This is a genomic window from Belnapia mucosa, assembly GCF_016775475.1.
In the GTDB taxonomy this organism is placed as follows: domain Bacteria; phylum Pseudomonadota; class Alphaproteobacteria; order Acetobacterales; family Acetobacteraceae; genus Belnapia; species Belnapia mucosa.
The window spans coordinates 1-53,520 of the sequence record NZ_JAEUXJ010000007.1 but is presented as its reverse complement, the minus strand read 5'-3'; the positions used below and the strand labels follow the sequence as shown (position 1 = coordinate 53,520).

The following is a 53,520-nucleotide window of genomic DNA, read 5'->3' as shown; positions in this document are numbered from 1 at the left end:
GGATCCTCCGCCGCCGCATCCCGCAGCAGCGCGTCGGTGCCATCCGTGCTGCCATCGACCACGACCCAGACCGGGGTCCAGGCGGCGCGCGCCGCCCGCACCGTCTCCAGCACCTGCCGGCCGGTATTGTAGCTCGGGATCAGGACGAGATGGGTCGGCGCCGCCATCAGGCGGGGCGGTCCTTCGGCAGCTCCTCGCGGAAATAGGCCTCCAGCCCGGTGACGAAGGCCTGCGGGTCCTCGCCCACCTCGAAGCGGCGGCCGAGCCGGATGCGATAGGTCAGCGGCAGCTGCGGTCGGCGGAACAGCGGCCAGCCCTTGCGCAGATAGGGGCTGTCCGCCTCGATCAGCAGGGTCTGCACCGGCGCGCCAGCGGCCCGCGCCATGACCGCGAAGCTGCGATGGAAGGCGTCGATCGGCGGCGCCGCGGTGCGCGAGCCCTCCGGGAAGATCAGCAGCTGCGCGCCGTCGCGGATTGCCCCGGCGGCACGACGGATCATCGGCAGCGGGGCATCGTTGCGGATATAGGCCGCGAGGCGGACGCTGCCGCCATAGAACAGGTTGTCCCAGAGCGCCGCCTTGGTGATGCAGACGACCCGCGGCAGGCGGGAGGTGACGAGGACCGCATCCAGCATGGTCGGATGGTTCGGCGCGATCACGATCGACCTCTCGTGCCACAGCCGGTCGAGCTCGGAGAAATCCACCCGCAGCACGCCGGTCAGGCGCATCACGCCGATGAACCAGCGGAAGCCGGCCATGATCATGAACTGGCCCAGCGCCTCGCCCGACCGCTTCGGCAGAAGCCGGTACAGGAGGGAGGCGGGAAGGCTCCAGAATAGACAACTGAGGCCAAAGAGCGTCAGGCAGAAGTAGAACGCAACGGGGTAATACAACGCCGCCAGCCAATCCAGGGGCGCGATACCCTCCGCGTCTTGCCGCAGGCTGGTCGGCCGCATCTTCCCATGTCTCCCCGTTCCGCTAGGCTAGTCCGCGACGATGCTTGAAGTCCAGGAGCCGGCCGGGGCGTGATGGTGAAACAGGGGTATGGGACTGCGATCCGGCCAGCGGCCGAACCTAGCATGGCGGGAGGCGGCGATCCGGCACCGCATCCAACCTTAACGGGATATTATCAGACCCCGCAGGAGCGGGATGGCTTCGTCCAGTCGCTCTTCGACGGCGCGGCCGGATCCTATGACCGGATCAACACCGCCTTCTCCTTCGGCTCCGGCGCCTGGTACCGGCGGCAGGCGCTGCGCCGGGCCGGGCTGCGGCCGGGGCAGCGCCTGCTGGATGTCGCGGTCGGCACCGGCCTCGTCGCCCGGGAGGCAGTGCGGATTCTCGGCCGGCGGGAGGCGGTGACCGGCCTCGACCTCAGCGAGGGCATGCTGGCCGAGGCGCGGCGGCGACTCGGCATCCCGCTGATCCGCGGCCGGGCCGAGGCGCTGCCGGTGGCCGATGCCAGCTTCGACATGCTCAGCATGGGCTATGCCCTGCGCCATGTGCCGGACCTGCTGCTGGCTTTCCAGGAATACCGCCGGGTGCTGCGCCCGGGCGGCGGGCTGCTGCTGCTGGAAATCGCCCGGCCGGAGGGGCGCCTCGCCCATGCCGCGGCGCGGCTCTATCTCGGCCGGCTGGTGCCGGGGCTGAGCCGGCTGCTCGGCGGCGAGCGGGCGGAGCGGATGATGCACTATTACTGGGACACGATCGAAGCCTGCGTCCCGCCGGCGGCGATCACCGGTGCCCTGGCCGCGGCGGGGTTCGAGGCGGTGGGCTGCGAGGTCCAGCTCGGCCTGTTCCGCGCCTATAGCGCGCGGCGCCCCAAATGAGGGCAGCCTTGGTCGAGGAGGTGGCCGGCCGCTATGCCGGCGCCTCGCGCTTCGCCCGCGGCTATGTCGGCGGCAAGCTGCGCGGCGACCCGGCCACCGCGGCGGTGCTCGCCCTGGCGGAGGCGCGGCCTTTCGGCCATGTCGCCGATATCGGCTGCGGCCGCGGCCAGCTCGGCCTCGCTCTGCTCGCGGCGGGGCTGGCGACGCGGCTCACCGGGCTCGACCGCGATGCCGCCAAGCTGGCCGAGGCGCGCGCCGCCGCCGTCGGCCTGCCGGCGGAATTCTGGGCGGCCGACCTCGCCGCGGCGGAGGTGCCGGATTGCGACACCGCCCTCGTCATCGATGTGCTCTACCAGCTCCCGCCCCCGGCCCAGGCGCGGCTGCTGGCGGAGCTCGCCGCCCGGGCCCGGCAGCGGGTCGTGATCCGCGCCTTCGACCCCGACCAGGGCTGGCGTAGCGCCATCGGCCTGGCGATGGAGCGGGCCGGCCGGGCGGTGCGGCGCGACCGCAACGCCATCGCGCCGCTACCCCTGGCCCGGCTGGCGGCACCCTTCGAGGCGGCGGGCTTCACGATCTCCATCGCCCCCTGCTGGGGCGGGCTGCCGCTGCCCAACATGCTGCTGGTGGCGGAACGGATATGAAGCGGCTCCTTCTCCTCCCCCTCATGCTCCCGGCTGCGGCGGCGGCGCAGCCGGGGACGCAGCAGCGGCCCTTGCTGGAAATGGGCGTCTTCGGCGGCGCGGCGCTGCTGCCGGATTATCCGGCGGCGGGGCAGTCGCATGTGCGGGGCCTCGTCCTGCCCTGGGTGATCTATCGCGGGGAGCTGCTGCGGAGCGACGATCGCGGCGTGCGCGGCCGGGTCTATCGCAACCGCGACCTGGAGCTGACGCTGAATTTCAACGGCGCGCTCGGCATCCATTCCCGCGACAACCGGGCGCGGGAGGGCATGCCCAATCTCGATTATTTGGGTGAGATCGGCCCCTCGCTCCGCTGGGTCGCCTGGCAGGACCCCGCCCGCCGGTCGCGCGTCACGCTGGAGGCGCCGCTGCGCGGGGTCTTCTCGACCGATTTCTCCTCGGTCCGGTTCCGCGGCTTCGTCGTCGCGCCGGAGGTCGCCTATGAGCGGGGCGACCTGCTGCGGCCCGGCGCACGGGCGCGGATCGGCATCGGCCCGGTCTTCGCCAGCGGCCGGCTGATGGACTACTTCTACCGCGTCGAGGGCCAGTATGCCCGCCCCGGCCGCCCCGCCTATGACGCGAGCGGTGGCTATCTCGGCTTGCGGATGCAGTTCTCCTACCGGGTTCCGGTGACCGAGCGGCTCTCGCTCACGGCCGGCGGCAGGCTCGAGAATTTCTCCGGCGCGACGAATGCCGGCAGCCCGCTCTTCAAGTCGGAGTTCAATGCCAGCCTGGTCGGCGGCGTCTCCTTCGCGCTCTATCGTTCGGCGGCGATGACGGCCTCCACCGCCGAAGCCTTCGATTGATGCAGACTGTGTCGCCGGCTTCCTTGCCACGGAAGCCAAGCCTCTGATATCGAGGCATGAAGGGTAACCAACCCTTGCAGCGCCAGCCTTGCAATGAACGTGCCCGAGGACAACACGGCCCAATGTCTGCCGGCCCCATGACGCCCACCACCGAACTGCCGGCCACGCGCTTGCTCCCCGAGGAGCTGGAGGTGGCGCGGCTGATCGTCTCCGCCCTCTCGCTCGAGGTCGCGCCGGAGGAGATCGAGCCCGAGGCGCCGCTGTTCAACGAAGGTCTGGGCCTCGATTCCATCGACGCGCTGGAAATGGCGTTGGCCATCTCCAAGGCGTACAACGTGAAGCTGCGTTCGGACGACGAACGCAATCACCGCATCTTCGCCTCGCTCCGCAGCCTCACCGCGCATATCGAAAAGAACCGGGCGCGGTGAGCCGATGCCGAGCGGACGCCGCCTGGCCGCCGGGCTGCTGATCCTTGCCGCCGCCAGCTTCGCCGCCAGCGCCCTGTTCGGCCCGGCCCTGCTGGGCGTGGTCGGCAATGGCGCCGCGGCGCTGCGCTTCGGCCTGACCCTGCTGCCGGGGCGGGAGCCGCTGATCTCCCGCTACAGCCGCTTCGACGGCGCGGGCGTGCCGGTGCCGCGCTACACCCGCCACCTGACCGAGGCCTGGGCGCTGCTGCTGGGCAGCTTCGCCCTGGCCCATGCCGGCCTTGCGCTCACCGGCCATGGCACCCTGGTGCTGGCGCTGGCCGAGCCGCCCGTCTGCTTCGCCTTCTTCCTCGGCGAGCATGCACTGCGCAACCGCCGCTTCCCGGAACATGGCCCGGCGACGCCGCTGCGGACGCTGCGCGCGATCTGCCTGGCGCATGGCGTGAGGCGGCATGCCGCCTGAACCCGGCCTGCCGCTCATCGGCCGTGCCGCGGAGGAGGTGATCTGCCATCGCGCCGGCGGCCTCGTCACGGTCGGGCGCCTGCTGGCCGAGGCCACCACCCTCGCCGCGCAACTGCCGGCGGCGGGCCATGCGGTCAATCTCTGCACCGACCGCTACCGCATGCTGCTCGGCTTCGTTGCGGCGCTGCTGCGCGGTCATCCGACGCTGCTGAATGCCGATGCCTCGGCGCACCGCTTGCAGGCTTTGGCCGGGCAGTATCCGGGGACCTATCTGCTGGCCGATGCGCCGGTGGCGACAAGCCTGCCTGTCATCCGGGTGGGCGAGGTCGAGGCGGCCGCGGGCCATATCGCGCCGCCCCTCCTGCCCGCCGACCGCATCGCCGCCATCGCCTTCACCTCCGGCTCCACCGGCCAGCCGACCGCGCATCGGAAGCCCTGGGGCGCGCTCGTCGCCGCGGCGCGGGCGGCGGCGGAGCGCTTCACGCTGCGCCATGGCGACGGCCCGCCCTCCAGCATTCTCGCCACCGTCCCGCCGCAGCACATGTATGGCTTCGAGACGACGATCATGCTGCCGCTCCAGGCCGACGTCGCCTGCCATGCCGGGGAAAGCTTCTTCCCGTCCGATGTGCTGGACGCACTGGCCGCCCTGCCGCCGCGCCGCTGGCTGGTGACGACGCCGCTGCATCTCCGCGCCCTGCTGGCGGAGGGGCGGCGGCCTGTGCCGCTGGCCGGCGTCATCTCCGCCACCGCACCGCTGGCGCCCAACCTGGCCGAGGCGGTGGAGCGGGACTGGGCGGTGCCGATGCTGGAGATCTACGGCGCCAGCGAGGCCGGCTCCATGGCCAGCCGCCGCTCCGCGCGGGAGGCGGACTGGCTGCCCTATCCCGGCATCCGCATGGGGGTGGAGGAGGTCGAGGTCCCCGGCCTCGGCGCTGTGCCCCTTGCAGACGCGATCGAACCGACCGCGGGCGAGCGCTTCCGCCTGCTCGGCCGGCGGGCCGATCTGGTGAAGCTCGGCGGCCGCCGCGCCTCGCTGGCCGAGCTCAACCGGTTGCTGGCCGAGGTGGAGGGGGTCGCGGACGGCGTCTTCCTCGCGCCCGAGGATATCGAAAGCAACCCGGCGGCGCGACTCAGCGCCTATGTCGTCGCGCCGGGGCGGAGCGCGGAGGATATCCTGGCGGCGCTGCGGCTGCGGCTGGAGCCGGTCTTCCTGCCTCGCCCGCTGGTGCTGGTGGAGGCGCTGCCGCGCGACCGGCTGGGCAAGCTCACCCGCGCCGCGCTGCGGGCCATGGCAACGCCTTGAGCACCACCACCACCCGGTTCCTGGTGCCGCCCGAGCACCCGGCCCTGCCGGGGCATTTCCCCGGCCGGCCGATCCTGCCCGGCGTGGTGCTGCTGGATGCGGTATTGCAGGCGGCGGGGCTCGGCCAGGCGCATCTGCTGCGGGCCAAATTCACCGCCCCCGTCCTGCCCGGCGATGCGGTGGAGATCGCGCTCTCGCCGCGCGCGGGCGGCCGGATCGGCTTCACCTGCACCTGCCGCGACGTCACCGTCCTGTCGGGGGAGCTGGCATGCAGCCCAGCGCCCTAGAATGGATGCATGCGCCGGAGCGGGGCAGCGTGCTGCTCGCCCGCTTCATGGTCTGGCTGGTCCATAATGTCGGCTGGTGGCCGGGGCACCTGCTGCTGTTTCCCATCGCCGGCTATTTCCTGGCCTTCTCGCCCCGGCAGCGGCGGGTGGCGCGGGCCTATCTCGGCCGGGCGCTGGGGCGGCGGGCGGGGCTGCGGGACCTGTTCCGGCTCTATTTCGCCTTCGCCTCCACCATCCTCGACCGCGCCTTCCTCATGGCCGGCCGCACCGGCCAGTACCGGATCGAGGTGCAGGGGCTCGACGCGCTCAAGGCCCGCATCGCCGAGGGTCGCGGCTGCCTCCTCCTCGGCGCCCATTTCGGCAGCTTCGAGGCGCTGCGCGCGGTCGCCGATGCCGGCAGCCCGGTCGAGGTCGCGGTCATGATGCATGAAGCCAATGCCGCCCGGCTGAAGGCGGTCTTCGGCCTGATGGGCGCCAGCCGCCGCCAGCCGCAGGTCATCCCGCTCGGCACCACGGAATCCATGCTGCAGGCGCGGGAGGTGCTGGAGCGCGGCGGGCTGGTCGGGCTGCTCGCCGACCGCGCCCCGCGCGGGGAGCGGATGCTGCCCCTGCCCTTCCTCGGGGCGGAGGCGCCGCTGCCGACCGGGCCGCATCTGCTGGCGCTCGTGCTCGGCGCGCCGGTGATGCTGGCCTTCGGCATCTGGCGCGGGCCGCGGCATTACGAGGTCCGGTTCGAGCCCTTCGCCGACCCACCGCCGCCTGGTCGCGCCGGGCGCGAGGCGGCGGTGGCGGACCGGGTCCGCCGCTATGCCGCGCGGCTGGAGGCACTCTGCCGCCGTCATCCCTACAACTGGTTCAATTTCTACGATTTCTGGGCGGAGCGTGGGCGATGAGGCACTGGCTCCTCCTGCTGCTCCTCCTCGCCGCCCCGGCCCGGGCGCAGGAGGATGCGGCGCTGGCCCGGCTGATGGCCGGCTTTGCCGCCCAGCCCCGCTCCACCGCTGCCTTCACCGAGGAGAAGGCGATCCCCGAGCTCGACCTGCCCCTGCCGAGCGAGGGCACCCTGTCCTGGCAGGCGCCCGACCGGCTGGAGAAGCACACCACCTCCCCCATCGACGAGGTGCTGCGGGTCGCCGGCGGCCGCCTCCTTTACGAAAGGCCGGATCGCGGCCTCCGCCGCGAATTCGCCCTCGAGGAACAGCCGGAGATGCAGGCCCTGGTCGAGGCGGTGCGCGGCACGCTGGCCGGCGACCTCGCCGCGCTGCGCCGGCACTACTCCATCGCCTTCACCCCCGAGGCGCCGGAGCATGGCTGGCGCATGCTGCTCACCCCGCTCTCGCTGCGGGTGCGGAGCGCGGTGCAGCGCATTGTCGTCAGCGGCCGCGGGCCGCAGGTCCGGCTGATCGAGACCGAGGGCGGCGGCGGGGTCTCGCGCATGCAGATCCATCCCCGCTCGTGAGGCGTCTGATCGGGGCGCTGCTGCTGCTGGCGGCGCTGGGCGGGACGCTTGGCCTCTCCATCGGCATCCGCACCGACCTCGCGGAATTCCTGCCCGCCGGTCGCACTCCGGCGGGCGCCTTCCTGCTGCGGGAGCTGCGGAGCGGCGCCGCCACGACCCTGCTGCTGGCCGGGATCGAGGGCGCGCCGGAAGCCGAGCTGGCGCGAATTGCGCGCGAGACGGCGGCGGGGCTGCGCGCCTCCGGCCGCTTCGCCTTCGTCGGCGACGGCACCACCACCCTGGGCGAGGCGGAACAGGCGCTGCTGCTGCGCTACCGCTACCTGCTCTCGCCCGAAACCCGGCCCGAGGCCTTCACCGCCGCCGCGCTGCGGCCGCGGCTGGAGGCGCTGCTGGACGGGCTGCGCAGCGCCGCCTCGCCGCTGCTCGCCCGCTTCGGCTTCGCCGACCCGACCGGCGCCTTCCTCGGCCTCGCACGCGCCTGGCTGGGCGAGAGCCGGGTCGAGACCCGCGACGGCGCTTGGTTCGCCGCCGGCGCCACCCCGCCCCGCGCCCTGCTGCTGGCCCGCATCGCCGGCGCCGGGCTCGGGGCCGAGGCGCAGGGGGAGGCGATCGCCGCCTTCCGCGCCGCCTTCGCCGCCGCCCGGCCCGGTCCGGCGCGGCTGCTGCTGAGCGGCCCCGGCGTCTTCGCCACCGAGGCGGCGGCAGCGATCCGCGCCGATGTGGAGCTCATCACCCTGGCTTCGGCCGGGCTGCTCGCTGGCTTCCTGTTCTGGCGCTACCGCTCGCCGCTGCTGCTCGGGCTGGTGGCGGTGCCACTGGCGGCCGGGACCATTGCCGGCTTCGCGGCGGTGGCGCTGGCCTATGGCGGTGCGGTGCATGGAATCGCGCTCGGCTTCGGGATGACCATGCTGGGCGTCACGGTGGACTACCCGATCCTGCTGGTGACGCTGCGCCGGCCGGAGGAGAGCCTGGCCGGGGCCGCGGCGCGCATCTGGCCGACCCTGCGCCTCGCCGCTGCTGCCGCCGCGACCGGGCTGGCGGCGATGCTCGGCTCCGGCTTCCCCGGCCTCGTCCAGCTCGGCCTCTTCGCCGGCACCGGGCTGCTGGTGGCAGCGGCGACCACGCGCTGGGTGCTGCCCTGGCTGGTGCCTGGTGCCCGCATCGCCGCCCGGCCCCTGCCGCGCCCCTTGCGCTCCCTGCTGGAGGCGTTGCGCGGGCGGCGGGCAGTGGCGCCGGCCCTGGTGGGGCTGGCGGCACTCGGCCTCCTCGCCCTGGGCGGCCCGGCCTGGCAGCGCGACCTCGCCGCGCTCAGCCCGGTGCCGCGGGCGGCCCAGGCGCTGGATGCGGAGTTGCGGGCCTCGCTCGGCGCGCCGGATGTGCGGCTGATCCTGGCCCTCGGTCCGGGCACCGAGGAGGCGGTGCTGGCCGCCTCCGAACGGCTCGGCGCGGCGGTGGCGCCGCTGCTGGGCGGTGCCGTCCAGGGAATCGACCTGCCCAGCCGCTACCTGCCGAGCATCGCCACCCAGCAGGCCCGCCGATCCGCCCTGCCGGATGCGGCAGCCTTGCAGGCCGAACTCGCCACGGCCAGCGCCGGCCTGCCCTTCCGCGCCGGCGCCTTCGCCCCCTTCCTCGCCGGGGTGGAGGAGAGTCGCGGCCTACCGCCGCTGACCGCCGCCCGGCTGGCGGAGGAGGCGCCGACCATCGCCGCCCGCCTCTCCCCCCTGCTCTCCCGCCGCGGCGAGGCGGTGGAGGGGATCGCCCTCGCCCAGGGCGTCACCGATCCGGCGGCGCTGCGGGCGGCGGTCGCGCGGCTGGCCGATCCGGCCATCCTGCTGGTCGATGTGAAGGCGGAGACCGAGGGGCTGCTCGCCGCCTATGGCCGCGCCACCTTGCTCTGGGCCCTGGCTGGCGGGGCGCTGGTGCTGGCGCTGCTGGGCTTCGGCCTCGGCCGGCCGGGGCTGCGGGCCGCACTGCCGATCGGCGGCGCGCTGGTCGTGACGCTGGCGGTGCTGACGTTGCTGGGGGAGGCGCTGAGCCTCTTTCACCTTGCCTCACTTCTGTTGCTTGCCGGGCTGGCGATTGACTATTCTCTTTTTCTCGCCACCCCAGGGGATGACGATTCGCTGGAAGCCGTCCTGAACTGTGCCGTCGCCACCCTGCTGACCTTCGGACTTCTCGCCTTCTGCGGAACGCCGGTGCTGCATGGGATCGGCCTGACGGTGTCGGTCGGTGTCGCCAGCGCCTTCCTGCTCGCCTGCGCCCTGTCACCCCGGATCGCCCGTGCCTGATCGCTCGCTTTGGCCACTCAGCCTGTCCGCCTGCACCACCGTCACCGCCCTCGGCGCCGGCATCGCCCCGCTGCGCGCTGCGCTGCATGCCCGCCAGGGCGGGCTGCGGCCGAGCGACTTCCCCGGCGGGCCCGAGGATATCTGGGTCGGCCGCGTCCCGGGGCTGGAGGCGGTGGAGCTGCCGCCCGAGCTCGCTGGCTTTGCCTGCCGCAACAACCGCCTGGCCGAGCTCGCGCTGCGCAGCGACGGCTTCGCCGAGGCCGTGGCCGCGGCGCGGGAGAGGCACGGCGCGGCGCGCATCGCCGTCGTCCTCGGCACCAGCACCGCCGGGATCGAGGAGACCGAGCAGGCCTATCGCGGCCGCAGCGCGGATGGCGCCCTGCCGGCGAGCTTCGACTATGCCCGGACGCATGACCTGCAAAGCCTGCCGCTGTTCGTCCGCGCCCGACTCGGGCTGCGCGGCCCGGCCTTCGCCGTCTCCACCGCCTGCACCTCCGGCGCCCGCGCCATGCTGGATGGCGCCGCGCTGATCGCGGCCGGGCTGGCCGATGCGGTGGTGGCGGGCGGGGTGGACAGCCTCTGCCGGCTCACGCTGCACGGCTTCGGCTCGCTCGAATTATTGAGCCGCAACCGGCCGACCCGGCCCTGTGCCGCCGACCGCGACGGCATCTCGATCGGCGAGGCGGCGGGCCTGGTGCTGCTGCAAAGGCCGAAGGATGCGCCCGCCGGCGCGCCGCTGCTGCTCGGCGGCGGGGCGAGCAGCGACGGCCACCACATGTCCTCCCCGCATCCCGAGGGGTTGGGCGCCGTCACCGCCATGCGGGCGGCGCTGGAGGCGGCGGGGCTGGGGCCGGAGGCGGTGGATTACGTCAACCTGCACGGCACCGGCACCCGGGCGAACGACGCCATGGAAGACCGCGCCGTGCACCACCTGTTCGGCGACCGCACCCCCTGCAGCTCGACCAAGGGCTGGACCGGCCATGCGCTCGGCGCCTCCGGCGCGGTGGAGGCGGTGATCGCCGCGCTCTGCATCGAGGATGGGCTGGTGCCCGGCTGCCTCGGCGTCGAGGCGCTGGATCCGGAATTCCGCAGCGCCGTCGCCACCGCGAATGCGGCACGGCCGGTGCGCCGCGTCGCCAGCAATTCCTTTGGCTTCGGCGGCAGCAATTGCTGTCTCGTGATCGGCCAGGCGGCGTGACCTGTTGGATCGGCGGCGTCGCCGTCCAGGGGTCCGGCCTGCCGGGTTGGGCGGCGAGCCAGCCGGTGCTGGCCGGCGCCGCGCCCTGGACCCCGACCGAGGTGGTGCCGCCGCCCCCCGCCCTGCTGCCGCCGACCGAGCGCCGCCGGACCAGCCCCGCTGTTCGCATGGCGCTCGCCGCCGCCGCCGAGGCGACGGCCGGGATCGCGGACCGCGCCGCGCTGGAGACGGTCTTCGCCAGCGGCAATGGCGACGGCGCCGTGGTCGGCGGCATCCTGGAGGCGCTGCATGACCCTTCCGGCATCGCCATCTCGCCGACCCAGTTCCACAACTCGGTCCACAATGCCGCGGCCGGCTACTGGCATATCGCGGTCGGCTCCATCGCGCCCTCGGTCAGCCTCGGCGGACATGACGGCAGCTTCGCCGCGGGGCTGCTGGCGGCGGTGACGGCGGTCGCGGCGCGCGGCCGGCCGGTGCTGCTCTGCGCCTATGACCTGCCGCTGCCGGCGCCGCTGGCCGCGGTGCGGCCGACCGGCGCGCCCTTCGCCACCGCCCTGGTGCTGCGGTCGGCGCCGGAGGCGGGGGTGCTCGCCGCACTCGACCTGCGCTACCGGGCCGAGCCCGCGCCCACGGCACCGCCCGGCGATGCGCTGGATGCGCTGGCGATCGAGAATCCGGCCGCCCGCGCCCTGCCCCTGCTGCGGGCGCTGGCCGCACGCCAGCTCGCCCGGCTGCACCTGCCGCTGACGCCCGATTCCCATCTCCTCGTGAAGGTGGCGCCGTGCTGACGCGCGAGGCGATCGCGGCGCTGGTGCCGCATCAGGGCGCGATGTGCCTGCTGGAACGGGCGCTCGCCTGGGATGCCGAGCGCATCCTATGCGAGGCGGAGAGCCATGCCGCGCCGGACAACCCGCTGCGGCGGGACGGAATGCTGCCCGCGGTCTGCGGCCTGGAATTTGCCCTGCAGGCCATGGCGCTGCATGGCGCGCTCTCGGCCGGCAGCGCGCCGCAGCGGCCGGGCTTCGTCAGCAGCCTGCGCGATGTGCGGATGGCGGCCTCGCGGCTCGACACCATCGCCGGCCCGCTGCGGATCGAGGCGGTGGCGCTGGTCGCTGAATCCAATGGCTTCATCTACCGCTTCGATGTCGCGGGCGAGGGCCGCAGCCTGCTCGCCGGCCAGGCCGCGGTGATCCTGCCATGACGACACCCCGCCGCGCCCTCGTCACCGGCGGGTCGAGCCCGCTCGGCGCCGCCATCTCCCACCATCTGGCGGCCGAGGGGCATGAGGTGCTGGTGCATGCCCATGCCGGGCTGGCGCGTGCCGAGGCGCTGGCCGCCGAGCTGCGCGCCGCCGGCCATCGCGCCACCGCCTTCGCCGCCGACCTGACCGACATGCCGGCGACGGCATCGGCGCTGGAGGCACTGCTGGAGGGCGGGCCGGTGCAGATCCTGGTCCACAATGCCGGCACGCATGACGACGCGCCGCTGGCCGGCATGACCGAGGCGCAGTGGCGCAGCGTGGTCGATGTCTCGCTGAACGGTTTCTATGCCGCGCTGCGGCCGCTGATCCTGCCGATGATCGGCACGCGCTGGGGGCGGATCGTCGCCATCTCCTCGATCTCCGGCCTGATCGGCAATCGCGGCCAGGCGAATTACGCCGCCGCCAAGGCCGGGCTGATCGGGGCGGTGAAGACCATCGCGCTGGAATATGCCTCGCGCGGCGTCACCGCCAATGCGGTGGCGCCCGGCATCATCGAAAGCCCGGCAGTGGCGGCGGCGATGCCGCGGGAGCGCATCACCCAGATCGTGCCCGCGAAGCGCGCCGGCCGGCCGGAGGAGGTCGCCGCGCTGGTCGGCTTCCTCGCCTCCGAGGCGGCCGGCTATGTCACCGGCCAGGCGATCGCCATCTCGGGCGGGTTGGGCTAGGACCGCGGCGCGTCGGCGCCCGACTGCACCAGGATCGCGTTCTGCAGGTTGCGGACCCAGCTGTTGTAATTCCGGTGGATGGTGCCGCCCCCGTAGTCGAGGTTGCTGCTCGTCACGTAGCGGATCGTGAAGCGCCGCGTGTCATAGGGAATGTCCACGACCGCTTGGTGGCTGCGCAGGTTCAGCGTGCCGCGCATCAGCCCCGGCCCCTGGTCCTGCATGATCCAGCCGAGCCCGGCGCCGGCCCGCCGGATCTCCGCCCCGCGCTGGGCGAGCGAGGCCTGGCCGGCGAAGGTGCCGCCCCCTTCTACGATCGGGACGGCGCGCTGGCAGCCCATGAGGGCAAGGGCCATGACGGGGGCAATGACGAGGCTGCGGCGAAGGACCATGTTGGGTTTCTCCCTGGCAGATGGCCGGAACGCTAACCCAAGGCCGGGAGCCTTGCCACCATGCGGGCGGCGACATATCCGTGCTTCATCCACCCCCGCGGAGACCCGCCCGATGTCCGCCCCGCGCCGCCTCGCCGCGATCCTGCTCGGCCTGCTCGCGCTGGCCGCCTGCCAGAGCCGCCAGCCCGCGACCCGCGCCGGGGAGGCGCTGGACCGCGCCGGGAGCCAGACCGGCCAGGCGCTCGGCCGCGCCGCGAATTCCACCGGCAATGCGCTGGAACGGGCGGGCGGCTGGATGCAGCGGCGCACCCAGTAAGGCGGCACGGCATGCGGGCCCGCTGGCTGGCCATCCTGGCGCTTCTGCTGCTGGCCGCCTGCACCCCTGTCGTCATGCCGGCCGGCGCGCCGCAGGGGCCGCCCGCCATCGCACGCGATGCCGTGCTGACACCCGATGGGGCGCGGCTGCCCTTCCATGCCTGGCTGCCGGAGGGTCCGCCGCGCGCCATCCTGCTCGGCCTGCACGGCTTCGGCGACTACTCCTTCAACGCCTTCGACCTTCCGGCGCCGCTGCTGACGGCGCAAGGCATCGCCGTCTACGCCTATGATCAGCGGGGCTTCGGCGCGGCGCCGCATCGCGGCTACTGGCCCGGCAGCGCGACGCTGGCCGAGGATGTCTCGACCGTCGCGCGGCTGCTGGCGGTGCGGCATCCGGGCGTGCCCATCACTCTGCTGGGCGAGAGCATGGGCGCCGCCGTCGCGCTCGTCGCCGCCACCTCCGAGGATCCGCCGCCAGTCGCCGGGCTGATCCTGATGGCGCCCGGCATCCGCGGCCGCGCCGCCATGGGCGCCTTCGCGCGACGGACGCTGGAGATCGCGGCCCATGCCATTCCGGCGGTCGGCTTCAGCGGCTCCGCCCCCGGCTTCTCCCCGACCGACAATGAGGAGGCGATGCGCCGCTGGGGGCGCGACCCGCTGACCACCAAGACCTTCCGCGTCGACCTTGTTTATGGATTGGTCGAGCTGATGGACCGCGCGCTGGCGGCGGCGCCACGCCTCGGTCTGCGGACGCTCATCCTCTATGGCGGCGAGGACCGGATCGTGCCGGAAGCGCCGGTGCGGCAGGTGATGCGGGCGCTGGACCGGGGGGCGCCGGTCACCCTCGCCTATTACCCCAAGGGCCACCACCTGCTCCTGCGCGACAATGACCGGGCGGTGGTCTCGGAGGACATCGCCGCCTGGCTGGCCGTGCCGGGCGCGCCGCTGCCCTCCGGCGCCGAGGCCGCCGCGGCGCGCTGGCTGGCGGAGGCGAAGTAGCGAGCTACTCGGCCGCCGCCGCCTGCATCGGCGGCCGGTCCTCATGCATCCGCGGGCCGAGCCCGACGCGGTGCAGCGCCGAGAAGACATGGTAGATGGTCTTGAAGCAGAGCACCGGCAGCGCCGCCCGCCAGGAGCCGCGGAGATTGCCCGCCAGCATGTTGATGATGCCGTCGCGCATCCAGAAGGTGTTCTTCGGCGCCATGAAGAGCGAGCGCAGCACCGGGTCGTTGATCCGGTAGATCAGCCAGGAAATCCGGTCCATGGCCTGCGCCAGCTCGCGGTTGGTGCGCTCTGCCAGGCGCTGGCCGCGCACCGGGTCGTCCAGCCAGGCATGCGCCGCCTCGGCCCCGAGCTCGCCCGCCGTCATCGCCATCAGCACGCCGGTCGAGAACATCGGGTCGACGAAGCCATAGGCATCGCCGATCATCAGGTAGCCCTGGCCGTTCCCCTGCCGCGCCCGGTAGCTGTAATTGCCGGTGGCATAGACATCCGAGCAGATCTCCGCCCCGCGCATCCGCGCCGCGACGGTGGGGCTGGAGGCGATGCGGTCCAGGAACAGCTCCTGCGCGCTGCCCTTGCGCCCCTTCCAGGCCGACTGGTTGCCGACGAAGCCGACGCTCATGACATCGCCCGGCAGCGGGATCAGCCAGAACCAGCCATCCTCGGCGAGGTGGATGCTGATATAGCCGGCCAGCTCGCCCTCCCGCCGCTCGACATTGCGGAAATGCGCGTAGCTGGCGGCGGTATTGTTGTACTTGTTCGAATCCTTCACCCGCAGCCGCCCGGCGAGGAAGGTGTCGCGGCCGGAGGCATCGAGCACGTAGCGCGGGCGGTAGGTGAGCGTGGCGCCTTCCGCATCCGTCGCGGCGACGACGGCGCGTTCCCCGGGCGGGCCGAACTGGATGTCGGTGACGCGCACCCGCTCCCGCGTCTCGGCGCCGAGCCGCGCGGCGTTGCGGAACAGCAGGGTGTCGAAATCCTGGCGCTTCACCTGCCAGGCATGGGTGCGGTTGCGGTCCAGCGCCTGGGCGAAGGGGAAGGCGCAGCTCCGCCCCGTCCGGTCGGAGACGAATTCCGCGCCCGGCTTGTGCACGCCGATCCCGCGCACCTCGTCCAGGATGCCGAGGCGCTCGAAAATATCGAGGTTGCGCGGCAGCAGGCTCTCGCCGATGTGAAAGCGCGGATGGCTCTCCTTCTCGAGCAGCGTGACACGCCGCCCGGACCGGGCGAGCAGGGCCGCGGCGGTCGAGCCGGCCGGCCCGCCGCCGATGACGAGGACATCGGGGGAAAGGCTGCTGTCTTGCATGGCGCGCACTCTTCCGAATCCCCGCCGCGAGCGTCAAGCGTCCCGATTGCGCCGCCCCACGCCCCCCGGCATCATCCGGATGACGGAGGCGTGGACGCATGGCCGAAGGGATGGATTTCGCCGGGCTCGTGGATCTCGGTGCCGGCACGGTGGAGCGCGCGGCCTTCACCGACCCCGCCATCTTCGCCGCCGAGCAGGAGCGCATCTTCGCCCGCGCCTGGCTCTTCCTCGGCCATGAGAGCCAGATCCCGGAGCCGGAGGATTTCTTCACCTCCCGCATGGGGACCGAGAGCGTGATCGTCGCCCGCGACCGCGACGGGCAGGTGCATGCGCTGCTGAATTCCTGCACCCATCGCGGCATGAAGGTCTGCCGGCACGACTACGGCAAGGCCAAGGTCTTCACCTGCCCCTATCATGGCTGGTCCTTCAGCAATGACGGCAGGCTGGCCGGCGTGCCGGGCGCGCTGGTCGGCGTGCCGCATTTCGACAAGGCCTACCGGGCTGAGCTGCGGCGGGAAGACTGGGGGCTGAGCCGGGCGCCGCGCCTCGCCCTCTACAAGGGCACGATCTGGGCGAGCTGGGACCAGCGGGCGCCCGACTTCCTCGACTATCTCGGCGATATGCACCGCTACCTGGACTATGCGCTGGATGCGCGGGACGGCTCGCCGGGTGGGTCCCGCACCGTCGCCGGCGTGCAGAAGTGGCGGGTGAACTGCAACTGGAAATTCGCGCCCGAGAACTTCATCGGCGACATGTACCACGACATCAGCCACCGCTCGGTGGACATGGTCGGCATCGGCCCGGCCGGCGGGCGGGGGCGCCGCGCCGCCTTCAGGCCGCGGCTCGCCATCGGCTTCCCCGGCCGCGGCCATGGCCTGCTCGGCGAGCTGCCGACGACCGAGACGGAGCCCTATAACGACGCCTGGGCGCTCTATCCCGAGGTGAACGACTGGCACCGCGCGGCGCATGAGGCGCGGATGGCGCGCCTCGCCGGCCAGCCGCGCGTCGCCATGTCGGTTGGCACCATCTTCCCGAATATGAGCTTCCACGGCCGGCAGCCGCGCACCATCGCGGTCGCGCATCCCGTCTCCCCCACCGTCACCGAGATCTGGCGCTGGTGCCTCGAGGATGCGGCGGCGCCAGAGGCGGTGAACGAGGCGGCGCGGTCCTACTTCCTCCGCTACTCCGGCCCCGGCGGCATGACCGAGAGCGACGACATGGAGAATTGGTCCTACGCCACCACCGCCAGCCAGGGCCCCATCGCGCGGCGCCGCCCCTACAACTACCAGATGGGCATGGGCCATGCCCGCCCCGCGCCCGGCCTGCGCGAGGCCGTCGAATGCGGCGAGCTGACCGAGGAGAATGCCCGCATCTTCCATGGCCGCTGGGCCGATTTCATGCGCGGCACCCCCTGGCCGATGCAGGTGCCGCATGCCGCCGAATAATGCGCTGGACCGCTTGCTGCTGCGCGCCGAGATCGAGGACTGGCTGCTGGCCGAGGCCGACCTGCTGGATGCCCGCCGCTTCCGCGACTGGCTCGCCCTGCTGCACCCGGATGTGCGCGTCGCGATGCCGATCGCCCGCAACCTCAGCCCTGGCCTGCTGGAGCGGGAGGAGCGTACCCAGGCCGGGCGCGACCTGATGTGGGTCGACGAGGGGTACGCCACGCTGGAACAGCGCGTGCGCCAGCTCGAGACCGGTGTCCATTGGGCGGAGGAGCCTGCTTCCCGCATCACCCGCATCGTCGCAGGCATCCGGCTGCTGGAGGTCGAGGGCGACCGCGTGCTGGCCGGCTGCCGCTTCGTCCTGCATCGCAACCGGCTGGAGGACGAGACGGATGTGCTGATCGGCCGCCGCCGCGACACGCTGCTGCGGGAGGGCGAGGTCTGGCGCCTGCTGCGGCGGGAGGTGCTGCTGGACCAGTCCGTGCTGCAGGCCAAGAACCTGACGATGTTCCTGTGAGGATGCCGATGCGCCGCCGCGCCCTGCTCGCCCTCCCGCTCGCCGCGCCGGCGCTGGCCATCGCCGAGGAGGCCTGGCCGCCGCGGCAGGTCCGCATCCTCGTGCCCTTCCCCGCCGGCCGCGTCACCGACCTGATCGCCCGCATCCTGGCCGAGGGACTGCGCGACGGGCTGGGCGCGACCGGGGTGGTGGAGAACCGCCCGGGCGCCAATGCCGTGCTGGGGCTGGAGGCGCTGAAGCGCGCCGCGCCCGATGGCGCGACGCTACTGGTCGGCGGCCTCGGCAGCCATGGCCTGCCGCCGGCGGTGATGGCGAATTGGCCCTTCGACCCGGCGGCGGATTTCACCCCCATCGGGCTCGTCGCCGAATTCGTCAATGTCATGGTGGTGCCGAACGAGTTACCGGTGCGCGACGTCGCGGGCTTCATCACCCTCGCCAAGGCGCGGCCGGGGGCGCTGAATTACGGCTTCACCAGCGTCGGCGCCTCCAACCAGCTCACGGCGGAGCTGTTCCAGCAGCGCACGGGCACCCGCATCACCGGAATCCCGCTCGGCGCCACTGGCAATTCGCTGGTGCTGCTGCAGCGCGGCGACATCCAGGTGGCCTTCGAGAACCTGCCGACCGTCGCCGGCGCGGTGCGCGCCGGCAGCGTGCGGGCCCTGGCGGTGACCAGCCCCTACCGCACTGCGCAGCTGCCCGACCTGCCGACGCTGGACGAGGCCGGGGTCGCGGATTTCGCCGTCACCTCCTGGATCGGCATCTATGCCCCACCCGGCCTGCCGGCGCCGCTGCGGGCGCGGATCGAGGCTGCGGTGCAGGGCATCATGGGTGCGCCCGGTGCGCGGCAGCGGCTGGTGGCAGCGGGGTTCGAGCCGGCCTGGCGCGACGGCGCCGCGCTCGGCGCCTTCCAGGCCGGGGAGATCGCCCGCTGGCGCGGCGTGGTCCGCACCGCCGGGCTGCAATTGGACGGCTAGCTAGGCGACAGGCTCGCCCAGCGCCGCAGCCAGGCGGCCGGCGAGGCCAAGCCACATCGTCTCCTCCGCCGCGGCGGGCGGCGATTCCCGCACCGCCTTCGCCACCGCCTCCGGCAACAGGCGCAGGATGGTGGTGAGCATCCGGCGGTCGCGCTCGGCCGGCAGGCGGTGCAGGAAGTCGCCGGCGATATCGCCCTCCCGCACCAGCAGATAGGGACCCCAGCTATCCGATTCCGCGCCGGGCCAGGTCGAGAACATCGCCGGCCAGCTCGGTTGCAGGCGGAATTCCAGCATCGGTCCCTCGCCGCGCAGCGCCAGCTTGAAGCGCAGCCGGGGCCAGGACAGCTCCGCCTCCCGCACCTCCTCAAGCCAGATATCGAGGTGCCGGTAGCCGGCATCCGGGGTGATGAAATACTCCTGCAGCCGCACCGTCAGCGCGGAGGGACCAGCCGGCGGTGGTGGCGGCGGCGGCGGTGGTGCGGCGCGTGGAACCGGCGGGGCCAGGGCCAGCGGCACCGGCTCGGCCGGTGGCGGGGCGGGCAGCGGGTTGCGCGCGGGCGGGCGCGGCGGCAGCGCCGCCTGGCGGAAGCCGACCAGGTCCGACCACTCCACCCGCAGCGGCGCGGCCGGCGCCGTGCCCCGGTGGTGCAGCACCAGCGCCACCGTCACGCTGCGTGGCCCGTCCAGTGGCAGGGCCATCGGCAGCAGCAGGGGCCCGCCATCGGCCGGGGCGCGGCGCCAGCCGCTCCAGCGCGCCTCGGTCGCTTCCAGGGTCAGGTCGGCCTCGGTCGCCACCGGCAATCCGTCCGGTTGCAGCCAGAGCGCGGCCTCCAGCATCTCCGGCTCGCCCCGGCCCAGCCGCAGCTCGGCCTGCAACAGGTCGAGCCCGTTCACCGGCACGCCCGGCAGCATGATGGCGAGGCGCCGGCCGGCGCCGAAGCTCGCCAGCAGGCGCGGCGCCTCATGCCCCAGCGCGACCCATTCCACCTGCCCGGCCGGGAAGCGGGCGCCGTCCCAGATTGCGGCCGGCAGCCGCGCCGGCACGCCGGGCGGGGCGAGGTCGAGGCCGGCGGCCTCGGCATTCCAATGCTGGGGCAGGACGAAGCGGCGGCCGAAGGGCGCGGTCCAGAGCCGGACCGCCAGCGCCCGGTCCCCTGCCGGCTCGCCCGGCACCACCGCCGCGCGCTCCGGCGCCACCAGCCGCTCCTCCAGCGAAAGGGCGAGGGCATCGCCCCATTCCAGCTCGGCGGTGATGTCGAGGCAGGCGGTCTCCCGCACCGGCCCGATCGGCCCCGGCAGGTCGAGCACCAGCCAGCCCGGCGCCAGCGCCTCGCCGGGGACCAGCCAGGCGCCATGGACCTGCCCGCTCTCCGCGCCATAGAGGCGAAGGCGCAGCAGCCCGGCCGGCGCCACCTGCGCCTCGTGCAGATGCACGGCGAGGCTGCACAGCCCTTCCAGCGGCAGGCCGAGCCCCTGCCCGGCCGAGAGCCGGCCCTCCAGCGCATGCACCGCATGGCCGGCGGGCGAGGGGGCGAGGGAGAGGACCTGGCTGGGCGGCACCGGCGACGCGATGCGGCCGGCCTGCTGGGTCAGCGACACCATGGCCTGCCGGTTCGCCTCGGCATCCTGCCGGGCGGCAACCAGGGCGCGGTGGAGCTGCGCCGCGACCACCGCCTGCCGGCCGAGCGCCGCCAGGGCGAGCCGCGCCAGGCCGGGCAGCGCCGCCTCGGCCCGCCGCACCGTGAGCACCGGCGGCGGCTCCGGCCCGGTGGCGGACCACCAGGCGAGCAGCGGCTTGGCCGCGGCGGCATCCGGGGCGATGACGGCCAGCACATCGGCCGGCGGCAGCGGCAGGGCGAGACTCGCTGCATCGGCCGGACGCCCCGGCCGATGCAGCCGGAGCGCATCGCCCGCTGCCGTCACCAGCCAGGGTGTCGCGCCCGGCAGCGCCAGCGCGGCGGGATCGAGGCCGCCGAGGACCAGCAGGCTCGGCCCGCCGGCCTGCAATTCGGCCAGCTCGGCCGGGTTGATCAGCACGGTCGTCATGCCGGTACGTCCGTGGCATGGGTCATGGTACGGCGCTCCGGCAGGGGGCGGGCCGGGATCTCGGGCGGAACCAGCGTATCGAGATGCGCCAGGAAGTCCTGCATGGTCTGCGCCCAGCCGGCGCGGGCGACCCGCGCCGCGGCGGCGGCACCCATGGCCTGCAAGCCAGCGCGGTCTGCGGCCAGCCGGGCGAGCGCGGCGACGAAGCCGGCGATGATTGCCTCCTCGGGCTGATGATGCGGGACGAGGATGCCGTCCTCGCCATCGCGGATCACCTCGGCGACGGCGCCGACATCGGTGGCGATGACGGCGCAGCCCATGCGCTGCGCTTCCAGCACCACCAGCGGCACGCCCTCGAAGCGGGAGGGGACGACCAGCACATCGGCCCAGGCATAGAGCTCGTCCAGCTCCTCCGGCCGGAAGACCGGGGGTTCCACCGGCACGCCGAGCTCGGGGGCCGGCCCCTCTTCCAGCACGGCGCGGCCGACGATCCGCCAGCGCAGGCCGGCATCGCCGCGGCTGATCATCTCCGCCAGCCGGTCGAGCCCCTTCTGCCAGTCGAGCCGGCCGAGGAAGAGCACCTGGAGCGGCCGGTGGCGGTGCCGCTGCCGCGCCGCCAGCGCCGCGGCGACGCGCGCGGGCCGCGTCGGATAGCCGGGGGCGTTCCGCACCAGATGCAGCTTGCGCGGCGGGATGCCGGCGCCGACGCACCAATCGCGGAGCTGCTCCGAGATCACCATGATGCCGTCATAGGCATGTTCGTAGGCGGCCTGGACATGCGGCGTGCCGCGCGGCTCGCCATGCGGCCCGTGCTCGATCAGGTGCAGCCCGCCGAAGGTCCTGACGCCGAGCCGGCGCAGCGGCGCCATCAGCGCCTGGCCGGCGAGCGAATGGACATTCACCACCACATCCAGCCCGGCCAGCACGCCGAGCACATCCCGCGCCGCCGCCGAGCCGCCGAAATGCGAGACGCCGGCGCCGAAATACCCGCCCTCCCAGGCCACGGCATTCTCGCCGAGCCCGTCGATCAGCAGGACGGAATCGAAGCTGCGGGTGAAATCCGCGCCCCGCTGGATGCGCCCCGTGCCGAGCACGATGAGATGCGTGCGCCAGCCGCGGCTGCGCAGCAGCGCCGCCTGGTTGAGCACGACCTTTTCCAGCCCGGCGAAGGAGAACAGCGGCAGTAGGAAGCCGATCTCCCGCCGCCCCGGCTGCGGCAGCCGCGGCAGGATCGGGCCGAGCCCGGCCAGCGCCTGCGCCTCCGCCGCCATACGGCCGCGCGGCGTGCGGTATTCCTGCTTCCAGCCAGCCGGCAGCGCGCTGCGCTGGCGGCGCAGCCGGGCCAGGGCCGCGACCTCCAGCAGCAGGAGGCGGAGCGCGATCGGGCTGCTGACCGGCGCCTCCATCGGCAGATGCAGCCGGAGCAGGGCGGTGATCGGCTGCGGCTGCGGGTCCTGCAGGCTTTCGATCCAGCGTGGCGAGGGATCGCCGGCCGCTTCCCAGAGCACCTGGCTGCGCGCCAGCAGCAGCGGCGCGCCGGCGACATGCCCATCCGCCCGGCCGGGCCGTTCCAGCGCCAGCACCGGCTCCTGCGTCGGGACGATCTCCAGCGCCACCACCTGCGCCTCGCGCAGCAGCCGCTCGGCCCACCAGAAGACCATGTGCAGCACGCCGGCCTTGGCCAGCAGATCGAGCGTCGCGGCCTCGGTGAAGCAGAGCATCTCCGGATGCTGCGCGGCGGCGGGCCGTTCCATGGCGGCCAGCAGCCTTTCGCGTGCCGCGGCGGGCGTCAGGCTGTGGCCGGGCGTGCCGGGATCCACCACCAGCCGCACCGCGCCCTCATCCGGCGTGTGCAGGGCGAAGCGCGGCGCTTCCTCGGCCTCCAGCGCCAGCAGCCGGCGCGGCGTCAGCAGTGCCGCATGCTTGCGCTGCAATTGGCCCAGCAGCAGCGGCCGCAGCCGCTCGGAGGCAGCGAGCATGCTTTCCGGCCGGCGCCGGTAGAGGAAGCCGGCCGCCGGCAGGTGCTGGCCGCGCCAGCCGCGCCCGGCGGCGGAGAGCCAGAAATCCCAGTCCTCGAAGCCGTCGCGCATCGACTCGTCGAAGCGCAGCCCGGCCTCGGCCATCTCGCGCCGGATGACGCTGCCGGCATCGCAGTAATTGCAGGTCAGCATCTGCAGGACCGAGAAGTCGCCGCCGGTGGTCCAATGGGCGTGGCCGCCGAATTCGTCGATATCCGGATAGACCCAGCCGATGCCGGGCGGCGCCGCATCCAGCGCGGCCAGCGCACGGGCCAGGACATGCGGATGCAGCCGGTTGTCGGCATCGAGGAAATGCAGCGCGCGGCAGGCGGGGAAGGCGCTGAGGGCGAAGTCGATCCCGGTATTGCGCGCCGCGGAAAGCCCGCCATTGCGCCGCCGCAGCAGGAAAACCCGGCCCGGATAGGCGGCGGCAAAGTCGAGCGCCGTGCGCGCCGTCTCCGGCTCCGGGCAGCCGTCATCCACGACGATGGCGGCGGCGAGCACGGGACCCTGCTGCTCCAGCACCGACAGGATGGCTTCCGGCAGAAGACCGGGCTGGCGATAGGCGGGGATGATGACGGCCACGCCGATCTCGTCGGCGCTGCGGGCCTCGAGCGGCAGGTCGCCGGCGTCGCGCGGAGGAGTCCTCAACTGCATGACGGCTGCTCCCCGACCGGGCAATGTCAGGCGGCCTCGGCCGCCTTGCCAATGACATGGCAGGCTCGAAGTATTGCGAAGTATTTACTCAGGGACGATTCCAGACTGTAATCGACGGCGCAGGCATAAGCCGCAGTCACCCGGCCGTGTTTCAGCTGAGGTGTTCTTAACATCGCGACCGTGTGACCTGTCAAGCTGACGATGGTCGGAATCTCGGCCAGCGCAGCGACCTTGGCGGCCCGGTCGCCAAGGCATTCCAGCGCCGCCGCCGTCGCCACGACGGGGCAATGGCGCGCCGCGGCTTCCAGGAAGACCAGCGGCCAGCCCTCGAGCCGCGAGGGAATGACCAACGCATCCGCCGCCAACATCCAATCCCCCACATCGGCCACCTGCCCCGGCAGCCGCAGCGGGCCACCCGGCCGGGCGGCGGGATGCGCGGCCAGGCGCGGCGCCAGCGGCCCGGCGCCGAGCGCGACCAGGGTGCCGCCAAGCTCCTCCGCCAGCCGCTCCGCCAGCGCCGGCAGCAGCTCCGCCCCCTTCGTCTCCTCCAGCCGGCCGGCGAAGAGGATGAGCGGCGCATCCCCCGGCAGGTGCAGCGCGGCCCGCCGGTCCCGCCGCAACGCCCTCCGGCGGGCAGGATCCTCCGGCGGCACGGTGACGCCGTTCGGCACCACCTGCACCCTGTCCGGCGGCAGGCCGAGGGTCGCGGCAAGCCGCCCCGCCACCGGCCCGGAGACCGCGACCCAGGCGGTCGGGCCGCGGCGGATCGGGCCGGCCAGCGCCTCCGGCACCGGTTCCGGCTCGGTCGGGGCGAGATGGGCGACGGCAAGGCTCGGGATGCCCGCCTCGGTGAGGGCTTGGTGCAGGCCGAGCCCATGGGTGGGCCAGGGCAGCGGCAGCAACGCCGCATCGGGCTGCAGCCGGGCGAGCAACGGCACCGCCGCGGCAGCCTGCCGGGCGAGGTTGCCGGCCAGCCCCTCCGCCTCCCGCCAGCCGATCGCGGCGGAATGCGGGGCGGTGCCGAACAGCCCGCCCAGCGCCCCAGCCAGCGCCGGCTCCGCGGCCAGCTCGATCTCGACCCCCGCCGCAGCGAGCGCATGGGCCAGCATCGCCGTCTGCCGCTCCGCGCCGCCGATATCCGTCGAGGGCAGCAGGACCAGCAACCGGCGCAGGCGGCGGACCTTCCCCCTCATCCCGGCTGCAGCACCAGCAGCCGCGCGGCGCCATGGGCGCGTTCGGCGAGCAGGGTGAAGCCGGGCGGCGGCTCGGCGGCGGCGGCGGGGTATTCGGCGCAGACCAGTGCCCCTGGCGCGATCCAGCCGGCGGCGCCGAGCGCGGCCAGTGCGGAGGTCATCAGCCCCTCGGCATAGGGCGGGTCGAGGAAGACCAGGCCGCAGGGGGCGGCGGCGCGGGGCGGCCGGGTCGCATCGGCGGCCAGCACGGTGCAGCGCGCCTCCTCGCGGCAGGCGGCGATATTGGCCCGCAGCGCGGCCAGCGCGGCGCGGTCGGTCTCGAGGAAGCTGGCCCGGTCGGCGCCACGCGACAGCGCCTCCAGCCCCAGGGCGCCGGTGCCGGCGAAGGCATCGAGGACGGTCGCGCCCTCCACCCGCTCCCGCCCGCCCCAGGGTGCGTGCCAGAGCATGTCGAACAGCGCCTGGCGGACGCGGTCGGCGGTCGGGCGCGTCGCGGCGCCGGCGGGCGCGGCGAGGCGGCGCCCGCGATGCCGGCCGGCGATAATTCTCACCCCGGCGCAGCCTTCGGCGCGGCACGACGGCGCGGCGCCTCCTCCACCCCCAGGCCGAGCTGTTCGCGCATGACCTTGGGGTTGACCTCCTCCACCGCGCCCATGGGCAGGGCGCCGAGCTGGAAGGGGCCGTAGGAGACGCGGATCAGCCGGTTCACCGTGAGGCCGAGATATTCCATCACCCGCCGGATCTCGCGGTTGCGGCCCTCCTGCAAGGCGACGGTCAGCCAGGCATTGGCACCCTTGCGGCTGTCGAGCCCGGCCTCGATCGGGGCGTAGCGCACGCCATCGACGATGATGCCGCGCCCCAGCGCGGCCAGCATGCCCTCATCCACCATGCCGTTCACCCGCACCCGGTAGCGCCGGATCCAGCCATTCGAGGGCAGTTCCAGCCGCCGGGCCAGCGCCCCGTCATTGGTCAGCAGCAGCAGCCCCTCGGAGGTGAGGTCGAGGCGGCCGACCGAGATCAGCCGCGGCAGGCCGGGCGGCAGGGCGTCGAAGACGGTCTTGCGGCCCTTCTCGTCGCGATGCGTCGTCACCAGCCCGTCCGGCTTGTGGTAGCGGAACAGCCGGGTGCGCTGGGCATTGGCGACGGGGCGGTTGTCCACCATCACCGCCTGGCCGGGCTGGATGAAGGTCGCCGGCTTGCCGATGACCTTCCCGTCCACCTTGACCCGTCCCTCGGCGATCATCCGCTCCGCATCGCGGCGGCTGGCGACGCCGGCGCGGGCCAGCCATTTGGCGATGCGCTCGCCGCGTTCGCCGCCCTCGTCCTCAGCCTCGGCCTCGCTCACTTGCGGCAGGCCTCGATGAAGGCGGCGAAGATCAGCGGATCGGCCGGATCGACGACGTATTCCGGGTGCCACTGCACGCCGAGCGCGAAGCGATGGCCGGGATGCTCCAGCCCCTCCACCACGCCATCGGGCGCCGTGGCATTGACGCGGGCGCCGGGGCCGGGCGTGGCGACGGCCTGGTGATGCGCGCTGTTCACCGCCATGCGCGGCTTGCCGATGATGCGGGAGAGCAGCGTGCCCTCCTCGATGGCGACCTCATGCCCCGGCTCGTTCCGCGGGTTCGGCTGCTCATGCTCGATCTCGGTCGCGATGCTGTCCGGGATGTGCTGGATCAGCGTGCCGCCGAGCGCGACCGCCAGCAGCTGCTCCCCGCCGCAGATGCCGAGGACGGGCATGTCCCGCTTCAGGGCGCCGCGCGTCACCGCCAGCTCGAAATCGGTGCGGCCCGCCTTCAGCGTGACGGTCGGATGGGTGTCGCCGCCGCCATAGAGCGAAGGGTCCACATCGAAGGCGCCGCCGGTGATGAGCAGCCCGTCGATCTGGTCGAGATAGGCCTCGGCCAGTTCCGGATGGTGCGGCAGGGCCAGCGGCAGGGCGCCGGCCTCGGCCAGGGCCGAGAAGTAGTTCTTCCGCAGCGCATACCAGGGCAGCTTGGAGTAGCCGCCGGGCTCCTCCGCATCCAGGGTGACGCCGATGATGGGACGGGTGCGCATGGCGCGTTGCTAGAACTTATCGGCGGGGCGGGGCAAGCTCGGCCCATGCCCCTGCCCATCGAAATCGCGCTGGAGGAAGCCCGCGCCGCCGCCGCGCGGGGCGAGGTGCCGGTCGGCGCCGTGGTGACGGATGCCGCGGGCCGCGTGCTGGCCCGGGCCGGGAACGAGGTCGAGGCACGCCACGACCCTTCGGCCCATGCCGAGGTGCTGGCGCTGCGCGCGGCGGCCGCCGTGCGGGGCGACAAATTCCTGACTGATTGCACCCTGACGGTGACGCTGGAGCCCTGCCCGATGTGCGCCCAGGCCATCGGCTTCTTCCGCATCCGCCGCCTGGCCTTCGGCGCCTATGACCCGAAGGGCGGCGGGGTGGAGCACGGCGCCCGCATCTATGCCGCCACCTCCTGCCATCATGCGCCGGAGGTGATCGGCGGCCTGCGCGAGGCGGAATGCGGTGCCGTGCTGCGCGCGTTCTTCGCCGCGCGGCGGTGAGGCGGGCTTACGCCTTGGCCGCGGGTTGCGAGGGTTCCGGCTTCGGTTGCGCCTCGGCCTCGGCTATCTCGGCCTGCGGGGCCTCGCCCGTCGCGGCCGTGGAGACCGCCGCGGCGCTGGCAAGGCCGGCCGAGAGGAGGATGCGCCGCAGGAAGTCGCCCCAAGGGTCCGTGCGCCGTTCCATGCGCCTCATTCCCCTGCCGGCCCGGTGCAGCGCGCAGCCTGTCTGCGTGGCATCTCTGGTCTCCTGCATCCGGGGGGATGATGCCTGTTGGTTGTGGCACGATAGCGGCAAAGTAGAAACCAAATGTATCCTGAAGCTTGACCAAGCCGCTTAAGGCCGTCACGAAGCGGTGATGTTACGTTACCGGATATTTCTCTGCCGTTAGCAGAGGGAGGAAAGGACTGTCATGATTCGTCGCCGCGCGCTGCTTGCCGCGCCGCTGCTGCTGCCCGGCACCCTCCGCGCGCAGGAAGCCCGCACGCAGGAAGCCCCCTGGCCGTCCCGGCCCGTGCGCATCCTCCTCGCCTATCCGCCGGGCGGCAGCACGGATGTGCTCGCCCGGGCGCTGGCCGAGGCGCTGGCCGCCGCCATTCCCGGCAGCAGCTTCGTCGTCGAGAACCGGCCGGGCGGCGCCGCGGTGGTCGGCACCCAGGCGGCGGCCGTCGCCGCGCCGGATGGCTATACGCTCAGCCTCGGCAACAACCAGACCCATGCGGCCAATGCGGCGATGGTCCGCGACCTGCCCTATCGCCCGGTCGAGGATTTCGCGCCGATCGGCCGGCTGGCCGAGGTGCATCATGCGCTGGTGGTGCCGGCGACCTCGCCCGCGCGGACACTGGCGGAGCTGGCGGCGCGCGGGAAGGCCGGGCGCCTCACCTACGCCTCCTCCGGCGTCGGCTCGGCGAGCCATGTGATCGCCGAGAGCTTCGTCCGGCGCGAGGGGCTGGAGGCGACGCATGTGCCCTATCGCGGCGGCGCCCAGGCGACGACGGATACCGTGGCCGGCGTGGTGGATTTCTTCGTCTCCACCTGGCCGCAGGTGATGACCCTGGTGAAGGAAGGGCGGCTGCGCGCCTTGGGCATCGGCGCGCCGGCCCGGCTGCCGGACTTCCCCGATGTGCCGGGCTTCGCCGAGGCGGGCGCGCCCTATATGGCGGTCGATGCCTGGTTCGGTCTCTGGGCCCCGGCGCGGACGCCGGCGCCGATCATCGCCCGGCTCTCGGACGCCTTGCCGAAGATCCTCGCCGAGCCGTCCATGGCGGCGCGGCTGGCCACCCTCGGCTTCACCCCGGCGCCGCTGCCGGCCGCGGAATTCGCCCGCTTCCAGCGCGCCGAGCTGGAGCGCTGGGAGGCGCTGGTGGCGCTGACCGGCATCCGCCTCGAATAGCTCAGGCGTCTGGTGCGTAGCCCAGCGCCTGGTTGAGCCGCGAGCGCGCCCGCCCGGCCTGCACCGCGGCGCGGGCCTCGGCCCCCGCCGCTTCGAGCTGAAGCTGGCGCACCCGGTAGAGGTCGAAGATGCCCGTCTCGCCGGCGCGGAAGGCGCGGCGGGCGACGTCCAGCTGCTGGTTCGCCACCGAGAGGCGCTGCCGCGCCAGCCGCACCGCCTCCTCGGCCGCGCGCAGCGCCTGCTCGGCCGCCTGGATGCCAGCCCCGACCAGCCGGCGCTGCTGGGCCAGCAGGGCCGAGGCGCGGGTGATATCGGCCTCGGCCGCGGCGCGACGGGGGGCGTTGCGGGCCTCGGTGGCCAGAGGCACCCGCAGGCGGAGGCCGACCGAGACGCCCTGTTCGGTGACATTGCCGCTCTGGCTCTGGCCGAACAGGCCGAGCTCCGGATTGTCCCGCTGCGTCGCCGCCACCAGTCGGGCCTCCGCCTCGGCCCGGGCGAGGCTCGCCTCCGCCGCGGCCAGCAGCGGGTGGCGGAGGTTGCGGGGCGCCGGCGGCTCGGGCGGCAGGTCGGGCTCGGCGCCGCCGGTCAGCGTGGCGTAGGTGGCGCGGGCGGCGACCAGCGCGGCCTCAGCATCCGCCAGCGCCAGCTCCGCCGCCAGGGTCTCGTTCTGCGCCAGCAGCCCGTCGGAGGGCGGGATGTCGCCGAGCTGGGCGCGGCGCGCCACGTCGCGGGCGATGTCGCGCGCGGTGGCCAGCCGGTCGCGCGCCAGACGCTGCTCGCGGGCGGCGAGCGCGGCGTTCCACCAGTATTCGCGCAGCAGGGCAGCGATCTCCAGCCGGCGCTGGAGGATCTGGCCCTCCACCTCGGCGACGCCGGCGGTGACGGTATTGCCGAGCGCGCTGCGCTGGCCGGGCAGCCAGATCGGCGCGCCCACTTCCATGTCGAGCTGGAGCGCCTCGCGCGGGCCGCGGAGATCGGTGCGCCAGGCGCCGCTGACCACCGGCGAGCCGGCGATGGGCGAGCGCACCGTGGCACGGCGCGCGGCGACTGCGCCGCGCTGGGCGGCCAGCCCGCGGCTGGCGGCATCGAGCGCCACCGCCTGGTCGAGATGGCGGCCGAGGGGGGATTCCGCCTGGGCCAGGGCCGCCCCCGGCAGCAGGAGGAGGATGAGAAGCAGGATCGCAGGCATCGGCATCGTCACTCCGCCGGCGCCGGCCGGGCTTCGGCGGGTTGCGCCGCCTCCGCCGCCCGGTCCTTCGGCAGGGCGAAGCGGGCATAGAGGATCGGCAACAGCACCAGGGTCAGCACCGTCGCCGTGACCAGCCCGCCGATCACCACGATGGCCAGCGGCCGCTGGATCTCGGCACCGGGGCCGGTGGCGAAGAGGAAGGGCACCAGGCCGAAGGCGGCGATGGTCGCGGTCAGCGTCACCGGCGTCATCCGCCGCTTCGCTCCCTCGCGCACGGCATCGGCCAGCGTCAGCCCCTCCTCCGCGATCAGGCGGTTGATGTAGGAGACCAGCACCACGCCGTTCAGCACGGCGATGCCGACCAGGGCGATGAAGCCGACCGAGGCCGGCACCGAGAGGAATTCGCCCGAGCCCCAGAGCGCGACCACGCCGCCGATCGCGGCGAAGGGCACGTTGCAGAAGACCAGCACCGCCTGCCGGACCGAGCCGAAGGTGAAGTAGAGCAGCAGGAAGATCATGCCGAGCGCGATCGGCACGACCACGGCCAGCCGGGCCGAGGCGCGCTGCTGGTTCTCGAACTGCCCGCCCCATTCGAGGCGGTAGCCGGGCGGCAGCTGCACACGCTGGGCGACGGCCGCCTGCGCCTCGGCGACGAAGCCGACCAGGTCCCGCCCGCGGACATTCGCCAGCACGGTCGCATAGCGCTGGGTGCCCTCGCGGATGACCTGGATCGGCCCCTCCTCCTCGGCGATGCGGGCCACCTGGGACAGCGCCACGGTGCGTCCGCCGGGCAGGGCGAGCACCAGCCGTTGCAGGTCGGTCGCCGAGCGGCGGAGGCTGCCCTCGCCGCGCAGCATCAGCGGAATGCGGCGTTCCTGTTCCAGCACCAGCCCCATGTTGCGGCCATCGACCCAGACGCGCAGCGCCTGCTGCACGTCGCGCACATTGAGGCCGAGCCGACCGGCGGCGAAGCGGTCGATCTCGACCCGGAGATACTTCATCCCCTCGTTCTTGAGGGCGAAGACATCGGAGGAGCCCTGGATGCCCTGCACGGCTTCTTCCACCTGGCGGGCGATCCGGTTCAGCTCCCCGATCGAATAGCCGAAGACCTTCACCACCACATCGCCGCGGGCGCCGATGATCATCTCCTGCACCCGCATGTCGATCGGCTGGTTCACCGCATAGGAGATGCCGGGGAAGGCATCGAGGACCTTGCGCACCTCGTCGATGACGAAGTCGCGGTTCTTCTTGTCGCGCCACTCCTCGCGCGGGGCGATGGTGAGGAAGAGGTCGCTGTCGTTCAGCCCGACCGGGTCGATGCCGAGCTCGTCGGCGCCGGCACGGGCCATGATGCCGCGCACCTCCGGCACGCGCTGCATGATCTCCCGCTGCAGCAGCAGGTCGGTTTCGGCCGCCTCCTCGACATTGATGGTCGGGTGCTTGCGGAGCGTGAGGACGGGCGTCCCCTCATCCATCACCGGCATGAAGGTGGAGCCGATGCGGCCGAAGAGCAGCACGGCGATGACGAGGCCGGCGAGGGCGGTGCCGCCAACCTTGAAGGGGTTCTTCATCGCCCAGGCGAGGAAGGGGTCGTAGACCGCGTGCAGGCGGCGGACCAGCCAGGGCTCCTTCGCATGGCCGCCGGCCTGCAGCACCGTCGCCGCCATGACCGGCACGACGGTGAGGGAGATCAGCAGCGCGGCGCAGAGGGCGAAGATGATGGTCAGCGCCACCGGGCCGAAGAGCCGCCCCTCCAGACCCTGGAGGGAGAGCAGGGGGATGAAGACGGTGACGATGATGACGACGCCGGAGACCAGCGGCACCGCGACCTCGCGCACCGCCTCGAGCGTCGCTTGCGCCCGCGCCTTGAAGTTCGGCTTGCCCTCCATGTGCGCCAGGCGATGCGCGGCATTCTCCACCACCACCACGGCGCAATCAACCAGCAGGCCGATGGCGATGGCAAGCCCGCCGAGCGACATGATGTTGGCCGACAACCCATAGAGCGACATCACGCCGAAGGTCGCCAGCACCGCCAGCGGCAGGGAGAGCGAGACAACCAGCGCAGCGCGAAGATTGCCGAGGAAGAGGATCAGCAGCACGACCACCAGGGCGATCGCCTCCAGCAGCACCTTCTGCACCGTCCAGACCGCCTTCTCGATCAGGTCGTTCCGGTCATAAAAGATGCCGATCTTCACGCCCTCGGGCAGGGTCTTCTGGATCTCCCCGAGCTTCGCGGTGACGCCGTTCACCACCGTCCGCGCATTGGCGCCGCGCAGGCCGAGCACGATGCCCCAGACCGCCTCGCCCTCGCCATTGCGGGTGACGACACCGTTGCGGGCGAGCGCGCCGAAGCGGACATCGGCGATATCGGCGACCCGGACCACGCCGGTCGGGTGGGAGACGACGACGATGGAGCGGATATCCTCCAGCGTGCGGATGCGGCCCTCGGCGCGGACCAGCAGCGCCTCCTCGCCGTCCTGCACGCGGCCGGCGCCGTCGTTGCGGTTGTTCTGGCCGAGCACTTCGGCCAGCATCGCGCTGGTGATCCCCCGCGCGGCCATCGCCGCCGGGTCGGGCGCCACCTCATAGGTGCGGACATGGCCGCCGAGGGTGTTGACGTCGGCGACCCCCGGCAGGCCGCGAAGCTGCGGCCGGATCACCCAGTCCAGCAGCGTCCGCCGCTGCATGGGCGAGAGCGTGCCGCCCTCCAGCGTGAACATCAGCATCTCGCCGAGCGGCGTCACGACTGGGGCAAGGCCGCCGGAGACGCCATCCGGGAAATCGCTCTCGAGGTCGTCGAGCCGCTGGTCCACCTGGGTGCGGGCCCAGTAGATATCCGTCCCCGGCGCGAATTCGAAGGTCATCAGCGCCGTCGCGTAACGGGTGATGGAACGGATGTTGACGAGGTTGGGGATGCCCTTCATCGCCAGCTCGATCGGGTTGGTGACCTGCGCCTCCAGCTCCTCCGGCGGCAGGCCGGGCGCCTGCATGGCGACCAGCACCTGGGTCGGCGAGACATCGGGGAAGGCATCGATCGGCAGCTTGCGATAGGCATCGACGCCCCAGGCGATCAGCCCGAGGGTCGCGAGCAGGATGATCAGGCGCTGGCGAAGCGCCAGCGCCACGAGACGCATCAGCATGACTCGGTCAGCCCCCGTAGACTTCGGTGAGTTCGGCCAGCAGCGAGAGGATGCCGCGCGTCGCCACATGGTCGTCCGGCGCCAGCTTGGCGCGGAGGGAGACGGTGCTGGCGGTCTCTGCCACCACCACCACCGGCCGGGCGCGGAAGCCCCCCTGGGTGCGGACGAAGACCCAGGACTGGCCGGCATGCCGCACCACGGCGCCGGAGGGCAGGCGCCATTGCGGCGTGCCGTTGGGGCGCAACGCGACGCTGGCCGAGACCACCTGGCCGGGCCGCAGCGCCTCGGCGCCGTCCGAGACCTCGACCACGGCGGCGAGTGACTGGGTCGTAGCATCGACGCTGCGGCCGAGGCGGATCACCTCGCCCTGGGCCGGCGTCCCGGGCACGCTGACCCGCGTGCCTGGCACGATGGCATTGGCCTGAGCGAGCGGCATCTGGAGGGTGATCCAGAGCGGATCGAGCCGGGCGATGCTGAACAGCGGCGCGGCCGGGGCGATGCGCTCGCCGGCCGAGGCGCGCACCTCCAGCACCACGCCCTCGGCTGGGGCGATGACGGTCAGCGCCGGGACCATGCGGCGCTGCTCGCGCAGCGCCCGGATATCGGCCTCGGCCATGCCGAGCAGGGCGAGCATCTGCTCGCGCTCCTGCAAGGAGGTGCGGGCATAGTCGTGGTCGGCGCGGGTGGTCAGCAGGCGGCGCTCGGCGATGATGCGCTCGCGGTGCATCTGCTCGTCGCGCCGCAGCTTCTCGGCCGCGAGTTGCTCGGCCGAGAGGGCCTGGAGATAGAGGCGCTGCGCCTCCAGCAGGTCCGGGCTGCGCAGCCGGGCGATGGGCTGGCCGGCCGTGACCGGCTCGTTCGGCGCCACCAGCACCTCCTCCACCAACCCGGCGGCGGGGGCGGCGACGATGCGAAGCTGCGCCGGCGGCACGCCGACCGTGCCCGGCAGCACCGTCTGGGTGGTGCCGGCCTCGGCTTCGACGCGGGTGACCTCGATGCCGGCGGCGCGGTATTGCCGCTCGTCGAGGCGGATCGTCACCTCGTTCGGTGTCGGCTCCGCCGCCACGGCCGAGGTTGCCAAGCCAAGCAGGAGGGCACAGGCCAATAGCCTTGCCCCCGCATCGCGTCCCACAGTGCGGTCTCCATCAGGTTCCGACCGCAAGATGGACGATTTGTAAGGTGTTTCAACCCAGGCGGCTTTGCCCTAAGGGTCACGGGTCCGCGAAGGAGCCCTCATGATAGTCCTCGTCACCGGCGCCACCGCCGGCTTCGGCCTCGCCATCGCCCGCCGTTTTGCCGCCGATGGCGCCCGCATCATCGCCGCCGGGCGGCGGCAGGACCGGCTCGATGCGCTGGCGGCGGAACTGCCGGGCCAGGTGCACTCGCTGCGGCTCGACGTCGCCGACCGCGCTGCGGTGGAGGCGGCCATTGCCGGCCTGCCGGCGGATTGGGCCGCGATCGACCTGCTGGTGAACAATGCCGGCCTCGCCCGCGGCCTCGACCCGGCGCAGAGCGCGAAGCTAGATGACTGGGACGCGATGGTCGATACCAATGTGCGCGGGCTGATGTATGTCACCCATGCGGTGCTGCCGGGCATGGTGGCGCGCAACCGCGGGCATATCCTCAATATCGGCTCGACCGCCGGGGAATGGCCCTATCCGGGCGGCAATGTCTATGGCGCGAGCAAGGCCTTCGTCCGGCAGTTCAGCTTCAACCTGCGCGCCGACCTGCATGGGACGCGGGTGCGGGTGACGGATATCGAACCCGGCCTGGTCGGCGGCACCGAATTCTCCGCCGTGCGCTTCGGCGGCGATGCGGCCAAGGCCGCCGCCCCCTATCAGGGGACCGACCCGCTGGCGCCCGAGGACATCGCCGATGCGGTGCATTGGGTAGCGACGCGGCCGGAGCGGGTGAATGTCAACCTGCTCCAGGTCATGCCGGTGGCGCAGAGCTTCGGGCCGCTCCGCGTCCATAAGGAATGATACCCACGGCTGGCATGAGCGGCTTCGGCCATTTCGTCCCGCCCTTCCCGGACCGCCCGACCCGCCGCCTGCCGCTGCCCGAGCTGCTGCGCCGGGCGCGGCGGAATTTCCTGGAGGTCTGGCTGGCCGGGCATTTCAGCCAGCCGCTGATCCAGACCCGCGTCCTCGCCCAGCGCATCCTGGTCTGCAACAGCCCGGAAAGCGTGCAGCAGGCCTTCATCGACGGGCATGAGGCGCTGGAGCGGAAAAGCCCGCAGATGCGCCATGCGCTGGAGCCGCTGCTGGGCGACGGGCTGTTCATCTCGGACGGGCTGGTGTGGCGGGAACGGCGGCGGGTGGTCGCGCCCGTCACCCACCACTCCCGCCTGCCGGAGCTGGCGCCGGTGATGACCTCGGTGATCGAGGAGCGGCGGGATGCCTGGCGCGGCCTGCCGCCCGGCGCGCCGACCGACATCCTCGCCTCGATGGGCCAGCTGACGGCGGAGGTGATCTGCGCCGCCCTCTTCGGCCGCCGGCTCGGTGCCGGCGCCGCGGCGACGGTGGTGGAGGCTTTCCGGCGCTACCAGGCGCGGATCGGCAATACAGACCTGCCCTCCCTGCTCGGCCTGCCGGACTGGATGCCGCGGCTGCGGCTCGGCATCTCGCCCGAGGTGCGGCGCATCCATGCGGTGGTGGACGGGCTGGTGGCCGGCGCGCTGCGGGGCGGCGAATCCTCGCTGATCGGGGCGATGGCGCAGGCGGCGCTTCCCGGCGGGCAGCGGATGGACGCCACCGCCTTCCGCAACGAAGCGGCGACGCTGTTCATGGCCGGGCACGAGACGACGGCGAACCTGCTGGCCTGGGCGCTCTACCTGCTCTCCCAGGCGCCAGAGGCCGAGGCGCGGCTGGCCGGGGAGGCGCAGGCCGCCCTCCGCGGCCGGGCTGCGGGGTGGGAGGACCTGCCCGCCCTGCCCTATACCCGTGCCGTGGTGGATGAGGCGCTGCGGCTCTACCCGCCGGTGCCGCTGTTGGCGCGGCAGGCCGGCGCGCCGCTGACCATTGCCGGGGAGGCGGTGGCGCCCGGCACCATCGTCATCGTCGTGCCCTGGCTGCTGCACCGGAACCCAGGGCTCTGGGACCAGCCGGACCATTTCGCGCCGGAACGCTTCCTGCCCGGCGCGCCGGAGCGACCGCGCCATGCCTATGTGCCCTTCAGCCTCGGCCCGCGGGTCTGCACGGGAATGGGCTTCGGCCTAGCCGAGGCCGTGATCGTGCTGGCGACGCTGCTGCAGGAATTCCGCCTGCGCCTGGCGCCGGGAGCGCGGGTCTTCCCCGTGTGCCGCCTGACGCTGCGGCCAGGGGAGCGGCTGCCGATGGTGCTGGAGCGGCGTTAGGGGGCGACCGAGAGGGGCGCTGCCCCTCTCGGGCTCTCCCCACCAAAGACCGAAGGGCCCTTGGAACCCGTAAGTTAAACTATTGGTTTCCAAAGGCCTTTCGGCCTTTGGTGGGGGAGTGTGAGGGGGCAAGGCCCCCTCATCCTTCAATCGGGCGTGGCCCCCGTCGCCCGGACGATGGGCGCGAATTGGGCGATGCGCGCCTCGATCTCGGCGCCCAGGACCTCGGGCGTGCTCGGCAGCGTCTCCATCCCACGGCGGGCGAATTCCTGCACCACCTCCGGCTCGGCCAGCACCTGCCGCATGGCAGCGCCCAGCCGGGCGATCACCGCCGGCGGCGTGCCGCGCGGGGCCAGCCAGCTATCCCAATTCGGCACCTCGAAGCCGGGCAGCCCGGCCTCGTCGAGCGTCGGGACATTGGGCAGGAGGGTGCTGCGCCGCGCGGTGCCGACCGCGAGGGCACGGATGCGCCCGGCCTCGATCAGCGGCAGCACGGTCGGCACGGTGGAGAAGCTGAAATCCAGTTTGCCCGCCAGCACGTCGTTCGCCAGAGGCCCGCCGCCGCGATAGGGCACCGGGATCGTCTTCACCCCCGCCATATGGTCGAACAGCACCGAGGCCAGGTGGCCCATGCTGCCGATGCCGGAATTGCCGGCGCTCAGCGTGCCGGGCGCGGCGCGGGTGGCGGCGAGCAGGGTCTGAAGACTGGTCCAGGGCCGGTCCATCGGCGTGACCAGCACATAGAAGACCGAGAGAAGCTGCGAGATCGGCGCGAAATCCGTCCGCGGGTCCCAGCTCAGGCTGCGATAGAGCGTCGGGTTCACCGCCAGGATGCCGACATTGCCCTGGAACAGCGTGTAGCCATCGGCCGGCGCCCGGGCCACCAGCTCGGCGGCGATATTGCCCCCGGCGCCGCCACGATTCTCGATCAGGATCGACTGGCCGAGCAGCGCCGTCAGCCGCGGCGCCACGATCCGCGCCGCGATGTCGGAGGACCCGCCGGGCGCGAAGGGGATGACGATGCGGATGGGCCGGTTCGGCCAGGCCTCCTCGGCGCGAGCCGGGACGGTCAGCAGCAGCGGTGTGGCGAGCAGGGCACGGCGGGTCGGCATGGCACGGGTTCTCTACCCCAGGCCGGGCAACATGCGCGCGATCCGTCGTTCCGCCCAGACCCAGGCGAGCAGGCCGGGGAGGAAGACGATCAGGTCCCGCAGCCGCCGCGCGATGGCGAGCGCCGCCGCGACTTCCGTCGGCAGGCCGAGCAGCAGGCCGAGGCCGAGGAAGCCGGCCTCCTGCAAACCCAGCGCACCGGGGACGAGGAAGGCGGCGGAGGAGAGGGCCTGGATCATCGCCTCGATCACCACCGCCTCAGCGATCGAGACTGGATGGCCGAGCGCGGCGAGGGCGATCCAGATCTCGAGCGAACCGGCCAGCCAGCCGGCAAGCTGCCAGAGGAAGCAGCCGGCAATCGCCCCCCGGACCCGCCAGAGCCGCCGCGTCATCCGGTCGATCCGTACCGAATGGGCGGCGATCCCCGGGAAGCGCCCGGCCGCGATGCCGTTCAGCAGGGTGGCGAGGCGGGAGAGGATATCGGCCCGCTGCGCCAGGATGAAGCCGCCCGCCATGGCCAGCCCCGCCACCAGCCCGAGCGCGACGCCGCCCCAGCCGATCCCCGCCCCGGCCCAGGCCAGCAGCGCCAGGCCGAGCAGGGAGAAACCGAGCTGGCTGAGGATGGAGATCGCCATATCGACCATCAGGCTGGCCGCGGCCGGGGCGACGCCGACGCCCTCGCCCCGCAGCAGGCGGTAAGAGGCGATCTCGCCACCGATGCGGGCGACTGGCAGCAGCCCGTTCACCGATTCCCGGATCCAGACATTCGCCGTCATCGCGCCGAGGCCCGGGCGACGGCGGCGCGGCAGCAGCAGCCGCCAGGCATGGCCGTTCAGCGCCATGGAGGGGATATGCGCCAGCGCCGCCAGCACCAGGCCTAGGCCTGCCGTCGCCAGCAGGGCCGTGACCTCCGTCAAGTCCTGCTGGCCGAGCAGCAGCAGCGCGCCGGCAAGCCCGGCCAGCGCCAGGATGGGGCCGAGGCGGTTCATGCCAGCATCGCCGTATAGCCGCCGGTGGTCAGGCTGGCGCAGGCGGCGCGAATGCGCGGGTCGGTCAGGGCGGCGAGCTCCTCGGCATAGCGGTAGCCGGGGGCGGCGCCAGGGAAGCCGCCCGCCAGCGCCGGATGGAAATAGAGCTCCGTCACCCCGGGCGGCAGGCGGGCCAGCGCCGCAGCGAGGCGATCGGCAGTAAAGGCGCCGGTCCAGGCGAGGCCCACCACGCGGTCCGGCGCACGGAGCCCATGCCGGGCGGCCAGCCGGCGGAGCCAGAGGATCAGCGGCGCGAGGGCACGGGCGGTGCCGGGCTCATGGGGGATGCGGACGGCGCGGATGCCCTGGCGCGCGGCCTCGGCGAAGGCGAAGGCGGCGATGACCGGATGCAGGTGGTAGTGCTTGTGCGCGTTCAGATGGTCGCAGGGCAGGCCCGTTGCGCGGAAAGCGGCGCATTGCGCGGCGATCTCAGCGCGAAGCTGGGCACGGGCGGCGCGGGAAGTGGCGAGCGTGAGGCCGAGCCCGGCCATGTCGTCCCGGAAACGGCCATTCGGCTGGACCAGGGCGGGGATGCGCTCGGGCAGCAGGGTGGGCGTGCCGTCGGTCAGCGTCAGGTGGAGCCCGACCGCGAGGCGCGGGTTGCGGCGGGCGATCTCGACGCCCTCGGCCGCGGCCGGCTCGCCGACCATGAGGCTGGCGGCGGTGAGCACGCCCTCACGGTGCGCCTGCTCGATCGCGGCATTGACCGGCCCGGCGAGGCCGAGATCATCGGCGTTGAGGATCAGGCGAGGGGTCACGCGGCGTGGAAGGTCGCCAGCAACTGGGCAACCTGGGCCGGAGAGGTATCGGTCAGCGCCTCCTCCGGCGAGCTGATCGCGTCGTCATAGCGCACTGGCATGGCGAATTGTTCGGCGGTGAAGTCAAAGCATCGGCCGCCGATGCGGTTGTAGAAATGCGGAGCCATCCGTCCCTCGAGAGGCACCAGCGTCTTCAAGACTTCACCCCCGAAGACCTGATGCACCACCAGCGCCGTCGCGCTGCACTGGCCGAGTGCCGGGTTGTCGGGCCGAAATCGGCTGCTCGACCCGGCTGACCAGGAGCGGCGGAGCCGATCCTGGACCGCTGCCGGGTCGAAAGCCTGCTTCACGCCGCCTTCTGCTGCTCGCTCGCCGTGCTCCGCTCCCGCAGGAAGCGGAAGAACTCCACCCCCTCGCGCAGGCGGCGCACCAGCATCTGCCGGTCGCGGATCATCTCGCCGCAGATGGACGCGATCTTGGGCGCCCGGAAGTAGAAGCGGCGGTAGAAGGTTTCGACGCTGTCGAAGATCTCGGTATGCGACAGGTGCGGATAGGCCAGCGGCGCGATCTGCACGCCATGCGCATCCACATATTCGGTATTCGCGGTGTCCAGCCAGCCCTCGCGCGCCGCCTGGTCGAACAGGAAGGTGCCGGGATAGGGCGCCGCCAGCGAGACCTGCAGGGTATGCGGGTTGGTCTCGATCGCGAACTTGATCGTCTCCTCGATCGTCTCCTTGGTCTCGCCGGGCAGGCCCAGGATGAAGGTGCCGTGGATGGCGATGCCGAGCTCGCGGCAGTCCTTCGAGAACTTCTTGGCGACCTCGATCCGCATGCCTTTCTTGATGTTGTGCAGGATCTGCTGGTTGCCGCTCTCATAGCCGACCAGCAGCAGGCGCAGCCCGCCATCCTTCAGGACCTTGAGCGTTTCCCGTGGAACATTCGCCTTGGCGTTGCAGGACCAGGTGACGCCGAGCTTGCCCATCTCCCGCGCGATCGCCTCGGCACGGGGCAGGTCGTCGGTGAAGGTGTCGTCGTCGAAGAAGATCTCCTTCAGCCCCGGGAAGTTGTCCCGGATGTAGCGGATCTCCTCGATGACATTGCCGACCGAGCGCGTCCGGTAGCGGTGCCCGCCTACCGTCTGCGGCCAGAGGCAGAAGGTGCAGCGGCTCTTGCAGCCGCGACCGGTATAGATCGAGACGTAAGGGTGCTTCAGGTAGCCGATGAAGTATTTCTTGTAGTCGAGGTCGCGCTTGTACACTGGGGAGACGAAGGGCAGGCTGTCCATGTCCTCGAGGATCGGGCGATCGGCATTGTGGACGACCACCCCCTCCCGGTTCCGCCAGGAGAGGCCCTTGATGGCGGACCAGTCCATCCCGTCCGCCACGTCCTTGATCGTGAAGTCGAATTCGTTCCGCGCCACGAAGTCGATCACCGGCGCGTCGCGCAGGCTCTCCTCCGCCTGGACGGCCACCTTGGCGCCGATCAGCCCGACCTTGAGGTTCGGGTTCTCCGCCTTCAGCGCCGCCGCCACCTTCACGTCGGAGGCGAAGGAGGGCGTCGAGGTGTGCAGCACGGCCAGATCATGCTGCCGCGCCATCGGCAGCACATCGGCCAGGGTCTGCCCATGCGGCGGGGCATCGACCAGCTTCGAACCCTCGACCAGCGCGGCCGGCTGGGCGAGCCAGGTTGGGAACCAGAAGCTCTTGATCTCCCGCCGCGCCTGATAGCGGGAGCCGGCGCCGCCATCGAACCCGTCGAAGGAGGGAGCCTGAAGGAACAGGGTGCGCATCATCGCCGGCTTCAATCCCCAAAGCCCGCCTCGGCCATGCGGCCGTCGCGGTCCATCCGATATCGCTGGCCCTGCCACGTCACCGTGCCCCGGGCAAGCCCAACCGCCCATATAGCGAAGGAGAGCAGGTCGCGCAGCGGCAGAAGTGCCAGCCGGGCCATGCGCAGGGGGCGACCCAGCACCCCATCGACGGTGCCGACCAGAACCAGCCGGGCCACGAGCGCCAGCGCCAGCACCGCCCAGCCCCAAGGCGCCAGCAGCGCCGCCAGCAGCCCGGGCACCAGCGGATAGGTCAGCCCCATCCCCCAATAGCCCCGCGGGTCGAGCAGCCGGAGGGTCCGGGCCCAGCGCAGCTCATGCGCCAGCAGGGCGCCCGGGCCCGGTTCCGCCTGCACATGCTCCGGCAGCACCGGCGCCACCACCACCCGCAGGCCGAGCCGCCGCACCGCTGCCCCCAGCGCATGGTCATCGGCCAGCAGCCCGGCCAGGGCCTGGAAGCCGCCGATGCGCTCCAGCGTCTCGGCCCTGAGCGCCATGGTCGCGCCATAGCAACCATTGGCCCGGCCCATGGATTCGCCGAGGCAGGCATGCGGCAGGAACTGCCAGTCGATCCAGAGCGCGCCGAGCCGGGACCAGAGCCCGCCATCCGCCGGCTCCCCCCTATAGAGGCAGGTGACAAGGCCAACCGAGGGATCGGCCAGCGGCGCCGTCACCGCGGTCAACCAATGCGGCGGCACCCGCATATCGGCATCCGCCACCGCCAGCACCGGATGCGCCGCATGCTCCTCCAGGTTGACCAGCTGGGAGACCTTGCGGTTCGGCCCGTGCAGCCGGGAGTCGCGGATCAGCGCGGCCGGAATGCCGGGGCGCGCGGCCATCGCCGCCTCCGCCACCGGCCCGGCGCCATCCGCCGCATCGGGGATGGCAAACAGGACCTCGAAAGGCGCCGCATGGGCCTGGTCGAGGGTCGAGAGCAGGTTCTCGCGCAGGCCCGGCTCCGCCCGGTGCAGCGGTTTCAGGATGCTGGCCGGCAGCGCCGGGCCCGCCGCCGGGACCTGCCGGGCGAGGCGGCGCATGGCCCGCGCCGCCAGCAGCGCCGTCACCCCACCGGCGAGCGCCGCCAGGCTGGCCAGCACGGCGGCCAACAGGACCAGCAGGTCAAGCACGCGCGTGCAGCCGGAATGCCGGTCGCCTGCCGGTGCCGCCTTGGGCTAGCCTGCGACCTTCCCTGCCGGTTGTCCCCATGCCCCGCATTACCCCTTTGCTCGCCCTATGCCTTGCCAGCGGCCTCGCCGCCTGCGCCGCCCAGCCGAATGCCGGGCGGCAGATGGTGGCCTCGGCCAATGGCACCATCCCGCCGATGCAGGTCACGGCGCCGACCGACCCGACCGATCCGCTGGAGGCGACCAATCGCCGCGTGCTGGACTTCAATTTCACAGTGGACGACGCGGCGATCCGCCCGGCCGCGGTCTTCTACCGCAACTCGGTCGGCAGCTGGACCCGCACCCGCATCCGCAACGTGCTGAACAACCTGAACGAGCCAGCCGTCGCCGCCAACAGCCTGCTGCAGGGGCGGCCGCTGGAATCGGCCCAGACGGTGCTGCGCTTCGTCTTCAACAGCACGGCCGGGCTCGGCGGGATGTTCGACCTCGAGCAATTCGGCGGCCCGCCGCGGCTGGAGCGGGATTTCGGCCAGACCCTCTATCGCTGGGGCCTGCCGGATGGGCCCTATCTGATGGTGCCGGTCCTCGGCCCCTCCAACCCGCGGGAGCTGACGGGCTCGGTCGTCAACGGCTTCATGAACCCGATCAGCTACTTCATCCCGCTCGGCGCCAATCTTGGCCGCGGCGCGGTGGAGGGGCTGGATGTGCGGGAGCGGAACATCGAGACGCTGGACGAGATCCGCAACGGCTCGCTCGACCCTTATGCCCGGCTGCGCAGCCTCTGGCAGCAGCACCGGGATTCCGAGCTCGGGCGGACGACCACCGACTCGCTCGATGTGCTGGACGATCCCGGGGCGCCGGCGGCGCGCCGCTGACGCCCCTCATGCCGCCAACCCGCCCTGGGGGTTGGCGGCAGCCGCTTCATCCGGTCTGAGGCGCCTGCCTCAGGCGTAGCGCCGGCCAGCGACCGGCACGGTGCGGGTGCCCATCCGGGCACCGATCACCGCCGCCACCGCGCCGAGCAGCATGGCCGCGAAGGCCCAATAAGCCGCCACCGCCCCGGCCGTCGCCGCGGCATCGGCCGCCTCGCGGGCCTGGCGCTCGGCGGTCTGGGCCGCCTCGGTCGCCTGCTGCTCCACCTGCTGGATGCGGCGGTTCGCCTCATCGGCCGGGATATTGTACTCGGCGGAAACCAGCCGGCTCAGCCGGTCGCGGTCGCCCTGCGGCAGGCTGCCGTCGGTGACGCGGCGGGTCAGCATCTGGCCGATCTCGGCCTTGCGCTGGTCGCTGTTCATCGTCGCCGGATCGCCGCCGCCATTGAGGGCATTCTGCGCCCGGTCCACGATCTGGCGCGGATCGACTCGGCCGGCCATCTGGCTCGCCGGGCCCGCCGCGGCCGAGACTGCCTGCCCCGCGCCCTGCACCGCCCCGCCGACCAGGGAGGAGACGCCCTGCGCCGCCGTGCTCGCCGTGCCGGCGATGACATTGCCGAGCAGCACGGCCGAGAGCAGGTAGCCGAGGCCCCAGACCGCCAGCCCGTGCAGGGTGGTGTCCGTCGCCGTGCCGATGCCGGACAGCCGGGCTGCGACATAGCCGCCGACCCCGAGGCCGATCAGGTTCGAGACCAGCAGCCAGGCCCCGGCGGCGATGCCGGTATTGGTGGCGCTCGGCGAGGCGGCATTGGTCGCATCCACCGTGCTTGCGCCGATGGCGATGCCGAGAATCGAGAGCATGGCGCCGACCGCGACGGCGACGATGCCGCCGGCCAGGATGGCACCCCAGGAAACCCGGTGCAGCAGGGCGGGCGGCGCCTCCGCTACCCCGGTCGTCGTGCCGAGCGTCGGCGCGGCACCCATGGTCTGCATGGCCATGTCGGTATTCCCTGTGACTGGTTATGCCGCCGTGAACGCTGCCTTCCCGGGACAGTTCACGCGGCATAGAGCCGTTTGTGCCTTGCTCCCGCCACACCCCCGGTTCAAACCGCCCGCCGTCCTTGTTTGGTGCGGAATTCGCGATGCAGGTCTACCTGCCGATCGCCGAGATGTCGGTGGATGCCTTCCTGCTGGTCGGCATCGGTTTTGGCGTGGGTTGGCTCTCGGGCCTGTTCGGCGTCGGCGGCGGCTTCCTGCTGACGCCGCTGCTGATCCTCATCGGCATTCCCTCGCCGGTCGCGGTCGCCTCGGGGGCCAATCAGACCCTCGGCGCCTCGGTCTCCGGCCTCATCGCGCAATGGCGGCGGGGGAATGTCGACGCCAAGATGGGCGGGGTGCTGCTGATGGGCGGGGTGCTCGGCTCCCTGGCCGGAGTGCAGCTCTTTGCCCTGTTGCGGCGGATCGGGCAGGTCGACCTTGCCGTCTCGCTGTTCTACGTGGTCGTGCTCGGCACCGTCGGCGGGCTGATGGTGATGGAGAGCGTCCGCGCCATCCTCCGCCGCCGCAGCGCCACCAAGCGCAAGCTGCATGAGCATTTCTGGATGCACGGCCTGCCGCTGAAGATGCGGTTCCGGCGGTCGCGTCTCTATATCTCCATCATCCCGCCCTTCGTGGTCGGTTTCGGCATCGGCGTGCTCTCAGCGGTGATGGGCGTCGGCGGCGGCTTCATGCTCGTCCCTGCCATGATCTACTTCCTCGGCATGCCGACCTCGGTGGTGATCGGCACCTCGCTGTTCCAGGTGGTCTTCGTTGCGGCCAATGTGACCCTGCTGCAGGCGGTGCAGCTCGGCACGGTGGATATCCTGCTGACCATGCTGCTGCTGCTGGGCGGCGTCGCCGGCGCGCAATTCGGCGCCGCCATGGGCACCCGGCTGCGCGGCGAGGAGACGCGGGCCTTGCTCGGCCTGCTGGTGCTCTCGGTCGCGCTCAGCCTGCTCTGGGGCCTGTTGCGGACGCCGGCCAACCTGTTCAGCAGCGGGCCGGCCCTGTGATCGCTCGGCTGCTGCTGGCCCTGGTGCTGGCCCTTCCCGCCGTGGCGCGGGCGCAGGACCTGCCGCTGGTCGCCGCCCTCTCGCAGACTGCGGTCGAGGTCAGCACCGGCTTCACCGGCGCCTCGCTGATGGTCTTCGGCAGCACCGAAGGCCCGATCGGCCCGGGCGGGGACGAGGTCCTGGTAGTCGCCCGCGGCCCGACCCGGCCGATCGTGGTCCGGCGCAAGGTCTCTGTCGCCGGCCTGATCTGGGTGAATGGCCCCTCCGCCCGCTTCGCCCAGGTGCCGGGCTTCTACTTCATCTCCGGCACCCGCCCCGCCTGGCAGCTCCTGCCCGAGGATGAGCGGCAGCGGAACAGCCTCGGCCTCGACAGCCTGCCGCTGACCAGCACCGGCGCGCGCTCGCCCGCCTTCCGGGCCGCGCTGCTCGGGCTCGAGAGCCAGAGCGGCCTCTGGATCGAGGATGCCTCGGCCGTCGAGATCGCCGGCAGCCGGCTGTTCCATGCAAGGCTGCCGCTGCCGGCGGCGGTGCCGACCGGCGACTACCAGGTGGAGGTCCTGCTGGTCCGCTCCCGCCGGATCGTGGCCCGGCAGGAGCTCGCCTTCCGGGTGGACCGGGTCGGCACTGCCGACCGCATCGCCACCGTCGCGGAAGACCAGCCTTTCCTCTACGGTATCGCCTGCATCGTGTTCGCGGCGCTGGCCGGCTGGCTCGGCAGCGTCCTGTTCCGGAGGGGCTGATGGGCGAGACGCGGGAGCAGCAGGAGGCCGCGAGCAAGCGGGACCGGGTGTTCCTGGTGGTGGTGGATGACAGCCCGGAGCGGGAGGTGGCGCTGCGCTATGCCTGCCTCCGCGCCCGCAACGGCGGCGGCCGGGTGGCCCTGCTGCGGGTGATCGAGCCCGAGGGGCTGACCGAATGGGCCGGGGTCGGCGCCATGATGGCCGAGGAGCGGCGGGAGGAGGCGGAGCGGCTGCTCTCCGGCCTCGCCGCCGAGGTGAACGAGATCACCGGCGGGCTGCCCATCCTGCTGATCCGCGAGGGCCAGCCACGCGACGAGCTCCTGGCGCTGCTGGAGGAAGACCCGCGGATCTCGGTCCTCGTCCTCGCCTCCTCCGGCGATGGCGGCTCGCCGGGCCCGCTGATCGGCGCGCTGACCGGGCGCTATGCCGGCAGGCTGCGGGTGCCGCTCACCATCGTTCCCGGCAACATGGATGATGCGGAGATGGAACGCGTTACCTGAAGGGTCCGAAGCCCGGCCCGGCCCGCTGCACCGCGCTGCCCAGCGCCTCCAGCGCCGTCCGGCTGCGTCGGGCGACCACCAGCAGCGCCGGCAGCTCCCGCGGCTGGCGCAGCAGGGCGAGCGCCACGCGGCCGGCCGCCGGCCGGCCATCCGGGGTGAGGCCGACTGCGGCGGAGCGGGGCAGCACTTCCTCCGCCGTATCGGCCACCGCGCGCAGCGCGGCGAAGGGCAGCTTCCGGGCGGCTGCGAAGGCGGCGACCGCCTCGGTTTCCAGATCGACCACCAGGGCGCCGGTCGCGGCGCGGAGCTGGCGCTTGCGGGCCGGCTCCCCGACCACCGCGCTGGCGCCGGCCACCATGCCGAGCCGGGCGCCGCAGCTCTGGGCTAGCGCCGCCGACCAGACGGGATCGGCCATATAGGCCCCACCCGGGCCGCGCACCCGGGTCGCCACCACCAGGTCGCCGGTGATGAGGCTGGGGTCCAGCCCGCCGGCGATGCCGAAGCTCAGAACCCCGGCGATATCGTCGGGTGCCTGTTCCAGGAGGTGGCGCAGGCGGCTGGGGTCACCACCGCTGACGACGACGCGCAGGCCCGCCGGCAGCAGGGCTGCCTCCGACCGCATGCCGACCACCGCGAGGATAGGGGATGCCTCGGCCATAGGCTCCTCCTGTCATGCTGCGCTGCACTATAGGCAGGGCCGAGGCGCGCTGCACACCCCTTCACATGGCTTCAGCGCGGTCGTTGCGTTCCACGCCACCCGGCATCGCCAAGCCACGGGCGCGGAGGCAGTCCCGATAGGCCCGGGCCATGACGACTCTCGCCTCCTGGGCGATCCGGTCGTCGTTCACGGTATTGCCCGGCATGCGCTGGCGGTCGAGCGCCTTCATGGCCGGGGAGGACCGGGCCTCCTGCCGGCATTCGCGCTGGTCCTGGGTCTCCGGCTCGGCCGGGGCTGGGGCGCCGAACCAGGAACAGGCGCCGAGCAGCGGCAGCAGCAGCGCCAGACGGGCGGCGCGCCGCGGCCTCATGCCGGCTCCTCCCCGGCCAGCCAGTCCTCAATCAGCCGGCGGGCGATGCTGTCGGCGCGGGGCAGGGCGAAGCCATGCGCCTCCGGATTGCGGATCTGCTCGCGGGTGAACCAGCGGGCGTCGCGCAGCTCCTCCGGGTCGATGGTGATCTCGTCCGAGAGCCCCTCGGCATGGAAGCCGAGCATGATGGAGGCCGGGAAGGGCCAGGGCTGGGAGGAGTGGTAATGGACGGCGCCGACTGCGATGCCGGCTTCCTCCGCCACCTCGCGCTGCACCGCCTCCTCCAGCGTCTCGCCCGGCTCCACGAAGCCGGCGAGGGTCGAATACATGACGCTGTTCGGGAAGCGGGTGGAATGGCCGAGCAGGCAGCGCCCCTCCCGCACCACCAGCATGATGACGGCCGGGTCCGTGCGGGGGAAATGCTGGGTCCCGCAGCCGGTGCAGGCCATGGCATTGCCCGCCGAGCGTGGCTCGCAGCCCGCGCCGCAGACGCCGCAGAAGCGGTGCCGGGTGCGCCAGTGCATCAGCCCGCGGGCATGGGCGAGGACGCTCGCCTCGCCCGGCGGCAGCAGGCCGGCGACGGCGCGGAGATCGGTGAAGGCGCCCATGCCCTCGGGCAGCAGCGGCAGCGGATCCTCGGCGGCGGAGCAATCGACGGCGAAGACCGGCCGGCCTTCCCAGAAGCCGAGGAAGGCCCAGGGCCCGCCCGCCATGCGCACCGCCTCGGCCGCGGCGCCGGTCAGCAGCACGGCTTCCGGCTTACCCTCCTGCACGCCCTTCATCAGGCTGCGGCTGCGCCAGACCGGCGTGAAGAGGGTTTCGGGGCTCGCCAGGGCGCTGGCGATGAATTCGGCATCCTCGCGGCGGTTGGAGGCGCGGTCGAGGGGGCTGCCCGAATAGGCGTTGGGGCGGCTGGCGGGGATGGGGCGCATGCGGGGCGGACGGTGCCACGCGCGCGGGGCGGCGGCAACGGGCCCTATTCCAGCCGCGCGCCCGAGGCCTTCACCACCGCCGCCCAGCGCGGCAGGTCGCGGGCGATCGCGGCGCGCATCTCCTCCGCCCCGCCCGGCATCGGGGTGAAGCCCATCCCCAGGATGCGGTCCCGGATCTCCGGTGTCCCGGTCACGGCGCCGATCTCGGCCCGCAACCGGGCGATCACCGGCTCCGGCGTCCGCTGCGGCAGGGCGATGCCCCACCAGACGCTGCTCTGGAAGCCCGGCAGGTCGCAGGCCTCGGCGATGGTCGGCAGGTCCGGGATGGCCGAGGCCCGGCTGGCCGAGGTGATGCCGAGCAGCCGGACCCGGCCGGCCCGCCAGTCCTCCAGCACGGGGCCGGACTGGTAGAAGAAGAATTCGGCATCGCCCTGGTAGAGGCCGATCATCGCCGCCGGCCCGCCGCGATAGGGCACGTGCTGGATGTCGAGTCCCGTGGCGGCCAGGAATTGCGCTGCCGCCAGATGGGTGGAGGCGCCGCTGCCGCTGCTGGCATAGTTCAGCTGCCCGGGCCGGGCCCGGATCGCCGCCATCAGCGCCCGGCAATCCGTGTATTGCGGCCGCTGCACGGTGCTGACGGCGAGCACATTGGGCGCGTCGAACAGTGTCATCACCGGCACTAGGTCGGCCACCGTATCCACCGGCATGCGCGGGAAGATGGCCGGGTTGATGGTGAGCTGGCCAGAGGAGACGAGGCCGACGGTATGGCCATCCGGCGCCGACCGCGCCAGCGCCTCCATCGCCAGGTTGCCGGTGGCGCCGACCCGGGCCTCCACCACCACCGGCACCCCGAGCCGGGCCGAGAGCAGGGGCGCGATCAGCCGCAGATAGACATCGCCCGGCGTCCCGGCGGCGAATCCACCGATCAGGGTGATGGGGCGGCCGGGGGCGGGAAATTCCTGCGCCCGCAGCGGCGCGGCCAGCGCCGGCAGGCCGAGGAGGAGCAGGGCGCGCCAGAGGACGCGCCGGAAAAGCCCAGGCCGCGCGGGCATCGTTGCCATGTCGGGCGGAGTCGTGGTCATGCCGGAGAAGGTAATGCAGGACCTGGCATTGTGCGAATGGGGCGGAGGCATGATATGGTGCCCTCGGAAGGTCGGCGGTGGACGGGCTCCCCGCCAACCCGGTCAGGTCCGGAAGGAAGCAGCCGTAACGGGTTCTCGCCCGGGTCGCTTGCCGGCCTTCCACCCTTGAGGCATGGCGGGCCACCGCCCACAGGAACCCGCCCCGCGGATGTCGTCCACCCTCTTCGGTCCCGCCGATCCGCCGCCCGAGGAGGGCCTGCCGGAGCCGCCGGCGCCCGAGGGTCCCGGCCTCTTCGGTGAGGCGCCGCCCTTGCCGGCCGTCCCTCCGCAAGCCCCGATCGCCGCTCCCGCCCCCCAGACGCCCTATCGCGTCCTGGCCCGGAAATACCGCCCCAGCACCTTCGAGGAGCTGGTCGGGCAGGAGGCGCTGGTCCGCACCCTGCGCAATGCCTTCGCCCAGGACCGAGTGGCCCATGCCTATCTGCTGACCGGGGTGCGCGGCGTCGGCAAGACCACCACGGCGCGGATCATCGCCCGCGCCCTGAACTGCATCGGCCCGGACGGCAAGGGCGGGCCGACCCCCACCCCCTGCGGCGTCTGCCCGGAATGCATGGCGATCCTCGCCGACCGCCATCCGGATGTGCAGGAGCTGGACGCGGCCTCCAACAACGGCATCGACGATGTGCGGGAGCTGCGCGAGCGGCTGCGCTACCGCCCGGCCCAGGGCCGCTTCAAGGTCATCATCCTGGACGAGGTCCACATGCTCTCCACCGCGGCGTTCAACGCGCTGCTGAAGACGCTGGAGGAGCCGCCGGCCCAGGTGAAATTCATGCTGGCGACGACCGAGTTGCGGAAGGTCCCGGCTACCATCCTCTCCCGCTGCCAGACCTTCCACCTGAAGCGGGTGCCGCAGGCCGAGCTGCGGGCGCATTTCGAGCGCATCGCCGGGCTGGAGCATGTCTCGGTCGAGCCGGAGGCGCTGGCGATGCTGGCCCGCGCCGCCGATGGCTCGGTCCGCGACGGGCTCTCCCTGCTCGACCAGGCGATCGCCCTCGGCGGGCCGGAGGCGCAGGTCACCGACGAGGCGGTGCGGGACATGCTCGGCCTTGCCGACCGGGCCATGGTGCTGGAGCTGATGGAGGTGCTGATGGCCGGCGATGTCGCCGCCGCCCTCCGCCTGATGGATCGGGCGCATGAGCGCGGCGCCGACCCGGCCGTGGTGCTGCAGGACCTGCTGGAGCTGACCCATACCCTGACCCGGCTGCGCAGCGTGCCGGGGCTGAAGAACGACCCTTCGTTGACCGAGGGCGAGCGGACCCGCGGCGCGTCCCTGGCCGAGCGGCTTTCCGTCCCCGTGCTGGGCCGCGCCTGGCAGATGCTGCTGAAGGGCCTCGGCGAGGTGAATGAGGCGCCGGATCGCCGCGCCGCAGCCGAGATGGTGCTGATCCGCCTGGCGCATGTGGCGGAGTTGCCGACGCCGGGCGACCTGGTCCGCCGCCTGGCCGAGGGCGGCGCCGCCCCCGCCGGCGCGTCACGGCCAGCCCCGCCGGGCAATGGCGGCGGATTGCGGGCCATGGGCGGCGGTGGCGCGGTGCTGGCCGATGCGGTGGCGGCGCCGGCCCTGGCCCAGCCGCAGAGCTGGCGCGAGGTGGTGGCGCTCGCCTCCGGCCGGAAGCCGATGCTGCATGCGCATCTGGTCCATAGCGTCCATCCGGTGCGGGTCCAGCCCGGGCGGATCGAGATGCGGGTGCAGGCGGGCGCGCCGCCGCAGCTCGCCGCCGAATTCTCTGCCCTGCTGCTGGAGCTGACCGGCAATCGCTGGACCATCGCCCTCTCCAATGCCGAGGGCGAGCCGACCCTCGCCCAGCAGGGCCGTGCCGCGGAGGCCGGGCGGCGCGAGCTGGCGCAGAGCCATCCGCTGGTGCAGGCAGTGCTGGCCGCCTTCCCCGGCACGGTGATCGAGGCGGTGCGCGACGCCGCGGCCGATGCCTATGGCCTGGTCGATTCCGGCCCGGCCGCCGCCGGCGCCGAGGATGAACCGCCCGATTTCGACGATGTTCCACCCCCCGAAGACGACGACAGGGAATAGGTCCGCGCCATGAAGAACCTCGGCAACATGCTGAAGCAGGCCCAGCAGATGCAGTCCCGCATGGCGGAGATGCAGGCGAAGCTGGACGCCACCACCGTCGATGGCGCCGCCGGCGCCGGCATGGTGACGGTGACGCTGACCGGCAAGGGCGACCTGAAGCGCGTCTCCATCGACCCGAGCCTGATGGTGGCGGATGAGCGGGAGGTGCTGGAGGACCTGCTGGTCGCCGCCCATGCCGATGCCAAGCAGAAGGTCGAGGCCATGATGGCCGAGGAGATGCAGAAGGCGACGGCCGGGCTGAACCTGCCGGGCGGCCTGCCCGGCGGCTTCAAGCTGCCCTTCTGAACGCCCGCGCGGCGGCATGAGCGACTGGCCGGGCGATCCGATCGAGCAGCTGGTCGGGCTGCTGGCGCGCCTGCCCGGCCTCGGCCGGCGGAGCGCCCGGCGCGCCGCGCTGAAGATGCTGATGCAGCCGGACCGGGTGATGCTGCCGCTGGCTGCCGCCTTGCAGGCCGCTGCCGCTGCGGTGCAGCCCTGCCGCATCTGCGGCAATCTCGATACCCGCAATCCCTGCGGCATCTGCCGCGACCCGCAGCGGGATCGTGGGCTGATCTGCGTGGTGGAAGGCGTCGCCGAGCTCTGGGCGCTGGAGCGGGCGCATGCGCATCGCGGCCTCTATCACGTCCTCGGCGGCACGCTCTCGGCACTGGGTGGCGTCGGGCCGGAGGATCTGGCGGTGCAGCCGCTGCTGGCGCGGATCGCCGGCGCGGGCGAGGCGGAGCGGGTCGAGGAGGTGATCCTGGCGCTGCCCGCGACCGTGGATGGCGCGACGACGGCGCATTACCTCTCGGACCGGCTGGTGGGCAGCGGGGTGCGGGTCACGCGGCTGGCCCAGGGCGTGCCGATGGGCGGGGCGCTCGACGTTCTGGATGAGGGGACATTGGCGGCGGCGTTGAAGGCGCGGCGGGACCTGTGACCTTCGGCAAGAAAGAGTTCACCTCCTTTGCCTAGCCTCACACGGCTTCACGCATGGGTGATTCCCGCGCGACAAACTGTTAGTAAGGCAGCCGAACAGGCCGCAGCATCTCAGGCAACGGAATTCCCATGGTCGCGCCTACGCCCTCGGACGGCAACGACACCCTTAGCGATTCGGACTACGGCGACACGCTGGCCGGATTGGCGGGCGACGACAAGCTCATCGGCACCTATGGCGTCAACCTGGATGGCGGACAAGGGAACGACACCCTCGTTGCAGGCGGCTGGGCCAATACGATCACCGGCGGTTCCGGCCAGGACCTCATTCAGCTCGGCTTTCCGGTCTATCTCTATGGCGGTCCGGGAGACGTCATAACCGTCACGGATTTCGCGGCGGGATCAGGCGGCGACCGACTGGATCTTATCAGCCTTCTGAGCGTCGTCAGCGCTGGCGGCGGGGATGTCTCGAACCCTTTCGGTTCCAGCGGTTATCTCCAAATCCGGCAATACAACGATGATACCTTCATCGATTGGGATGAAACCGGCGGGGCCAACAGCTTTGTCCCGCTGATGAAGCTGGTCGGGGTCCATGCCGCAGCGCTGATCAGCTTCAATCTCGGCTTCGACCCCGCCGGCACCTCGTTGCAGGGCCAGTTGGTCACCGGTACGGGGGACGACAATTCCGCGCTGACGGGCGGTTCAGGTAACGATACCATCCTGGGTCTCGCGGGCAACGACAAGCTTACCGGCTTTGAAGGCAATGATAGTCTGGATGGCGGCATCGACAACGATACGCTCGATGGCGGCCTCGGCAACGACACGCTGCTTGGGAACGACGGCAACGATTCCCTGGCCGCCAGCGCCGGCAACGACTCCCTTGATGGCGGGGCAGGCAGCGATACGCTTTCTGCCGGCGGCGGCCTGGACAGCACTCATATACTGTCGGGCGGCGACGGGAACGACAGCATAAGCCTCATCGGCGCCGGTATAATCGCCGGCGGCCTTGGCGATGACCGGATCGATATCGCCTTCCTCAGCCAAGCCAACCTGATCCAGGTCGACGGCGGCGACGGCAACGACACGATTACTGCCACCGACGACGTCCCCAACGGCAGCGCCAGCCTTGCAGGCGGCAACGGCAACGACCAAATCTTCGCTGGCAACAGCGGCCTTTTCAATATGCAGGGCCTCGCCGGCGACGACACGCTGTCTGGCAATGCCGGCAAGGATACGCTGGACGGCGGCACCGGCGCCGACAGCAT

Annotated in this window: 56 protein-coding genes and 1 other RNA gene (1 of these 57 only partly in view); 32 read left to right on the top strand and 25 right to left on the bottom strand. The window is 72.6% G+C overall.

Going from position 1 to position 53,520, the window contains the following annotated elements; genetic code table 11:
* Positions 1–167 carry the start of a glycosyltransferase family 2 protein gene (locus tag JMJ55_RS17075; RefSeq protein ID WP_202826793.1) on the bottom strand. It extends 607 nt beyond the left edge of the window, so only the first 167 of its 774 coding nucleotides appear in the window; its start codon is at positions 165–167; its stop codon lies off the left edge, out of view.
* The gene (locus JMJ55_RS17070) at positions 167–955 is read right to left on the bottom strand and encodes a lysophospholipid acyltransferase family protein (protein WP_202826792.1); all 789 of its coding nucleotides are present in this window, start codon (positions 953–955) and stop codon (positions 167–169) included. Before JMJ55_RS17070 ends, JMJ55_RS17075 begins: the two co-directional genes overlap by 1 nt.
* A gap of 123 nt (positions 956–1,078) precedes the next feature.
* On the opposite strand from JMJ55_RS17070, the gene JMJ55_RS17065 reads away from it, so the two are divergent.
* The 14 genes from JMJ55_RS17065 (at position 1,079) to fabG (ending at position 12,657) form a co-directional block, all read left to right on the top strand.
* Entirely contained in the window at positions 1,079–1,825 is a 747-nt protein-coding gene (locus tag JMJ55_RS17065; protein ID WP_236033791.1) for a class I SAM-dependent methyltransferase, read from the top strand.
* Positions 1,822–2,466, top strand: coding sequence for a methyltransferase domain-containing protein (locus JMJ55_RS17060; protein WP_202826790.1), 645 nt, complete (start codon positions 1,822–1,824; stop codon positions 2,464–2,466). The genes JMJ55_RS17065 and JMJ55_RS17060 overlap by 4 nt, the downstream gene beginning before the upstream one ends.
* Positions 2,463–3,308 carry a MipA/OmpV family protein gene (locus tag JMJ55_RS17055; protein ID WP_202826789.1) on the top strand — a complete coding sequence of 282 codons (846 nt, stop codon included), beginning with the start codon at positions 2,463–2,465 and terminating at the stop codon, positions 3,306–3,308. Before JMJ55_RS17060 ends, JMJ55_RS17055 begins: the two co-directional genes overlap by 4 nt.
* A gap of 137 nt (positions 3,309–3,445) precedes the next feature.
* Entirely contained in the window at positions 3,446–3,736 is a 291-nt protein-coding gene (locus JMJ55_RS17050; RefSeq protein ID WP_236033790.1) for a phosphopantetheine-binding protein, read from the top strand.
* Between the two features lie 4 nt (positions 3,737–3,740).
* On the top strand, positions 3,741–4,196 hold the full coding sequence (locus tag JMJ55_RS17045; protein ID WP_202826788.1) for a hypothetical protein: 456 nt from the start codon (positions 3,741–3,743) through the stop codon (positions 4,194–4,196).
* Positions 4,186–5,499 (top strand): AMP-binding protein, encoded by a 1,314-nt coding sequence (locus tag JMJ55_RS17040; RefSeq protein ID WP_202826787.1) that lies wholly within the window; start codon positions 4,186–4,188, stop codon positions 5,497–5,499. The genes JMJ55_RS17045 and JMJ55_RS17040 overlap by 11 nt, the downstream gene beginning before the upstream one ends.
* A complete protein-coding gene (locus JMJ55_RS17035; protein ID WP_202826786.1) occupies positions 5,496–5,786 on the top strand; it encodes a 3-hydroxyacyl-ACP dehydratase FabZ family protein in 291 nt (96 codons plus the stop codon). The genes JMJ55_RS17040 and JMJ55_RS17035 overlap by 4 nt, the downstream gene beginning before the upstream one ends.
* Positions 5,768–6,679, top strand: coding sequence for an LpxL/LpxP family acyltransferase (locus JMJ55_RS17030; RefSeq protein ID WP_202826785.1), 912 nt, complete (start codon positions 5,768–5,770; stop codon positions 6,677–6,679). The genes JMJ55_RS17035 and JMJ55_RS17030 overlap by 19 nt, the downstream gene beginning before the upstream one ends.
* Entirely contained in the window at positions 6,676–7,245 is a 570-nt protein-coding gene (locus JMJ55_RS17025; RefSeq protein WP_202826784.1) for a LolA-related protein, read from the top strand. Before JMJ55_RS17030 ends, JMJ55_RS17025 begins: the two co-directional genes overlap by 4 nt.
* Positions 7,242–9,533, top strand: coding sequence for an MMPL family transporter (locus JMJ55_RS17020; RefSeq protein WP_202826783.1), 2,292 nt, complete (start codon positions 7,242–7,244; stop codon positions 9,531–9,533). The genes JMJ55_RS17025 and JMJ55_RS17020 overlap by 4 nt, the downstream gene beginning before the upstream one ends.
* Positions 9,526–10,731: a beta-ketoacyl-ACP synthase gene (locus tag JMJ55_RS17015; RefSeq protein WP_202826782.1), complete on the top strand. Its 1,206-nt coding sequence runs from the start codon at positions 9,526–9,528 to the stop codon at positions 10,729–10,731. Before JMJ55_RS17020 ends, JMJ55_RS17015 begins: the two co-directional genes overlap by 8 nt.
* Positions 10,728–11,519: a beta-ketoacyl synthase chain length factor gene (locus JMJ55_RS17010; RefSeq protein WP_202826781.1), complete on the top strand. Its 792-nt coding sequence runs from the start codon at positions 10,728–10,730 to the stop codon at positions 11,517–11,519. The genes JMJ55_RS17015 and JMJ55_RS17010 overlap by 4 nt, the downstream gene beginning before the upstream one ends.
* Positions 11,513–11,932, top strand: coding sequence for a phosphotransferase (locus JMJ55_RS17005; protein ID WP_202826780.1), 420 nt, complete (start codon positions 11,513–11,515; stop codon positions 11,930–11,932). Before JMJ55_RS17010 ends, JMJ55_RS17005 begins: the two co-directional genes overlap by 7 nt.
* Positions 11,929–12,657: a 3-oxoacyl-ACP reductase FabG gene (gene fabG, locus JMJ55_RS17000; protein ID WP_202826779.1), complete on the top strand. Its 729-nt coding sequence runs from the start codon at positions 11,929–11,931 to the stop codon at positions 12,655–12,657. Before JMJ55_RS17005 ends, fabG begins: the two co-directional genes overlap by 4 nt.
* Here the strand turns inward: fabG and JMJ55_RS16995 are convergent.
* The gene (locus tag JMJ55_RS16995) at positions 12,654–13,046 is read right to left on the bottom strand and encodes a hypothetical protein (RefSeq protein WP_202826778.1); all 393 of its coding nucleotides are present in this window, start codon (positions 13,044–13,046) and stop codon (positions 12,654–12,656) included. The genes fabG and JMJ55_RS16995 overlap by 4 nt on opposite strands.
* Positions 13,047–13,158: 112 nt before the next feature.
* Between JMJ55_RS16995 and JMJ55_RS16990 the strand changes: the two genes are divergently transcribed.
* Both JMJ55_RS16990 and JMJ55_RS16985 read left to right on the top strand, forming a co-directional pair.
* Positions 13,159–13,362, top strand: a complete 204-nt coding sequence (locus JMJ55_RS16990) for a hypothetical protein (protein ID WP_202826777.1) — start codon at positions 13,159–13,161, stop codon at positions 13,360–13,362.
* Between the two features lie 11 nt (positions 13,363–13,373).
* Entirely contained in the window at positions 13,374–14,360 is a 987-nt protein-coding gene (locus JMJ55_RS16985) for an alpha/beta hydrolase (RefSeq protein WP_202826776.1), read from the top strand.
* Between the two features lie 4 nt (positions 14,361–14,364).
* Here JMJ55_RS16985 and JMJ55_RS16980 read toward each other — a convergent pair whose 3' ends face one another.
* Positions 14,365–15,669, bottom strand: a complete 1,305-nt coding sequence (locus tag JMJ55_RS16980; protein WP_202826775.1) for an NAD(P)/FAD-dependent oxidoreductase — start codon at positions 15,667–15,669, stop codon at positions 14,365–14,367.
* 98 nt (positions 15,670–15,767) lie between these two features.
* Between JMJ55_RS16980 and JMJ55_RS16975 the strand changes: the two genes are divergently transcribed.
* The 3 genes from JMJ55_RS16975 to JMJ55_RS16965 are packed head-to-tail and all read left to right on the top strand — an operon-like array spanning position 15,768 to position 18,605.
* Positions 15,768–17,114, top strand: coding sequence for an aromatic ring-hydroxylating oxygenase subunit alpha (locus tag JMJ55_RS16975; protein WP_202826774.1), 1,347 nt, complete (start codon positions 15,768–15,770; stop codon positions 17,112–17,114).
* Positions 17,101–17,631, top strand: coding sequence for a 3-phenylpropionate/cinnamic acid dioxygenase subunit beta (locus JMJ55_RS16970; protein WP_202826773.1), 531 nt, complete (start codon positions 17,101–17,103; stop codon positions 17,629–17,631). The genes JMJ55_RS16975 and JMJ55_RS16970 overlap by 14 nt, the downstream gene beginning before the upstream one ends.
* A gap of 8 nt (positions 17,632–17,639) precedes the next feature.
* Entirely contained in the window at positions 17,640–18,605 is a 966-nt protein-coding gene (locus tag JMJ55_RS16965) for a Bug family tripartite tricarboxylate transporter substrate binding protein (protein ID WP_202826772.1), read from the top strand.
* Here JMJ55_RS16965 and JMJ55_RS16960 read toward each other — a convergent pair whose 3' ends face one another.
* From JMJ55_RS16960 to JMJ55_RS16935, 6 genes are read right to left on the bottom strand one after another with little or no spacing between them, the layout of a single operon-like run.
* Complete coding sequence (locus JMJ55_RS16960; RefSeq protein WP_202826771.1) at positions 18,606–20,651, bottom strand: DUF6212 domain-containing protein; 2,046 nt, start codon at positions 20,649–20,651, stop codon at positions 18,606–18,608.
* Positions 20,648–23,326, bottom strand: coding sequence for a glycosyltransferase (locus JMJ55_RS16955; RefSeq protein WP_202826770.1), 2,679 nt, complete (start codon positions 23,324–23,326; stop codon positions 20,648–20,650). Before JMJ55_RS16955 ends, JMJ55_RS16960 begins: the two co-directional genes overlap by 4 nt.
* Positions 23,327–23,352: 26 nt before the next feature.
* Entirely contained in the window at positions 23,353–24,519 is a 1,167-nt protein-coding gene (locus JMJ55_RS16950) for a glycosyltransferase family 4 protein (protein WP_202826769.1), read from the bottom strand.
* The gene (gene rsmD / locus JMJ55_RS16945) at positions 24,516–25,070 is read right to left on the bottom strand and encodes a 16S rRNA (guanine(966)-N(2))-methyltransferase RsmD (RefSeq protein WP_202826768.1); all 555 of its coding nucleotides are present in this window, start codon (positions 25,068–25,070) and stop codon (positions 24,516–24,518) included. Before rsmD ends, JMJ55_RS16950 begins: the two co-directional genes overlap by 4 nt.
* Positions 25,067–25,864 (bottom strand): pseudouridine synthase, encoded by a 798-nt coding sequence (locus JMJ55_RS16940; protein WP_328702678.1) that lies wholly within the window; start codon positions 25,862–25,864, stop codon positions 25,067–25,069. Before JMJ55_RS16940 ends, rsmD begins: the two co-directional genes overlap by 4 nt.
* Positions 25,861–26,577: a gamma-glutamyl-gamma-aminobutyrate hydrolase family protein gene (locus JMJ55_RS16935; RefSeq protein ID WP_202826767.1), complete on the bottom strand. Its 717-nt coding sequence runs from the start codon at positions 26,575–26,577 to the stop codon at positions 25,861–25,863. Before JMJ55_RS16935 ends, JMJ55_RS16940 begins: the two co-directional genes overlap by 4 nt.
* A gap of 45 nt (positions 26,578–26,622) precedes the next feature.
* Here JMJ55_RS16935 and JMJ55_RS16930 point away from each other — a divergent pair, with 45 nt between their 5' ends.
* On the top strand, positions 26,623–27,066 hold the full coding sequence (locus JMJ55_RS16930) for a nucleoside deaminase (protein ID WP_202826766.1): 444 nt from the start codon (positions 26,623–26,625) through the stop codon (positions 27,064–27,066).
* Between the two features lie 7 nt (positions 27,067–27,073).
* On the opposite strand, the gene JMJ55_RS16925 is transcribed toward JMJ55_RS16930, so the two are convergent.
* On the bottom strand, positions 27,074–27,250 hold the full coding sequence (locus tag JMJ55_RS16925; protein WP_202826765.1) for a hypothetical protein: 177 nt from the start codon (positions 27,248–27,250) through the stop codon (positions 27,074–27,076).
* A gap of 226 nt (positions 27,251–27,476) precedes the next feature.
* On the opposite strand from JMJ55_RS16925, the gene JMJ55_RS16920 reads away from it, so the two are divergent.
* The gene (locus tag JMJ55_RS16920; RefSeq protein ID WP_202826764.1) at positions 27,477–28,457 is read left to right on the top strand and encodes a Bug family tripartite tricarboxylate transporter substrate binding protein; all 981 of its coding nucleotides are present in this window, start codon (positions 27,477–27,479) and stop codon (positions 28,455–28,457) included.
* 1 nt (position 28,458) lies between these two features.
* Here JMJ55_RS16920 and JMJ55_RS16915 read toward each other — a convergent pair whose 3' ends face one another.
* Genes JMJ55_RS16915 through JMJ55_RS16905 form a run of 3 tightly spaced genes read right to left on the bottom strand, consistent with a single transcriptional unit; the run spans position 28,459 to position 33,891 of the window.
* A complete protein-coding gene (locus tag JMJ55_RS16915) occupies positions 28,459–29,652 on the bottom strand; it encodes a TolC family protein (RefSeq protein ID WP_202826763.1) in 1,194 nt (397 codons plus the stop codon).
* A gap of 2 nt (positions 29,653–29,654) precedes the next feature.
* Complete coding sequence (locus tag JMJ55_RS16910) at positions 29,655–32,786, bottom strand: efflux RND transporter permease subunit (RefSeq protein WP_202826762.1); 3,132 nt, start codon at positions 32,784–32,786, stop codon at positions 29,655–29,657.
* A 7-nt stretch (positions 32,787–32,793) separates the two neighbouring features.
* Positions 32,794–33,891, bottom strand: coding sequence for an efflux RND transporter periplasmic adaptor subunit (locus JMJ55_RS16905; protein WP_202826761.1), 1,098 nt, complete (start codon positions 33,889–33,891; stop codon positions 32,794–32,796).
* A gap of 130 nt (positions 33,892–34,021) precedes the next feature.
* Between JMJ55_RS16905 and JMJ55_RS16900 the strand changes: the two genes are divergently transcribed.
* Positions 34,022–34,768, top strand: a complete 747-nt coding sequence (locus JMJ55_RS16900) for an SDR family NAD(P)-dependent oxidoreductase (protein WP_202826760.1) — start codon at positions 34,022–34,024, stop codon at positions 34,766–34,768.
* Positions 34,769–34,782: 14 nt separating this feature from the next.
* Positions 34,783–36,141 (top strand): cytochrome P450, encoded by a 1,359-nt coding sequence (locus JMJ55_RS16895; protein ID WP_236033788.1) that lies wholly within the window; start codon positions 34,783–34,785, stop codon positions 36,139–36,141.
* A 146-nt stretch (positions 36,142–36,287) separates the two neighbouring features.
* On the opposite strand, the gene JMJ55_RS16890 is transcribed toward JMJ55_RS16895, so the two are convergent.
* Genes JMJ55_RS16890 through hpnI form a run of 6 tightly spaced genes read right to left on the bottom strand, consistent with a single transcriptional unit; the run spans position 36,288 to position 41,992 of the window.
* Positions 36,288–37,253, bottom strand: a complete 966-nt coding sequence (locus tag JMJ55_RS16890) for a Bug family tripartite tricarboxylate transporter substrate binding protein (RefSeq protein WP_202826759.1) — start codon at positions 37,251–37,253, stop codon at positions 36,288–36,290.
* Between the two features lie 12 nt (positions 37,254–37,265).
* Complete coding sequence (locus tag JMJ55_RS16885; RefSeq protein ID WP_202826758.1) at positions 37,266–38,240, bottom strand: lysylphosphatidylglycerol synthase domain-containing protein; 975 nt, start codon at positions 38,238–38,240, stop codon at positions 37,266–37,268.
* Positions 38,237–39,037, bottom strand: a complete 801-nt coding sequence (gene hpnK / locus JMJ55_RS16880; RefSeq protein WP_202826757.1) for a hopanoid biosynthesis-associated protein HpnK — start codon at positions 39,035–39,037, stop codon at positions 38,237–38,239. Before hpnK ends, JMJ55_RS16885 begins: the two co-directional genes overlap by 4 nt.
* A complete protein-coding gene (locus JMJ55_RS16875) occupies positions 39,034–39,387 on the bottom strand; it encodes a YunG family protein (protein ID WP_202826756.1) in 354 nt (117 codons plus the stop codon). Before JMJ55_RS16875 ends, hpnK begins: the two co-directional genes overlap by 4 nt.
* Positions 39,384–40,829: a hopanoid biosynthesis associated radical SAM protein HpnJ gene (hpnJ, locus tag JMJ55_RS16870; protein ID WP_202826755.1), complete on the bottom strand. Its 1,446-nt coding sequence runs from the start codon at positions 40,827–40,829 to the stop codon at positions 39,384–39,386. The genes JMJ55_RS16875 and hpnJ overlap by 4 nt, the downstream gene beginning before the upstream one ends.
* A gap of 8 nt (positions 40,830–40,837) precedes the next feature.
* Positions 40,838–41,992 (bottom strand): bacteriohopanetetrol glucosamine biosynthesis glycosyltransferase HpnI, encoded by a 1,155-nt coding sequence (hpnI, locus tag JMJ55_RS16865; protein ID WP_202826754.1) that lies wholly within the window; start codon positions 41,990–41,992, stop codon positions 40,838–40,840.
* 77 nt (positions 41,993–42,069) lie between these two features.
* Between hpnI and JMJ55_RS16860 the strand changes: the two genes are divergently transcribed.
* Positions 42,070–42,864, top strand: a complete 795-nt coding sequence (locus tag JMJ55_RS16860; RefSeq protein ID WP_202826753.1) for an MlaA family lipoprotein — start codon at positions 42,070–42,072, stop codon at positions 42,862–42,864.
* A gap of 69 nt (positions 42,865–42,933) precedes the next feature.
* On the opposite strand, the gene JMJ55_RS16855 is transcribed toward JMJ55_RS16860, so the two are convergent.
* Positions 42,934–43,860, bottom strand: coding sequence for a hypothetical protein (locus JMJ55_RS16855; RefSeq protein ID WP_236033787.1), 927 nt, complete (start codon positions 43,858–43,860; stop codon positions 42,934–42,936).
* A gap of 143 nt (positions 43,861–44,003) precedes the next feature.
* Here JMJ55_RS16855 and JMJ55_RS16850 point away from each other — a divergent pair, with 143 nt between their 5' ends.
* From JMJ55_RS16850 to JMJ55_RS16840, 3 genes are read left to right on the top strand one after another with little or no spacing between them, the layout of a single operon-like run.
* On the top strand, positions 44,004–44,912 hold the full coding sequence (locus JMJ55_RS16850) for a sulfite exporter TauE/SafE family protein (protein WP_202826752.1): 909 nt from the start codon (positions 44,004–44,006) through the stop codon (positions 44,910–44,912).
* Positions 44,909–45,652: a TIGR02186 family protein gene (locus JMJ55_RS16845; RefSeq protein ID WP_202826751.1), complete on the top strand. Its 744-nt coding sequence runs from the start codon at positions 44,909–44,911 to the stop codon at positions 45,650–45,652. The genes JMJ55_RS16850 and JMJ55_RS16845 overlap by 4 nt, the downstream gene beginning before the upstream one ends.
* The gene (locus tag JMJ55_RS16840; RefSeq protein WP_202826750.1) at positions 45,652–46,152 is read left to right on the top strand and encodes a universal stress protein; all 501 of its coding nucleotides are present in this window, start codon (positions 45,652–45,654) and stop codon (positions 46,150–46,152) included. The genes JMJ55_RS16845 and JMJ55_RS16840 overlap by 1 nt, the downstream gene beginning before the upstream one ends.
* On the opposite strand, the gene JMJ55_RS16835 is transcribed toward JMJ55_RS16840, so the two are convergent.
* From JMJ55_RS16835 to JMJ55_RS16820, 4 genes are all read right to left on the bottom strand, one after another.
* On the bottom strand, positions 46,145–46,810 hold the full coding sequence (locus JMJ55_RS16835; RefSeq protein ID WP_202826749.1) for a phosphorylase family protein: 666 nt from the start codon (positions 46,808–46,810) through the stop codon (positions 46,145–46,147). The genes JMJ55_RS16840 and JMJ55_RS16835 overlap by 8 nt on opposite strands.
* 61 nt (positions 46,811–46,871) lie before the next feature.
* Positions 46,872–47,180 (bottom strand): phosphoribosylamine--glycine ligase, encoded by a 309-nt coding sequence (locus JMJ55_RS16830; RefSeq protein WP_202826748.1) that lies wholly within the window; start codon positions 47,178–47,180, stop codon positions 46,872–46,874.
* The gene (gene nudC / locus JMJ55_RS16825; RefSeq protein ID WP_202826747.1) at positions 47,177–48,112 is read right to left on the bottom strand and encodes an NAD(+) diphosphatase; all 936 of its coding nucleotides are present in this window, start codon (positions 48,110–48,112) and stop codon (positions 47,177–47,179) included. The genes JMJ55_RS16830 and nudC overlap by 4 nt, the downstream gene beginning before the upstream one ends.
* 44 nt (positions 48,113–48,156) lie before the next feature.
* Entirely contained in the window at positions 48,157–49,173 is a 1,017-nt protein-coding gene (locus JMJ55_RS16820; protein ID WP_236033786.1) for a Bug family tripartite tricarboxylate transporter substrate binding protein, read from the bottom strand.
* Between the two features lie 89 nt (positions 49,174–49,262).
* Here JMJ55_RS16820 and ffs point away from each other — a divergent pair.
* The 5 genes from ffs to JMJ55_RS16795 form a co-directional block, all read left to right on the top strand.
* An RNA gene (gene ffs, locus JMJ55_RS16815) (signal recognition particle sRNA small type) lies at positions 49,263–49,355 on the top strand.
* A gap of 47 nt (positions 49,356–49,402) precedes the next feature.
* The gene (locus JMJ55_RS16810; RefSeq protein WP_202826746.1) at positions 49,403–51,283 is read left to right on the top strand and encodes a DNA polymerase III subunit gamma/tau; all 1,881 of its coding nucleotides are present in this window, start codon (positions 49,403–49,405) and stop codon (positions 51,281–51,283) included.
* Between the two features lie 9 nt (positions 51,284–51,292).
* Complete coding sequence (locus JMJ55_RS16805; RefSeq protein ID WP_202826745.1) at positions 51,293–51,628, top strand: YbaB/EbfC family nucleoid-associated protein; 336 nt, start codon at positions 51,293–51,295, stop codon at positions 51,626–51,628.
* A 16-nt stretch (positions 51,629–51,644) separates the two neighbouring features.
* Positions 51,645–52,259, top strand: a complete 615-nt coding sequence (gene recR / locus JMJ55_RS16800) for a recombination mediator RecR (protein WP_202826744.1) — start codon at positions 51,645–51,647, stop codon at positions 52,257–52,259.
* Between the two features lie 128 nt (positions 52,260–52,387).
* A partial coding sequence (locus tag JMJ55_RS16795) for a calcium-binding protein (protein WP_202826743.1) occupies positions 52,388–53,520 on the top strand: 1,133 nt, incomplete at its 3' end.

Bases quoted from the DNA above. Each gene is read 5' to 3' on its own strand.
- JMJ55_RS17070 (WP_202826792.1), bottom strand. From the start codon at position 955: ATGCGGCCGACCAGCCTGCGGCAAGACGCGGAGGGTATCGCGCCCCTG.
- JMJ55_RS17065 (WP_236033791.1), top strand. From the start codon at position 1,079: ATGGCGGGAGGCGGCGATCCGGCACCGCATCCAACCTTAACGGGATAT.
- JMJ55_RS17060 (WP_202826790.1), top strand. From the start codon at position 1,822: ATGAGGGCAGCCTTGGTCGAGGAGGTGGCCGGCCGCTATGCCGGCGCC.
- JMJ55_RS17055 (WP_202826789.1), top strand. From the start codon at position 2,463: ATGAAGCGGCTCCTTCTCCTCCCCCTCATGCTCCCGGCTGCGGCGGCG.
- JMJ55_RS17050 (WP_236033790.1), top strand. From the start codon at position 3,446: ATGACGCCCACCACCGAACTGCCGGCCACGCGCTTGCTCCCCGAGGAG.
- JMJ55_RS17045 (WP_202826788.1), top strand. From the start codon at position 3,741: ATGCCGAGCGGACGCCGCCTGGCCGCCGGGCTGCTGATCCTTGCCGCC.
- JMJ55_RS17040 (WP_202826787.1), top strand. From the start codon at position 4,186: ATGCCGCCTGAACCCGGCCTGCCGCTCATCGGCCGTGCCGCGGAGGAG.
- JMJ55_RS17030 (WP_202826785.1), top strand. From the start codon at position 5,768: ATGCAGCCCAGCGCCCTAGAATGGATGCATGCGCCGGAGCGGGGCAGC.
- JMJ55_RS17025 (WP_202826784.1), top strand. From the start codon at position 6,676: ATGAGGCACTGGCTCCTCCTGCTGCTCCTCCTCGCCGCCCCGGCCCGG.
- fabG (WP_202826779.1), top strand. From the start codon at position 11,929: ATGACGACACCCCGCCGCGCCCTCGTCACCGGCGGGTCGAGCCCGCTC.
- JMJ55_RS16995 (WP_202826778.1), bottom strand. From the start codon at position 13,046: ATGGTCCTTCGCCGCAGCCTCGTCATTGCCCCCGTCATGGCCCTTGCC.
- JMJ55_RS16990 (WP_202826777.1), top strand. From the start codon at position 13,159: ATGTCCGCCCCGCGCCGCCTCGCCGCGATCCTGCTCGGCCTGCTCGCG.
- JMJ55_RS16985 (WP_202826776.1), top strand. From the start codon at position 13,374: ATGCGGGCCCGCTGGCTGGCCATCCTGGCGCTTCTGCTGCTGGCCGCC.
- JMJ55_RS16980 (WP_202826775.1), bottom strand. From the start codon at position 15,669: ATGCAAGACAGCAGCCTTTCCCCCGATGTCCTCGTCATCGGCGGCGGG.
- JMJ55_RS16975 (WP_202826774.1), top strand. From the start codon at position 15,768: ATGGCCGAAGGGATGGATTTCGCCGGGCTCGTGGATCTCGGTGCCGGC.
- JMJ55_RS16970 (WP_202826773.1), top strand. From the start codon at position 17,101: ATGCCGCCGAATAATGCGCTGGACCGCTTGCTGCTGCGCGCCGAGATC.
- JMJ55_RS16965 (WP_202826772.1), top strand. From the start codon at position 17,640: ATGCGCCGCCGCGCCCTGCTCGCCCTCCCGCTCGCCGCGCCGGCGCTG.
- JMJ55_RS16960 (WP_202826771.1), bottom strand. From the start codon at position 20,651: ATGACGACCGTGCTGATCAACCCGGCCGAGCTGGCCGAATTGCAGGCC.
- JMJ55_RS16955 (WP_202826770.1), bottom strand. From the start codon at position 23,326: ATGCAGTTGAGGACTCCTCCGCGCGACGCCGGCGACCTGCCGCTCGAG.
- JMJ55_RS16950 (WP_202826769.1), bottom strand. From the start codon at position 24,519: ATGAGGGGGAAGGTCCGCCGCCTGCGCCGGTTGCTGGTCCTGCTGCCC.
- JMJ55_RS16935 (WP_202826767.1), bottom strand. From the start codon at position 26,577: ATGCGCACCCGTCCCATCATCGGCGTCACCCTGGATGCGGAGGAGCCC.
- JMJ55_RS16930 (WP_202826766.1), top strand. From the start codon at position 26,623: ATGCCCCTGCCCATCGAAATCGCGCTGGAGGAAGCCCGCGCCGCCGCC.
- JMJ55_RS16925 (WP_202826765.1), bottom strand. From the start codon at position 27,250: ATGGAACGGCGCACGGACCCTTGGGGCGACTTCCTGCGGCGCATCCTC.
- JMJ55_RS16920 (WP_202826764.1), top strand. From the start codon at position 27,477: ATGATTCGTCGCCGCGCGCTGCTTGCCGCGCCGCTGCTGCTGCCCGGC.
- JMJ55_RS16915 (WP_202826763.1), bottom strand. From the start codon at position 29,652: ATGCCGATGCCTGCGATCCTGCTTCTCATCCTCCTCCTGCTGCCGGGG.
- JMJ55_RS16910 (WP_202826762.1), bottom strand. From the start codon at position 32,786: ATGCTGATGCGTCTCGTGGCGCTGGCGCTTCGCCAGCGCCTGATCATC.
- JMJ55_RS16900 (WP_202826760.1), top strand. From the start codon at position 34,022: ATGATAGTCCTCGTCACCGGCGCCACCGCCGGCTTCGGCCTCGCCATC.
- JMJ55_RS16895 (WP_236033788.1), top strand. From the start codon at position 34,783: ATGAGCGGCTTCGGCCATTTCGTCCCGCCCTTCCCGGACCGCCCGACC.
- JMJ55_RS16890 (WP_202826759.1), bottom strand. From the start codon at position 37,253: ATGCCGACCCGCCGTGCCCTGCTCGCCACACCGCTGCTGCTGACCGTC.
- JMJ55_RS16885 (WP_202826758.1), bottom strand. From the start codon at position 38,240: ATGAACCGCCTCGGCCCCATCCTGGCGCTGGCCGGGCTTGCCGGCGCG.
- hpnJ (WP_202826755.1), bottom strand. From the start codon at position 40,829: ATGATGCGCACCCTGTTCCTTCAGGCTCCCTCCTTCGACGGGTTCGAT.
- JMJ55_RS16860 (WP_202826753.1), top strand. From the start codon at position 42,070: ATGCCCCGCATTACCCCTTTGCTCGCCCTATGCCTTGCCAGCGGCCTC.
- JMJ55_RS16855 (WP_236033787.1), bottom strand. From the start codon at position 43,860: ATGGCCATGCAGACCATGGGTGCCGCGCCGACGCTCGGCACGACGACC.
- JMJ55_RS16850 (WP_202826752.1), top strand. From the start codon at position 44,004: ATGCAGGTCTACCTGCCGATCGCCGAGATGTCGGTGGATGCCTTCCTG.
- JMJ55_RS16840 (WP_202826750.1), top strand. From the start codon at position 45,652: ATGGGCGAGACGCGGGAGCAGCAGGAGGCCGCGAGCAAGCGGGACCGG.
- JMJ55_RS16835 (WP_202826749.1), bottom strand. From the start codon at position 46,810: ATGGCCGAGGCATCCCCTATCCTCGCGGTGGTCGGCATGCGGTCGGAG.
- JMJ55_RS16830 (WP_202826748.1), bottom strand. From the start codon at position 47,180: ATGAGGCCGCGGCGCGCCGCCCGTCTGGCGCTGCTGCTGCCGCTGCTC.
- nudC (WP_202826747.1), bottom strand. From the start codon at position 48,112: ATGCGCCCCATCCCCGCCAGCCGCCCCAACGCCTATTCGGGCAGCCCC.
- JMJ55_RS16820 (WP_236033786.1), bottom strand. From the start codon at position 49,173: ATGGCAACGATGCCCGCGCGGCCTGGGCTTTTCCGGCGCGTCCTCTGG.
- JMJ55_RS16810 (WP_202826746.1), top strand. From the start codon at position 49,403: ATGTCGTCCACCCTCTTCGGTCCCGCCGATCCGCCGCCCGAGGAGGGC.
- JMJ55_RS16805 (WP_202826745.1), top strand. From the start codon at position 51,293: ATGAAGAACCTCGGCAACATGCTGAAGCAGGCCCAGCAGATGCAGTCC.
- recR (WP_202826744.1), top strand. From the start codon at position 51,645: ATGAGCGACTGGCCGGGCGATCCGATCGAGCAGCTGGTCGGGCTGCTG.